The organism is Stenotrophomonas sp. LM091 (genome assembly GCF_001806305.1).
Lineage (GTDB): Bacteria > Pseudomonadota > Gammaproteobacteria > Xanthomonadales > Xanthomonadaceae > Stenotrophomonas > Stenotrophomonas bentonitica_A.
On sequence record NZ_CP017483.1, the window covers coordinates 1145470 to 1202174 of the forward strand.

A 56705-nucleotide genomic window follows, 5' to 3' on the forward strand; every position below is an offset into this window, starting at 1 on the left:
GACGGCCAGGCCATCGCCCGCACCGCCCCGCTGCAGGTGCGCGAGGACAAGAACGACTGGTTCACCCTGGGCGACTTCAGCCAGACCGTGTTCGGCCCCGGCCAGGTCGTGCTGATGCGAAAGGACCCGCCGGTCGATGCCGAATTCATCTACGACACCCACGTACTCAGCGTCGCCCAGCAGGCCGGTGCGATGGTGGTCAACGACCCGCAGGGACTGCGCGACTACAACGAGAAACTGGCCGCCCTGCTGTTCCCGCAGTGCTGCCCGCCGACCCTGGTCAGCCGCCGCAACGCCGACCTGAAGGCCTTCGTGCTCGAACACGGCCAGGCCGTGCTCAAGCCGCTGGACGGCATGGGCGGCCGCTCGATCTTCCGCAGCGGCACCGGCGACCCCAACCTCAACGTGATCCTGGAAACCCTGACCGACGGCGAGCGCACGCTGGCCCTGGCGCAGAAGTTCATCCCGGACATCACCGCCGGCGACAAGCGCATCCTGCTGGTGGATGGCGAGCCGGTGGATTACTGCCTGGCGCGGATTCCGCAGGGCGACGAATTCCGCGGCAACCTGGCCGCCGGCGGCCGCGGCGAAGGCCGCCCGCTGAGCGAGCGCGACCGCTGGATCGCCGCCCAGGTCGGGCCGGAAATGAAGCGCCGCGGCATGCGCTTCGTCGGCCTGGACGTGATCGGCGACTACCTGACCGAAGTCAACGTCACCAGCCCGACCTGCGTGCGCGAGCTCGACGCCCAGTTCGGGCTGAACATCGCCGGCACCCTGTTCGACGCGATCGAGGCCGGCCTGCCGCGATGAGCGCCAGCGTCGCCCCGGTGCCGACGTGGCAGGCGCGCGAATCCCAGCGGCTGGGCGCGACCCTGACGCTGTCGGTGCTCGTGCACGCCCTGCTGATCCTCGGGGTCGGCTTCGCGGTGAGTGACAGCGCCCCGCTGGTACCGACCCTGGATGTGATCTTCAGCCAGACCCAGACCCCGCTGACGCCCAGGCAGGCCGACTTCCTGGCCCAGGCCAACCAGCAGGGCGGTGGCGACCACGACAAGGTGCAACGCCCGCGCGACAACCAGGCCGGGATCGTGCCGCAGGCGCAGGCCGGGCTGTCGCCGGTTCCGCAGCAGCGCCAGGAGGCGGCCAGCGTGCCGCCGCCGCAGACCCGCGTGGTCAACAGCCGCAATGGCACCGACACGGTTGCGGCAGCCCAGCCACAGCCGCTGCCCGAGCAGCCCCGCCCGGATGCGCCGATGACCGCGCGCGAGCAGCGTGACGTGGAGATGGCACGGCTGGCCGCCGAAGTGCACCTGCGCTCGGCGCAGTACGCCAAGCGCCCGAACCGCAAGTTCGTTTCGGCCAGTACCCGCGAATACGCCTATGCCAACTATCTGCGTGCCTGGGTCGACCGCGCCGAGCGTGTCGGCAATCTGAATTACCCCGACGAGGCGCGCGCGCGCCGGCTCGGCGGGCAGGTAGTGATCACCGTCGGGGTGCGCCGCGACGGCACGGTGGAAAGTGCCCGCATCCTGCAGTCCAGCGGCACCCCGCTGCTCGATGAAACCGCGCTGCGCGTGATCACGCTCGCCCAGCCGTTCCCGCCACTGCCCAAGACCGAGGATGCGATCGACATCCTGCAGGTCACCCGCACCTGGGTGTTCCTGCCCGGCGGGGAGCTGCGCGACGACCGCTGATCGCGCGCAAGGTCCAGCCACGCATGGCGTGGCTCTACAAGAACGCCGCGCAGGTCGTGCCACGCCATGCGTGGCTGGGGCTTACGATGCGATGCGCAGCTGGACGCTACGAGGCCGCCTGCTTCGCCGCCCGCGCGGCCTGCTGTTCCACCAGGGTCAGGGCCACGTTGTCGCGCAGATACGCCGGCTCCACCAGCTCCGGGGCCACGCCTTCGCCGCGCTGGAACGCCGGCACCGCCAGCGCAAGCACATCCGACGCACGCGGCAATGCCTGCGCGTCCACGCCGGTCAGCTGATCAGCCAGCCGCGTGGCCAGCACGCCCTCGGCCGCATCAAAGCCAGTCCCCACGCCGAACCAGCGCGAGCCCCCGGGCAACACCACCTGCTCGGGCGCGCAGACGATTTCCTCGCCCTGCAGGTGCCACTGCCCGTCGATCCGGACATGGCGCGCGGCATAGACCTCGCCCATGCGCGCATCAATGCTGGCCAGCACTTGATCGGCGTCCGCCGGCGCACGCAGCGCCAGCGCCTGCAGGGTGGAGACCGCGATCAGCGGGCGGTCCAGCGCCAGGGCGATGCCCTGGGCGATGGCGATCGCCAGCCGCACCCCCGTGAACGCGCCCGGGCCGCGGCCCAGTGCGATCGCATCCAGCTGCGAACGGGCCACCCCCGCCTCGGCCAGCAGCGCCTCGGCCCAGGGCAGGCTGAGTTCGGCGTGGCGGCGCGGCGCGATCTCGAAGCGCTCAGTGACCTGCCCATCCACATACAGGGCGACGGAGCAGGCTTCGGTGGCGGTTTCAAAGGCGAGCAGTTTCATGGCGGTCAGAACAGGGAAGTAGGAAAGTCATCGGTCGGCGGTACAGCCCGCGCGGACGGCGCAGCGACGGGCGCCGGTGCAGGCGGAGCGCCGAGGACGGGCCATTGTGGCGCAAAGAAGGCCTGCACATCGGCCAGCGAGCGGGTGCGACGGAACGGCGGCAGCGAATCCAGGAAGATCCGGCCGTAGCCGCGGCTGAGCAGGCGCGGGTCGCACAGCACCAGCACCCCGCGATCGGTCTCGCTGCGGATCAGGCGACCCACGCCCTGCTTGAGCGCGATCACCGCCTGCGGCAACTGCTCGTCGCGGAAGGGATTGCCGCCATCGCGGCGGATCGCGTCCAGTCGCGCCTCGAACACGGGATCATCCGGCGCGGCGAACGGCAGTTTGTCGATCACCACCACGCTCAGCGCATCGCCCACCACGTCCACGCCCTCGCGGAAACTGGCCGAGCCCAGCAGCACCCCATTGCCCGACTCGCGGAACCGCTGCAGCAAGGTCGCGCGCGGCGCCTCGCCCTGCACGAACAGTGGCCACGGTGCATCGCGCAGCGCCTCGGCGGCTTCGCGCAGCGCGCGGTGCGAGGCGAACAGCAGGAACGCGCGCCCGTGCGAGGCCTCCAGCACCGGGGTCAATGCGCGAATCAACGCGGTGCCGAAGCCACGCGCGGCTGGATCGGGCAGATCGGTCGGCAGGTAGCACAGCGCCTGATGGGCCCAATCAAACGGGCTGGGCTGCAGCAGGCTGACCGGATCATCCAGGCCCAGCCGTTGGGAAATATGCGCGAAACCGCCGTCCACGGTCAGCGTGGCCGAGGTGAACACCCAGGCTGCCATCGAGCGTTGCCGATGCTCGCGCAGCGGGCCGGACACATCCATCGGCGTGCGCTGGCAGCGGAAGCCACGCGGGGTCAGCTCGTACCAGAGCACCTCGGCCGGTGGCGGCGCCTGCTCAGGGTCGGTGTCGAAATCCAGCATCGGCGCATCCTCACCGAGCCAGCGCGACAAGCGGGAGACGGCGTCCATCGCCCGCGCATGGCAGGCATCCAGGCCGGGCGATGCTTCACGCACGCCCGCCAGCGCATCGCGCAGCTGCACCAGTGTGCTCATCGCCGTGTCGAAGCCATCGCGCACCTGCGGCACGGTCAGCGCACGCCACTGGGTGCCGCGCGGCGGCAGCCCATCCATCGCTACGCGCAGGTCGCGCAGGGTCTGCTCGAGTGCGGCAGCCGGCACCTGCAACGCCGCCTGGGCACCGGCCACGCTGCGGCTCTCGGCCAGGCAGTCGCGCGCCAGTTCCTGCCACGGGCGCATGCCGAAGCCTTCACCGAAGAAGTTGGCGGCCAGTTCCGGCAGCTGGTGCGCCTCGTCGATCACGAACGCCTGCGCGCCGGGCAGGATTTCGCCGAAGCCTTCCTGCTTGAGCGCCAGATCGGCCAGCAGCAGATGGTGGTTGACCACCACGACGTCGGCGGCCTGCGCCCGCTGCCGTGCCTGCACGACGAAGCAGTCGTCCCAGAACGGGCATTCGGTGCCCAGGCAGTTGTCGACGGTGGAGGTCACCATCGGGTACAGCGGCGAGTCTTCCGGAAGCGCGTCCAGCTCGGCCATGTCGCCGAATTTCGTGCGTCCGGACCATGCGAGGATCCGCTGGAACTGTGCGACCTGCTCGGGGGAGCTGAAGCGGGGTTCGCCGCGGGCCTGCTGCAACCGATAGCGGCACAGGTAGTTGGCACGCCCTTTCAACAGCGCGCTGCTGTGCCCTACGCCGAGCGCGGCACGCACCCGCGGCAGATCGCGGTGGTACAGCTGGTCCTGCAGCGCGCGGGTGCCGGTGGAGATGATGGTCTTCAGCCCCGACAGCAGCGCGGGCACCAGATACGCGTAGGTCTTGCCGGTGCCGGTACCGGCTTCGGCCAGCAGCACGTCGCGCTGATCGAACGCTTCGGCGATCGCCGCGGTCAGGCGCAGCTGGGCCGGGCGCGGTACGAAGGCATCGAGCTGGCTGGCGAGCGCCCCGCCCTCACTGAGGGCATCGCGGCTGGCGTGGGCAAGTTGGGACATGACGCAATGATAAAGGGTGCCGGTCGATGCCCGGCGCTACGCCGTCACGCATCCGCTTTCGCGCTGCCCTCAGTAACGCATGATCCCCGGCACCGTGCAGCCTTCCAGCTGGGCATGCGCCGAGGCGGCATTCTCTTTTTCCCCCGGGCCAGGCGAGACTGTTCGATCGTCGCCCAATGGCGACGGCACAGCGGGCCGGTCTTGGAGCCCAGCTCGACCGACTTGCGGGCGAAGGTTTCGGCAGCCGCCCACTCACCCTGCAGCAGCGCGATTTCGGCGCGGTCCTGCAGCACCGAGGGATCCGAGGCCATGATCGCCAGCGCCTGGTCGAGCGCGGCCGCGGCCCCGGCCAGATCATTGGCCTGGCGGCGGGCCAGCGCGGCCTGGCGCAGATCTTCCACTTCACTGTCGCGCAGTGGCTGCACGGCCAGTTCCTTGTCATCGTTGCCGGCGGCGGCATCCACGGCCGCCAGGCGCTGGGCCGGCGTAGTGGTATCGACGGGCGCCTTCACCACCGGCGGCGGGGTGACGCAGGCGGCCAGGGCCAGGCAGAGCGTGGCCAGCGAAGCGGAACGGATCAGGAGTCGGGTGGTCATGCAGGCTGGCCTTGATCAGGGTTGACGGGCGGGGGGGTGGCCGGTGCATTCTGCGCCGGTTCGGGGGCGGGCTCGGGCTTCTTCTCCAGGCCGAACCAGCTGCGCCAGCCACCGCCTTCGCTCTGCTCGCCGCCCTCGCCTTCGGGCAACGCGCTCGGCGCGGCGCACGGTACATAGGCAGGGGTATACCCCACCACGAACGGGAAACGACGCGCGCCCGGGCAGCCTTCATCGGTGGTGGCGGTACCGCTGGCCTCCACGTACTGCCAGTCCAGGCCCTTGTTGCTCACCTTCAGGGGCGCGCTCGGCAGGCGCTGGAAGATGCCCGACCAGACCCGCATCGAGCCGGTCGCGCCATACAGCCCGGCCTGCTGATTCTGGTCATTGCCCATCCAGATCACCGCCAGGTGGTCGCCGGTGTAGCCGGCGTACCAGCTGTCGCGACCATCATTGGTGGTGCCGGTCTTGCCGGCCGGCTGCAGGCGGCCCAGCCCATCGGCGTTGAGGCGCTGCGCGGTACCGCTGGCCACGACCTGCTGCAGGCCGATGCTGATCAGGTTCGCGGCGATCGAGTCGCCCTCCTGCGCCGGCGCCGGGGTCTTGTCGTAGCGCTTCATCAGCTTGCCCTGCGGATCGAGCACGCCACGCACCGCATGCAGCGGCTGGATTTCACCGCCGGAGGCCAGGAACTGGTACAGCTGGGCCATCGCATACGGGCTCTGATCGGTGGAGCCCAGGATCACCGCTGGATTGGGGTCGGCCTTGATCCCGGCCAGGACGTGGATCAACTGCGTAACCCGCTCCGGGCCGACCTGCATGCCCACCCGCACCGTGGCCTGGTTGTAGGAATGGGCGAGTGCGTCGATCAGGCGGACCGTGCCGTGACTGCGGTTGTCCGCGTTGCCCGGCGACCATTGCTTGCCGCGACTGAGCTGTACCGTCACCGGGGAATCGTCGACCCAGCTGGACAGCGAGTAGCGGTCCGGCTGCGCCAGCGCCAGCAGGTACACGAATGGCTTGAGCAGCGAACCCACCGGACGCTGCGCCTCGATGGCGCGGTTGAAGCCCGGCTCGGACACTTCCCGGCTGCCCACCACGGCCAGCACATCGCCGTTGTGGACGTCGGTCAGGACCAGGCCGGCCTGCAGCTCGGGGCGACGCTTGCTCTCCAGCGATTTGATCGTCCTGGTGACCGCACCTTCGGCATACGCCTGCGCCGACGGTGCCATGCCGGTCATCACGCTCAGCCCGGCGCCCTGCAACACGGACTCGGGATAGTCGTGGCCAAGCTGGCGGCGGACCAGATCCACATAGGCCGGGAAGCGGTTGGCCGCGATCAGCCCCGGCGTCTTGGGGACACCCAGCGGCGCTTCGACGGCACGCTTGTACTCGGCATCGTCGATCAGATTGGCTTCGCGCAGCTTGCCCAGCACGAAGTTGCGGCGGTCCAGCGCGCGTTCGGGATTGCGGCGCGGGTCGTAATAGGACGGGCCCTTGACCAGGCCGATCAGCAGCGCGACGTGCTCGGTGTTGAGCGAAGCCAGATCACGGCCGAACCAGAATTCCGCACCCGAGGACATGCCATGGATGGCCTGGCTGCCGCGCTGGCCCAGGTAGACCTGGTTGAGGTAGGCCTCCAGGATGGTGCGCTTGTCGTAGCGCGCCTCCATGATCAGCGCGTACAGCACCTCGTTGAATTTGCGGGTGACGGTCTGCTCTTTGCCGATCCCGAGCAGGCCGCTGCGGGCCAGCTGCTGGGTCAGCGTCGAGGCACCCTGGCGGCTCTGGCCGCCGGAGCGCACGGTCACCCACACCGCGCGGGCGATACCGCTCAGATCGATACCGTGGTGGCGGCTGAAATCCTTGTCCTCCACCGCCTGCAGGCCGGTGACCAGCAGCTCGGGGGTTTCCTCGATGCGAACCAGCCGGCGCTCTTCCTGCTTCTGGCCGTACAGCGTGGCGATACGGGCCGGATCCAGGCGCGCGGCCTTCAGGGCCTTGCGGCTATCGGGATCGCGCAGCGAGGCGATCGACCCGCCGGACAGGCTCAGCTCGACGCGGCGCGGGGCGACCCGGCCATCCACATCGTTGTAGCCACGGCTGGAAATGACGAAGCGCCCGCCTTCCTGCGTGTACGTGGCCGGCGACTTGCCGATCCCGTCATCGCGGTAGGCCGACGCCGCCAGCTCGGTCTTGAGCGTGGCCGCATCCATGGCCACACCCGGCGCCAACGCCAGTGGGCGCGCATAGACACGGGTGGGAATCTGCCAGCGCAGCTCGCCGAAGCGCTGGGTGACCTGTTGGTTCAGGTACACCGTATAGGGGATCAGGAAGCCCAGCCCCAGCGCGACAGCCGCCATGCCCCAGGTGATCAACCGGCGCCGCCACAGCGGGCCGCGGCTTTCGGTGTCGTCGTCGAACTCGTCGATGTCGTCGGAATCGTAGCGTCGGGGCACGGGGATGCGAGAATATGAAGTCCGGCGAGTCTAACGCAGCCACCGCGAGCGGCGCGTTCTCCCGGGTTCCCCCGCTTAAGCTGGAGTTGCAACGGGATGTCGATGTCCTTGGCCGATGCTCGCTATTTCCTGAACCGCATGCTCGGCCTGTTCCGTCGCAGTCTGGCCAGTCTGCGCACCCGGGGCTGGCGCGCCACCTGGCAGCGCATCCGGGTCCATACCCAGGCCGTGCCCGCCCCGCGCGGCGCACCGCTGTTCCTGCCGGAGGCCACACCGTTCGCGCCGTTCACGGTCCCGGCCAGCGAGCGCCCGGTGGTCAGCATCATCATTCCGGTCTACAACCATGCCGGCCACACGCTGGCCTGCCTGCGGGCGCTGGCGGCCCACCCGCCGCAGGTCGACTGCGAGATCCTGGTGGTGGACGACGGCAGCAGCGACGAAACCACCGCCTGGATGCCGCAGGTCCGCGGGCTGCGCTATGAGGTGCGGCCAACCAACGGCGGATTCATCGAGGCCTGCAACGATGGCGTGGCCCGCTCGCGTGGCCAGTACGTGGTGCTGCTCAACAACGACACCGTGCCGCAGCCAGGCTGGCTGGATGCCCTGCTCGCCACCTTTGCGCGGGTGCCGCGTGCCGGCCTGGTCGGTGCGCAGCTGCTCTACCCCGATGGCCGCCTGCAGGAATCCGGTGGCGTGATCTTCCAGGACGGCAGCGGCTGGAGCTATGGCCGCTTCGAGTCACCCGAGGATCCGCGCTACAGCGCGCTGCGCGATGCCCACTACTGCTCCGGTGCGGCGTTGATGATCCCGCGCGCCTTGTGGGACCAGCTCGGCGGCTTCGATCTGCGTTACAAGCCCGCCTACTACGAAGATACCGACCTGGCCTTCGCCGTCCGCGAAAGTGGCCATCGGGTGCTGGTGCAGCCCGCCAGCCGCGTCGTGCATGACGAGGGCACCAGCAACGGCACCGATACCGGCAGCGGAGTCAAGGCCTACCAGGTCCGCAACCGCGGGGTGTTCGCGGCGAAGTGGGCCAAGGCGCTGGAAGCGCAGCCGAGCGTGGGCAGCGTGCCCTCACCGGCCCTGCTCCATCGCGCCCAGCGCCAGGTCCTGATCCTGGATGAAGAAGTGCCGCAGCCGGACCGCGACTCGGCCTCGCTGCGCCAGTACAACCTGATCCGGATGCTGCTCGACGAGGGCGTCCATGTGGTGTTCGTGCCGACCCGGCGCGAGCATGCCGGCGCCGCCACCGAGGCGCTGCAGGCGCTGGGCGTGGAGGTCTGGTACGCGCCCTACCTCGACGGCGTGGCATCGTGGCTGCGGGCCAACGGCGCCCGCTTCGGGGTGGTGATGATGGTGCGCTATCACGTCGCCCACGAATGCCTGCCGCTGCTGCGCAGCTTCGCGCCGCAGGCGCGCACCGTGTTCGACACCGTCGACCTGCATTACCTGCGCGAGCGCCGCGGCGCTGAGATCGCCGGCGACGCCGGCCTGCTGCGCAATGCCGAGCGCACCCGCGCACGCGAGCTGGCGGTGATGGAGCAGGTCGATGTGACCGTGCTGGTCAGCGCAGCCGAACGCGAGCAGCTGCGCATCGATGCGCCGGGCGCGACAGTGGAACTGATCTCCAACCTGCATGAAGTTGCAGGCGCGGGCCCCGACTGGGCCGAGCGTCGGGACCTGGTGTTCGTCGGCGGTTTCCGTCATCCGCCGAACCTGGATGCCATGCAGTGGTTCATCGGTGAGGTCTTCGCGCGCATCCGCGCGCAGCTGCCCGATATCCGGTTCCACTGCATCGGCGCAGCCGTGCCCGATGCGCTGCGCGAGCTGGCCGCGACCCAGCCCGGTGTGGACATCCATGGCTTCGTGCCGGACGTGGTGCCGTACATGGACGGCGTGCGCATCGCCGTGGCGCCGCTGCGCTTCGGCGCGGGGGTCAAGGGCAAGGTGAATCTCAGCATGGCGCACGGCCAGCCCGTGGTCGCCACCACCTGCGGCGTGGAAGGCATGCACCTGCGCGATGGCGAGGATGTACTGGTGGCCGATGATGCCGAGGCGTTCGCCCAGGCCGTGGTCCGGCTGTACCAGGATGAGGCCCTGTGGCGCCGGCTCTCCACCGCCGGGCTGCAGAACATCGTGGACCACTTCTCGCTGGATGCCGCCCGCGCCACCGTACAGCGGGTGTTCCTGGCCTAGGCTCCCGCGCCGCCACCGGCACTGCGCAGGCGTTCGGCAAATGCCGGCAGCTCGGGCAGGTCCGGCTGCCAGCGGCGCGCCTGCACCAGCGCCTGTTGCGCGAAGGTGATATCGCCCGAGCCAAGCCGCTCACTGCCGATCGCCAACCAGCGCTGCGCCAGCCGGCGCCTTGCCGCAGTCTGGCCTGCGTCGCTGGAGGACAGGGTCTGCCAGGCCTCCAGACAGGCTCCGGCCCCTAGTACCCGGTTCTCGCGCAGGCGATCCTCGAAACACTGCCGGCTCGCTGGCAACAACCGCTGCGCCGCCGCGCGAACACGCGGGTCCTGCGGCGCAACCCCCTGGGCCTCACGCAGCGCGTCGTAGGCACTGCGGCCGGGGGGATCCAGGAAATTGCCACGGCCCTCGGCCTCTTCCAGGCGCGTGAGCAGGCTCTGCAGCGTGCGTTCGCGCTGCGCCCGCGGCACCGCCGGGGTCTTCAACGCGGCCTGCGAACGACGCGCCTGCTCGATGGCATGCCGCGCCGTCTCCAGCGCGCGCGTGGAAGCGCCCAGCGTTTCAGCCTGCTGCACCGCCTGGGCCGCTTCGTCGAAGCGGAAATTGCCGGCCAGCCGCGTCGCACGCAAGAGCTGCGCATCGGCCACCTGCTGCTGGCCGCGGTGTGCGGCAGGATCGTCGGGCAAGGCGGCAAGCACCGCGGCGAAGGCCTCCGCCGCAGTCTCCAGTTTCTGTCGGCGCAGCGCGGCTTCGCCTTCGCGCTGGCGCCGCTCCAGCGCGTTGTTCAGTGCCTCCTGGGTGGCCGGCAGATCGACATGTCCGGCGTCGAAGCCCCGGGCACTGCGCACGCGTTCGGCCGCGCGTGCAACATCGCCGCGGCCGGCCGCCGTGCGCGCCTGCTGGAGGAGGTCGGACAGCGCATCCTCACGCCCTTCCAGCGCACGCACCTGGTTGGGCGAGAGCGTGAGCACCTGCTGGAACAGCGGCAGCGCGCTGTCCGGGCTGCCATCGAGCCGTTGCGCCTGCAGGGCCGCTTCGGCGCGGCCGAGCAAGGCGCCGATCCCCGCGCGTGCCTGGTCGTGCGCGCGCAGCTGCTGCGCCACCGCGTCGGCTTCGCGCTGCGGTACCTGCAGCTCGCGCGCCAGGGCCAGCGCTGTCGTCGCGGCCGCCGGGTCGCCGCGTTCCAGTGCAGCACGCGCCTGCTGCAGTGCCGCCTGGCCGGTACGGGCCAGGCCGGTGCGTGCCTGCAGCCGGTCGTTGTCCAGCGCCAGCGCTGCTTGATAGGACTCACGTGCGCCGCTGCCGTCGGGCAGGGTCAGGCGGCCTGCGGCCAGCGCGCGATCACCCTGGTCGAGCAGCTGCTCGATCTGCGGTTCATTCCAGAACCAGTTCGCCAGCGGCCGGCGCAACAGCGCCAGGGCCACGAACAGCAGCACGGCGATCAGCAGCGCCCAGCGCCAGATGCGCTTGGCGTGGCGCGCCTGCACCCACCACCAGCGCCCCTCGCGGCGCACCCGCCGCAGCGCCTCATGCGCGGCATCATGCCTGTCATCGTCGTCCCGGCTCATGCCGCGAGCCTAGCGTGGGGCACGTGAGCTCAGCCTAGACGCCGGGCTTCGCTGACGCCGGGCAGTGCGTCCAGCTTGCCCAGCAGGGTGGAAAGCTGCCCGTAGTCGCTGACCTTCAGCCGCAGCCGCAGGTGCGCCCGGCCGCTGTTGCGGACGTTGTCGCTGTGGATGTCCAGGACGTAGGCATCCTCCTGCGCGATCAGGTTGGTGATGTCCTTGAGCAGCCAGCGCCGGTCGACCGCATCGACCACCACGTCCACTTCATAGCCACCGCCGGCCTGGCCCCACTCCACGGGAAGAATGCGCTGAGGGCTGGCTGCGGCCAGCCGGGCCAGCGCCGCACAGTCGGTGCGGTGCACGGTGACGCCACGCGCCCGCGTGAGGTAGCCGACGATCGGTTCGCCGGCCACCGGCTGGCAGCAGCGGGCCAGCTGCACCAGCAGGTTGCCCACGCCCTGCACGGTGAAGTTGGCACTGCGCACGCTGTCGCGCCGCGCCGTGGGCCGCGGCATCGCCGGCACCGCCGGCTGGCTGGCGGCCCGTTCGGCTTCCAGCAGCGCGCGGCTGACCTGGTTCGGCCCGGTGTCGCCCAGCGCGACCTGGATATAGAGATCGTCGACGCTGTCGGCGTGGAATTTCTTCACCGCGATGGCAAGGTCGGCATGCTGCAGGCCGAGCCGCTTCAGCTCGCGCTCGAGCAGTTCGCGGCCGGCCTGCACATTGCGTGCGCGGTCCAGCTTGTGGAACCAGCCGCGCACCTTTTCACGCGAGCGGTTGCTGGCCAGGAAGCCACTGGAGGCCAGCAGCCAGTCCCGCCGGGGGTCGGCCTCCTTGCCGGTCAGGATCTCGACGCGGTCGCCGCTGCGCAGCCGGTAGGTCAACGGCACGATGCGGCCATTGACCTTCGCGCCGCGGCAACGGTGCCCGACCATGGTGTGCACGTGATAGGCAAAATCCAGCGGCGTGGCGCCCTGCGGCAGGTCCATCACCTCGTCCTTGGGGCTGAGCGCGTAGACCCGGTCCTCGGTCAGCTCGGCATCCAGCGCGCCGGCCAGCTCACCGCCGTGCCCCTCCTGGGATTGCTCCAGCAACTGGCGCATCCAGGTGATCTTGCGGTCGAAGGCCTTCTCCGCGCCCTTGCTGCCTTCCTTGTAGCGCCAGTGCGCGGCCACGCCGAGCTCGGCCTGGGCGTGCATGTCGTGGGTCCGGATCTGCACTTCGATGGTGCGACCTTCCGGGCCGACCACGGCGGTATGCAGCGAGCGGTAATCATTGGCCTTCGGGCGCGCGATGTAATCGTCGAACTCGCTCGGCACCGGCGCCCACAGCGCGTGCACCACGCCCAACGCGGCGTAGCACGCGGCCACGTCGTCCACCATCACGCGTACCGCACGGATGTCGTAGAGCTGCTCGAACGCCAGCCGCTTCTTCTGCATCTTCCGCCAGATGCTGTAGATGTGCTTCGGCCGGCCGCTGACCTCGGCGCGGATGCCCTGCGCCAGCAACTCGCGCGACAGCGCCTTTTTGACGGCCTCGACATAGCGCTCGCGCGCCAACCGGGTTTCGTCGACCTCGCGGGCGATGCGGCGGTAGGTCTCCGGTTCGAGGTGGCGGAACGCCAGGTCTTCCAGCTCCCACTTCAACTGCCAGATGCCGAGCCGGTTCGCCAGCGGCGCGTGGATGTCGCGGGTGAGCTGGGCCAACGCGCGCCGTTCCTCCTCGGGCAGGCGATCGGCACCGCGCATGCGGGCCAGCTGGCGGGCGAGCAGGATCGGCACCACGCGCAGATCGCGGATGATCGACAGCAGCAGGCGACGCAGCCCCTCGCTGTTGCGACCGGCCTCACGCCCGGCATGCAGGGCCCAGACCTGGTCGGCCGCGTCCAGCCCGTCCAGCAGGCCGACCACCACCGGCTTGAGCGCACCGACCGGCAACGCGTCCAGCCCGGCGCGCAGCCACGGCAGATCGAACAGCAGGGTGGCCAGCAGCGCCGACTCGTCGGCCGACAGCAGCGACAGCGCATCAAGCGTGTCGGCCAGCACCGGCCAGCCCGCGCGCATTTCCTGATCGGCCTCGGGCTGCTGCCAGCGCTGCAGCAACGCCTCGCGCAGTTCGGTCGGCAGCGAAGCCACCGAGGGTCGGTTCAACAAGGCATCCAGGCCGGGGGCAGAAGCGCGGTTCACAGCATCGTACAGACAAGACAGAGGCCATCTACACTAGCGCCGCAGCGCCCCCCGACAATCGCCGTCGCCTGCATGTGCACATGCCCGGGCGCTGGCACTACACTGCGGCCATCCCTAGGAGAGACCCTGCCATGCGCTTTTCCCGTCTGCGGTTGTTGGCCTGCGCGGCCATTGTGATGAGTGTGTCGCTGCCGGCGCTGGCCCAGCGCGTGGTGGAAGGCGATCTGCAGCAGCAGATGTCGCCGGCCGAGTTCAAGGCGGCCGGGCTGGAGAAACTCACACCGCAGGAACTGACCGAGCTCAACAACTGGCTGCAGGGCAAAGTGGCCGCCCTGGCGGCCGACGCACGCGAGCAGGCCCGCGAAGAGGGGCGCCAGGAAGTCATCGTGAAGAACCACGGTTTCTTCGATTTCGGCACCAAGGAGCCGATCAAAAGCACCTTGACCGGTGCATTCCGCGGCTTCGGCAAGGGCCAGCGTTACGTGCTCGCCAACGCGCAGGAGTGGGAGCAGATCGACGACGCCCAGGTCGGTGGCGTCCGCCGCCAGTCGCCGGAGGTCAGCATCGCTCCCGGCCTGGGCGGCGTGTGGTACATGCAGGTGCAGGGCGTCAACACCCGCGCCAAGGTCCGCCGCGTCAAGTAATCCGCACCCGGTTCCCCGTGCCGCACCGGCACGGGGGTTGCCGGATCAGGCCTTCTGCAGCGCGGCCACGCGCTGGGCCAGTTTCTTGGCCGAAATGCCGGTACGCGCCCCGAGCTCCTGGGCGAACAGCGACACCCTCAGCTCCTCCAGGTCCCAGCGCAGGTCCTGCCACTGCGGCCGCTGGCGCAGGCCGCGCGCGTCGGCCTGCGCCAGCGCCTCCACGAACGGACGCAGCTCGAGCATGCGGGCCTGATCACGCGGTGGATCGCGCTTGGCACGCTCGGTGCGCAGGATCATCGCGCGCAGATAGCGCGGGTACTGCGCCAACGCGTCGGCCGGCGTGTCACGCAGGAACCCGGGATGGACCAGCGCGGCAAGCTGCTGCTCCATGTCATCGAGGTTGCCACGCGCCCACCCCATCAGCGGCGCTTCCAGCTGTGGTTTGAGCTCGGCCACGTGGGCGAGGATGTTCTCGGCCAGCTTCAGGCGCGCCATCGCCTCACCGAACAACGCCTTGCCCGCCTCGGCACTGCGTTTGGCGAACGCGGCAGGGTCGCGGATATCACCCAGCCCATCGGCCAGCACGGCATTCATCGCCGCGTCGACCAGATCGCCCCGCAGCCGCTCCTGCGATTCGATCGCGGCGTACAGCAGCCCGGTCTTGGGCGGCACCGGCAATTGCTTGCGCGCCTGCTTGGCCTTGTCGGCCAGCGCGATCTCCATCAATCGACGAACCCCGAGCGGGTGCTGCTCGAGCGCTTCGTTGCGGTCGGCGAAGATCTTCAGCGCTGCGGTCTCGCCCTGATCGACCAGCGCCGGGTACGCCGGCACGCCGGCTTCGCCGGGCACCTGCAGCGGGATCGGGGTGGCCGGGAAATCGCGTAGCCCTTCCGCGGCCAGCGCACGCCCTGCGCGTGCGGCGAAGGCCTCACCGGCCTTGTCGCCGAAGCGCGCGCGCAGCGCCTCCAGATCGCGCGAGGTCGCCAGCACCTTGCCGCCCGCATCGCGCAGGCGCAGGTTCATGCGCAGGTGCGGCTCCAGCGAGGCTTCGTCGAAATCGGTCGCGGCCAGCTTGGCACCCGTCGCGCGCGAGAGGAACCGCGCCAGTTCGCCCCGGATGTCATCGGCGGTCGGTTCGGCGAAGGCCTCGGCAAATGCGCGGCCAAAGTCCGGTGCCGGCACATAGTTGCGGCGCATCGCCTTGGGCAGGCTGCGGATCAATGCGGCGGCCTTGTCAGCGACGAAGCCCGGCGCCAGCCATGACAGCCGCGCCGGATCCAGCGCGTTGAGCAGGTGCAGCGGCACCTCCAGCGTCACACCATCTTCCTCGGCGCCGGGTTCGAAGGTGTAATGCAGCGCCAGCCGCGCATCGCCCAGCGGCAGGTACCTGGGATAGCGCTCGGCATCGCTGCCTTCGCCCGGCAGCAGATCGGCCAGCGTCCACGACAGCGCCCGGCGCTTCTCCGGCGCCAGTGCTTTCCACCAGGTATCCAGGCCCATCGCCGAATGGATCTCGGCCGGAATCCGGTCCAGGTACCAGCGCGCCTGCCAGCCTTCATCGGCGACGATACCGGCGCGGCGCAGCTTGGCTTCTTCCTCGCGCGCCTGTTCCAGCACCTTGAGGTTGTCGGCGACGAAGCCGGCCCGGGTGTTGATCTCGCCGGTCACCAGGCCCTGGCGCACGAAGATGTCATGCGCCTCGCCTGGCGCGATGCGGCCGTAATGCACCGGTTTTTTCGGGGCCAGCACCAGCCCGAACAGACTGATCTGCTCCGAGGCCAGCACCTGGCCCTGCGCGCGCGACCAGTGCGGATCGAAGTGCTTGCGCAGCAGCAGGTGCGGCAGTTCGTTGATGACCCAGTCCGGCTCGATCGCCGCGTTGGTCAACCCCCAGATCTTCTGGGTGTCCAGCAGTGTTGCAGTGAGCAGCCACGGCGGCGGCCGCTTGGCCAGGGCCGAGCCCGGGAACGGCAGGAAGCGACGCTGGCGTGGCGCCAGGAAATCGCCCTTGTCGCTGCGATGGCCGATCTGCGTGGGCAGGCCGGCGATCAGCGCGCGGTGCAGGGTCTGGTACGCCGCGGCGCGCACCTTGTCGCTGAACGCGCTGCGTGCCTCGGGATCGGCACCGTTGCCGGGTGCCGCCTTGGTCTCGACAAGCGCCGGTTCGGACTTCCCTTCGCGGGCAAGCCGCGCGGCACGGTGCTGCTGGCCACGCGTCGCCTTGATCCTGGCCTCGTCATCGCGCGCCGGTGCCGGTGCCGAGGAACCGGCCAGCAGCGGCGCCAACGAGGTCTCGGCCGGCTCTTCATTCCAGCCCAGTTCTTCGCACAGCACGCGCAGTTGGCGATGCAGTTCCCGCCATTCGCGCATGCGCAGGAAACCAAGAAAATGTCGCCCACACCAGTCGCGCAGCTTGGACTGGGTGAGGTCTTCGTGGGCCTGGCGGTAGCCGTCCCACAGGCGCAGCACGCCGACGAATTCCGAGCGCCCATCGGCGAACAGCGCATGTGCGTTGTCCGCGGCGGCGCGCGCTTCCGGTGGGCGCTCACGCGGGTCCTGGATGCCCAGGAACGAGGCGATCACCAGCATCGGCCGCAGGCAGCCCTGTGCCTGCGCGGCGACCAGCATGCGAGCCAGTTTCACGTCCACCGGCAGGCGCGCCATCTGGCGCCCGATCGGGGTCAGGCGGCGCTCGGCATCGACCGCACCCAGCTCACCCAGCTGCTGCCAGCCATCGGCGATGGCGCGTTCGTCCGGTGCTTCCAGGAACGGGAAATCCTCGATCCTGCCCAGGCCCAGCTGCAGCATCCGCAGGATCACCCCGGACAGGCTGGAGCGGCGGATTTCAGGATCGGTGAACTCCGGGCGCGACTGGAAATCCGCTTCGGAATACAGCCGGTAGCAGATGCCTTCGGACACGCGGCCACAGCGGCCCTTGCGCTGGTTGGCGCTGGCCTGCGAGACCGCTTCGATATGCAGCCGGTCCAGCTTCTGGCGCGGGCTGTAACGCTTGATGCGGGCGAAGCCGGGGTCGATTACATAGCGGATGCGCGGCACCGTCAGCGAGGTTTCCGCGACGTTGGTGGCCAGCACGATGCGCCGGTTGCTGCCCGGGTTGAACACCAGGTCCTGGTCCTTGACCGACAGCCGCGCATACAGCGGCAGCACATCCGTGCCGCGGTACTTGCGCCGCTCCAGTGCCTGGTGCGCATCGCGGATTTCGCGCTCGCCCGGGAAGAACAGCAGGATGTCGCCGCGCGGGTCGATGCGGGTGATTTCATCCACCGCCGCGACCACCGCATCATTCACGGTGCGCTCGCCATCGCGGCCACCGTCGGCGTCTCCGCCGCCCTCGCCTTCCAGCGGGCGGTAGCGCACGTCCACCGGGAAGGTGCGGCCTTCCACGCTGATCACCGGCGCATCATCAAAGTGCTGGGCGAAGCGCGAGGTATCGATGGTCGCCGAGGTGACGATCAGTTTGAGATCCTGGCGCTTCTTCAGCAGCTGCTTCAGATAGCCCAGCAGGAAATCGATGTTGAGGCTGCGTTCGTGTGCCTCGTCGACGATGATCGTGTCGTAGTTGGACAGCCAGCGGTCACTGCTGATCTCGGCCAGCAGGATGCCGTCGGTCATGAACTTGATGCGGGTATCGTCACCGACACGGTCGGTGAAGCGCACCTGGTAACCCACGGTGGTGCCCAGTTCGGACTGCAGCTCCTGCGCGACACGCGTGGCCACCGCACGTGCGGCAATCCGCCGCGGCTGCGTGCAGCCGATCATGCCGGCGGTGCCACGGCCGGCGGCCAGGCACAGCTTGGGCAGCTGGGTGGTCTTGCCCGAGCCGGTCTCACCGGCGATCACCACGACCTGATGGTCGCGGATCAGCGCGGTGATGGCCTCGGCTTCACGCGCAATCGGCAGCTGCTCGTCCAGAGTGATGGCCGGCTGATTCAGCGCACGCGCTTCACGGCGCTGCACGGACGCCTGCAAGGCCTGCTCGAACGCCGCCGCCAGCCCCGCATCCGCCGGTTTGGCCCGCCAACGCGAGAGCATCCCCAGCAAACGACCGCGGTCGCGGCTCATGGCCCCGTTGATCGCGGCCTGCTGCTGGGCCAGGCGTGCTGCATGTGGTTTTTCGATAGCGCTCATCAATCGATTCGTTTAGAACTTTTGTTTACTACTGAAAGGGTAGTCTGATCTATTGTGAAGGCCATCCGATTCATCCCATCCATAAGGAGTTCTCCCATGGCGAAGACGACCAAGACCCCGGCAAAGCCCAAGACGGCCAAGCAGAAACTCGGCGCGGCGGCCCCGTCGGCCCCGAACATTGATATCGGGATCAAGGAGGGCGATCGCAAGAAGATCGCCGATGGACTGTCGGCCTTCCAGGCAGATGCGTTCACGCTCTACCTGAAGACCCACAACTTCCATTGGAACGTGACCGGGTCGATGTTCAACTCGCTGCACACCATGTTCGAGACCCAGTACACCGAACAGTGGGCCGCCCTGGACGACGTCGCTGAACGCATCCGTGCACTGGGCTTCAACGCCCCGGGCTCCTACCGCGAATTCGCGGCCCTGACCTCGATCGCCGAGGAGCCGGGCCTGACCGACAGCGCGGACTGGCGTGAAATGGTACGCCAGTTGGTCACCGCCAACGAGGCTGTGTGCCGCACTGCCCGGAAAGTGCTGGATGTGGCCGACGATGCCGATGACGCACCGACCGAAGATCTGATGACCCAGCGCCTGCAGACCCACGAAAAATACGCCTGGATGCTGCGTTCGCTGCTGCAGTAATCCCCTGGGGGCCTTGCCCCCGCGGGATTTCCAAGGTTGCGCTGCGGCGCGCCCCCCTTGACTCAAGGGGGGCTGCCTGGTCGAAGGGTGTCCCGCTTACGTTCACATCCGGAATGGGATGACCCGCCTCGGGGCGCCCAGCCCTGTAAACTACGGCGATGTCTTCCCGCCCCGCGCACGACCTGCTCAGCCGCATTTTTGGTTACGACGAATTCCGCGGTCCGCAGCAGGCGATCGTCGAGCATGTCGCCGCCGGCAATGACGCGCTTGTCCTCATGCCCACCGGCGGCGGCAAGTCGCTGTGCTACCAGGTCCCCTCCCTGCTCCGCGACGGCACCGGCATCGTCATTTCGCCGCTGATCGCGCTCATGCAGGACCAGGTCGAAGCCCTGCGCCAGCTCGGCGTCCGCGCCGAATACCTCAACTCCACCCTCGATGGCGAAACCAGTGCGCGCGTCGAACGCGAACTGCTCGCCGGCGAACTGGACATGCTTTACGTCGCGCCTGAGCGCCTGCTCACCGGTCGCTTCCTGTCGCTGCTCTCGCGCAGCCGGATCGCCCTGTTCGCCATCGACGAAGCCCACTGCGTCTCCCAGTGGGGCCACGACTTCCGCCCCGAATACCGCCAGCTCACCGTCCTGCACGAACGCTGGCCCGACGTGCCGCGCATCGCGCTGACCGCCACCGCCGATCCGCCCACCCAGCGCGAGATCGCCGAACGCCTGGACCTCACCAACGCCCAGCACTTCGTCAGCTCCTTCGACCGGCCCAACATCCGCTACACGGTCGTCCAGAAGGACAACGCCAAAAGGCAGCTGCTGGACTTCCTCAAGGTCCACCGCGGGGCCGCCGGCATCGTCTACTGCATGTCGCGGCGCAAGGTCGAGGAAACCGCCGAGTTCCTCTGCAAGGAGGGCCTGAACGCCCTGCCCTACCACGCCGGCCTGCCGCCCGAGGTCCGCGCCGCCAACCAGCGTCGCTTCCTGCGCGAGGATGGCATCGTCATGTGCGCCACCATCGCCTTCGGCATGGGCATCGACAAACCGGACGTGCGTTTCGTCGCGCATACCGACCTGCCCAAATCGATGGAAGGCTATTACCAGGAAACCGGCCGCGCCGGTCGCGATGGCGAGCCCGCCGAGGCCTGGCTCTGCTACGGCCTGGGCGACGTGGTGCTGCTCAAACAGATGATCGAGCAGTCCGAGGCGGGCGAAGAACGCAAAGCGCTGGAACGCTCCAAACTGGACCACCTGCTCGGCTACTGCGAATCCATGCAGTGCCGCCGCCAGGTCCTGCTGGCCGGGTTCGGCGAGACCTACCCCCAGCCCTGCGGCAACTGCGACAACTGCCTGCTGCCGCCCGATGCCTGGGATGCCAGCGTCGCCGCCCAGAAGGCATTGAGCTGCGTCTACCGCAGTGGCCAGCGCTTCGGCGTGGGCCATCTGATCGACATCCTGCGCGGGGGCGAGAACGAGAAGGTCCGCCAGTTCGGGCATACCGAACTGAGCACCTATGGCATCGGCAAGGATCTGGACGCGCGTACCTGGCGCAGCGTGTTCCGCCAGCTGGTCGCCTCCAGCCTGCTCGAGGTGGACAGCAGCGCCTACGGCGGGCTGCGCCTGACCGATGGCAGCCGCGAGGTGCTCAAGGGCCAGCGCAAGGTCATGATGCGCCGCGAGACGCCCAAGGCGGCCCGCGAGCGCGATCGCAGCGGCCAGCGCACCGGCCTGTCGGTGCTGCCGCAGGACCTGGCGCTGTTCAATGCGCTGCGGGGCCTGCGCGCCGAACTCGCGCGCGAGCAGAACGTGCCGGCCTTCGTGATCTTCCACGACAGCACCCTGCGCAACATTGCCGAACAGCGCCCCACCAGCGTCGATGCGCTGGGGCGGGTCGGGGGCATCGGTGGCACCAAGCTGGCCCGTTACGGCGACCGCCTGGTCGAGATCGTGCGCGAGGAAGGCTGATGCGCCGGGGCGGCCAGACAGACCTTGCTCCAGAGTTGAACCGCGTGTTCAGCCATAGGTGCGACGGTGCGGATTTGGCAGTAAGGTGAGCCCCATGTCCGCCAGTGGCCTGCTCCTGCGAGTCGTCCTGATGCTCAGCCTGTTGCTCAACGGGCTGAACGTGGCCATGGCCGGCCCGATGGCGCTCGCCCTGGCCGAGCCGGCCACCGCAAGCCGTGCCGCACCGCCCTGCCATGGTGATGCACCGGCGGCCGCCCTCCCGCATGACCATCACGCCATGCCCGGTGCCGCCAGCGGAGTGCAGGCGCCTCACGATGGCGACCACTGCAAGATCAAGGACTGCCTGCGCAGCTGCGCGCAGCAACCCAGCCTGACCGCCCAGGTCGCCTGGCTGGCCACGCCCCCGCCGCTGTCGCTGGCCCCGCTGCCGGCCGCGCATCCGTCGCAACCGACACCGCCGCTGGACCGCATCACCCGCCCTCCGATCGCCTGATCCGCAGCGCTCTGCGAGCGCCTGCCTGATGCCCTGCCCACATGGCCCCGCCTGCGGGCGTTGCCGGCACCCCGCGTGCCATTCGAATCGGATCCGGAGTTGCAATGTCTTTCCTTAAAACACCCGGCACGGGCACCCCGCCCATGCCGTCACGCCGCCTGTTCGTGCAGGGCGTGGCTGCCGGCGGCGTGGTCGCCGGTCTGGCCGCCACCGGCCTGAGCCCACGCGCCTTCGCGGCCGCCGGCCCCGGCCTGGCCGGTGCCCCGCAGGTGCTCAGCAGCCATGACGTGCAGCTGAGCATCGGCGAATCGCTGGCCAACTTCACCGGGCGCACCCGCCCGGCGATCACCGTCAACGGCAGCCTGCCGGCGCCGATCCTGCGCTGGCGCGAAGGCCAGACGGTCAACATCCGGGTAGCCAACACGCTGCAGGGGCACCCCACCTCCATCCACTGGCACGGCCTGCTGCTGCCGGCCAACATGGACGGCGTGCCCGGCCTGAGCTTCAACGGCATCGCCCCCGGCGAGGCCTACCAGTACCGGTTCACCCTCAAGCAGTCGGGCACGTACTGGTACCACAGCCATTCGATGTTCCAGGAACAGGCCGGCCTGTACGGCGCGCTGATCATCGACCCGCTCGAGCCGGCGCCGTACCGCTTCGACCGTGAGCACGTGATCGTGCTCTCGGACTGGACCGACATGGACCCTGGGGCGCTGTTCCGGCGCATGAAGAAGCTCGCCGAGCACGACAACTACTACAAGCGCACCCTGCCCGACTTCCTCCGTGATGTGCGCCGGGATGGCTGGGCCGCAGCCACCGCCGACCGCGGCATGTGGGGCCGGATGCGGATGACGCCGACCGACATCTCCGACATCAACGCCCACACCTATACCTACCTGCTCAACGGCACCGCCCCGGCGGGCAACTGGACCGGGCTGTTCCGCAGTGGCGAGAAGGTGCTGCTGCGCTTCATCAACGGTGGCTCGATGACCTACTTCGATGTGCGCATCCCCGGCCTGAAAATGACCGTGGTCGCCGCCGATGGCCAGTACATCCACCCGGTCAGCATCGATGAGTTCCGTATCGCACCGGCCGAGACCTTCGATGTGATCGTCGAACCCAGTGGACAGGATGCCTACACGATCTTCTGCCAGGACATGGGCCGCACCGGCCATGCCGCCGGCACGCTGGCGGTCCGCCACGGCCTGCAGGCGCCGGTTCCCGAGCGCGACCCGCGCCCATTGCTGACCATGAGCGACATGGGCCATGACATGGGCCATGCCGGAAACGGTATGGCGGGGCACGACATGAAGGGCATGGAAGGTGGCTGCGGCGCGAGCATGGGCCACGGCGCGCACGGCGCTGATTCCAAGGCGCCGCGCCACCCGGCCAGCGAAAAAGGCAATCCGCTGGTGGACATGCAGAGCATGGCCACCGACCCCAAGCTCGATGATCCCGGCATCGGCCTGCGCGACAACGGTCGTCACGTGCTGACCTACGGTGCGATGCGCAGCCTGTTCGACGATCCCGATGGCCGCGATCCCGGCCGCGAGGTCGAGCTGCACCTGACCGGCCACATGGAGAAATTCAGCTGGTCCTTCGACGGCATTCCGTTCGCCAGCGCCGAACCGCTGCGCCTGAACTACGGTGAACGCATGCGCATCGTGCTGGTCAACGACACGATGATGCAGCACCCGATCCATCTGCATGGCGTGTGGAGCGACCTGGAAAACGCCGATGGGCAGTTCCACCTGCGCAAGCACACCATCGACATGCCTCCCGGCACCCGCCGCACCTATCGCGTGCGCGCCGACGCGCTCGGCCGCTGGGCCTACCACTGCCATCTGCTGTACCACATGGAAGCGGGCATGATGCGCGAAGTGAGGATCGAAGAATGAGCCGCTCGCCTCTCACCGTGCTATCCGCACTGAGCGCCGGCCTGCTGCTGGCCTTGTCCGCCCCGACATGGGCGCAGTCGCATGCCGGCCATGCCACGGCACCGATCACGACCGATGCGCCACCGGCAGATGGCGGCAGCGCCGATCACAGCCAGATGGACCATTCGACGATGGACCACGGCATGCCGAAGCCACGCGCGCCCATCGAGCCGCGCGAACCGATTCCGGTGGTGACACCCGCCGACCGCCTCGCCGCGTTCCCTCCGATCGACCACGGTGCGATGGAACATGCACCGGAGATCCACAGCATGCTGCTGGTCAATCGCCTGGAACACTGGGACGGCCAGCACGGTACCGGGCAGGCCTGGGAGGCCAGCGGCTGGGTCGGTGGCAACATCAACCGGCTATGGCTGCGCAGCGAAGGCGAGCGCGGTGACGGCCGCACCGAGTCGGCCAATCTCGAGGTGATGTACGGCCGCAGCGTCTCGCCGTGGTGGGACGTGCTGGTCGGCGTGAAGCAGGATTTCCGCCCGGCGGATTCGCGCACGTGGGCGGCGTTCGGCATCCAGGGCTTGGCGCCGTACAAGTTCGAGACCTCGGCCACGGCCTACATCGGCGAAGGCGGACAGTTTGCTGCGACGGTGGAAGTGGAGTACGAGCTGCTGCTCACCAACCGCCTGATCCTGCAGCCGCTGGTGGAGGCCACGTTCTCGGCCAAGGACGAGCCGGCGTACGGCAACGGTTCGGGACTCAACACGGTCGAGGCCGGGCTGCGCCTGCGCTACGAGTTCAGCCGCCGCTTCGCGCCTTACATCGGCATCAGCCACGAGCGGCTGTTCGGCGATACCGCTGATTACCACGAGGCGGCCGGTGAGCGCGCGCGCGATACCCGCTGGGTGGCGGGCGTGCGCGTCTGGTTCTGATCCAGCGGCCGTGACAGGTTCCGGGTACCAAGGTGCCCGGAACCCCTGCCGCCTGCGCCGATGCCGTAAGCTGCCGGCCCCACCTGCCTGCCCTGCGCCATGACGTTGATCCTCCGCCGTGCCACCGTTGCCGATGCCGGCGCGCTGTCGGCGATCGCCATCGCCACCTACACCGAGACCTTTGGCGATTCGTACCCGCCGCAGGATCTGCGCGATTTTCTGGACAGCCACTACGCGGTCGAGCCACAACGCCGCGAGCTCGCCGACCCACGCAATGCGGCGTGGCTGCTGGAAGACGGCGCACGTGTGGTGGGCTATCTCGCCGCAGGGCCGAACAGCCTGCCGCATGCCGATGCCGCCGAGGGCGATATCGAACTCAAACGTCTCTACCTGCTCGCCAGCCACCAGGGCGGTGGTCACGGCGCGCGCCTGATGGACGCGTTCCTGGCGTGGCTCGATCAACCGCAGCGGCGCACGCTGTGGGTCGGCGTATGGTCGGAAAATCCGGGTGCGCAGCGCTTCTATGCGCGCTATGGCTGCAGCAAGGTCGGCGAATACGATTTTCCGGTCGGCGACAGTGTCGACCGGGAATTCATCCTGCGCCGCGCCTGAGCACGGCACAGGCGCCTGTCAGAAGTCGAACAGGTCCGACAGGAAGCTTTCTTTTTTCTTCTTGCGGTAGCCGTGCTGGTCGCCGTACTGCTGCTGGCCCAGATGGCGGGTGTCACGGTGCTGCACGGCGGTCGGCGGCGGCGGAGCAGCCGCGCGTACCGGGGCCGGTGCTGCGGCACCGGCCGAGCGCTCGATGATCTTGTCCAGCTCGCCACGGTCCAGCCACACGCCACGGCACTGCGGGCAGTAATCGATCTCGATGCCCTGGCGCTCGGACATCTGCAGCGCTTGGGTCTTGCATACGGGGCATTGCATGGGCAGTTATCCAAGGGGCAAAGCCGCACTCTAGCCGGTCCCACCTGACCGTGGTGCAACGCGGCCATGACCGATGGCCCCCCGACCAATGCCCCATGCTGCCCGGCCTGTCCTCGCCAACACTCCACGCATCCCTGGATATGGAGCGTCCCATGCCGTCCTTCCGCCTGCCCACCTGGCTGGCCACCTGCGTGGTCGTGCTGACCCTGGCCGTGTCGATCAATCTGCGCGACCTCGCCGCGTGGCTGGGCACCCCGATCCCGAAGCTGCCGATCCCCTATGGCGGCGCCATCCTCGACAACGGCCTGGGCGTGCTGCTGGTACTGCTCGTGGCCGCGCTGCTGGTGCGGCCGGGGCAGCGCCTGCACGCGCTGCTCGGGTTGCGCTGGAATGGCTGGCAGGGGCCGGCCCTGGCGCTGCTGGCGACGCTGCCGTGCTGGCTGGGTCTGTGGTGGCTGGGGGGATTCAAACCGACCCAGGATGTGCTCGCCCTGCTGATGCTCGGCGTGCTGTTTCCATTCGCCGAAGAGATCATCTTCCGCGGTTTCGGTTTCATCTTCGCGCACCGCCAGCAGCGTTGGCCGTGGCTGGCTGCCGCGCTGGTCCAGGCCGTGATCTTCGGCGCCATCCACTGGTGGTCGTTCGGCGGTGGCGGCGGCATGGCCCTGCAGGTGTTCGCCATCACCGGCATCGGTGGGCTGGTGTTCGCCTGGCTCAATACCCTGGACGATTACACCCTGTGGAGCGGGCTGGCCCTGCATGTCTCGCTCAACCTGGCCTGGAACGTGTTCGTGATCACCGAGGCCACGGCCGTCGGTTGGCCGGCTACCGTGCTGCGCCTGTCAGCGGCAGGACTGGCGGTGGCGCTGGTCTGGGCCTGGCACCGTCGCAGGCCCCGGTCCCTCACACCGGCATGAACTACCCGAAGGCAGGCCACGCGGGGGGTTCACCCGGCATTTCGGCGCCGTCCACGGCCTCCTCACCGGCGGCCCGCGATACTTGCGCGCCCCTGTCCGGGGGTAAGCAGGAACCACGCTCCATGTTGTTGTCCAAGCACCATCCCGAACCCCGCGTGCTGTTGATCGAAGACACCGAAGACACCCGCGAACTGAGCCGCATGGCACTGGAAAGCCAGGCCTGCGAAGTTGTTGCGGTCAGTTCGGCGGAAGCCGCGCTGGGGCTGCTCCAGGCCGGCGAGCGCTTCGATCTGGTGTTCACCGATGTCTGCCTGGGTGCGGTCAGCGGCATCGAGGCCGCCCATCGGGTCAAGCAGGAACGGCCCGGGCTGCCGGTGCTGGTCACCTCGGGCCTGGAGCCTTCCGTCGTGGTGCCGCAGCTCGGCCCTGGCATGCATTTCCTGCCCAAGCCGTACAGCATGAGCGAACTGCTCGACGCGATTCGGGCCTGTTTCCAGCAACCGCTGGCCGCCTGCGCCTGAGGCCGCTGATCGGGTTGAATGGCGGGTGATCTTCATCCGGATTTCATGCCCGCGTGCCCATCGTCGGCGTCAGTGAAACGCGCTTCCTTTCCCTGCCGGAATCGACGTCATGCTTTTTCGTACGCTGCTGGCCACGCCCCTGCTGTTGCTGCTTCCGTTCGAGAACGCGCGTGCGGATGATTTCGTCACCTGCGAGAGCCGCGACAACCGCTATCAATCCTGCACCCTGCCCCGCGCCGGCTACGTCACCCTGGACCGCAAGCTGTCCGGTGCGGACTGCCGGCAAGGCCGCACCTGGGACTACGACCGCCGCGAGGTCTGGGTGGATGATGGCTGCCGGGCCTCGTTCCGGGTCCACGGCGGCAGCGACCGTGATGATCGCCACGATGATGACAACCATGACGCCAAGGTCGCCGCCGGCGTGCTGATCGGCGCGGCCATCCTCGGCGCGCTGGCGCACAACGCCAACAAGGACGACGCGCGCTACGACGACGACACCTACCAGGGCGCCCGGCATACGTCCTACGTACCCGGCTGGATGATCGGAGAATTCGAGGGCTACAACCCGACCTTCAATGCCGACATCCGCATGCGCATCGACAGCGATGGCCGGATGAGCGCGCAGACCCGCGGCCAGACGTTGAATGGCTGGATCAACGGCGGCCAGCTCAACGTCGGCAGCAGCGTGTTCGATATCAGCCAGAGCCGCGACGGGTTCGTCACCACCGAGGTCGGCGACCGGCAGAACGAGGTGCGCTACCGCCGCGTGCGCTGAGCGACGCGGCGGTGGCCGGCATCACCGGGCGATCTGGCACTGCAGCGTGGTGCCGTAGAAGTCCAGGGTGGTCTGGTCGTCGTGGATACGCAGGTCGACGCCCTCCCGGCCCCAGCGGCCGCCATTGTTCTCGTCCTTGCTCACGGGCATCGGGAAGACGATCGCCTGATCGCTGCCCCAGCTGACCACGGCCGCGGTCGGGTCGATGTCGTTGTAGAACACCGCCGTCACCGGCTTGCTGTTGTCGTCGCAGCGGTACTCGACCTTCGCCGGCACCTGGATGCCGCCGCCGTTGATGGTCAGCTCGACCAGACGGGTCTGATAGGACTCCACCAGGCAGCGCTTTGGATCCACCGCGCGCGAACAGGCATCGCGCCCTTTGATCCAGCCACGCTGCTCGGCCGCGATGTCCAGCTCGTCCGGGCTGGTCTGCACGCGCTTGTAGAGCGCGGCCAGCTGACGGTCCAGCGCGGCCAGCCGCGGATCGACGCACACCAGTTTCTCGGCCTCGGACTGTGCCTTGGCGCAATCGAACGACGGGGACTGGGTCGCGGCAGCGGCAGGGTCGGCGGGCTTGGCCGCGGTGGGGGCCTCGGCGGTGGCCGACGGGCCCGCCTGATCGGCGGATTCAGGTTTGGAGCACGCCGCGAGCGCAAGCGCCCCCAGGCTCAGCAGGACGACACGTTTCATGGCACCTCCAACAGCAATCAGCTCAAAGACGGCCTATTGTGCGCGATCGCGTGCGTAGCGGGTGTATGCGGCGCATCCTCCAGCCGACACGGTCCGCCCGGCGCAAGGATGGGCCCGTGGCGTCCTTCCCTGCGATGCTCATGGCGCTTCTCCGCCTCGACGTGCAGGTGTGCGCACGGCACCGCTGCCACTACCTGCGAGGCGTTCCCTTGACTAAGATCGAGGGTGGACAGTCACGCGGAAGCCGGATGTGCCGGCCCGACTCAGGGAGGATGTGATGGCAATCATGCGATGGATGGCGGGCCTGTTGGCGGCGGTGGGCACGCTCTCGGCCAGTGGCGTGAGCGCGGCCGCGGCAGTGGATCGGGATGCCTGGCGGGCAGATTACGCGGTGCTCAAAGCAGCATTGCAGAGCGACTACGCGCACCTGGCCTGGATGGCCTCGCCCGAGAGCGGCGTCGATCTGCCGACCCTTGATGCCCGGGCACAGCGCGACCTCGCCGAGGCACGCAATGACGCCCAGGCCACCCAGGCGCTGCGCAGTTTTCTGGCCGGCTTCCATGATGGCCACCTTGCGCTGCTCGACCGGCTGGATGCAGGCGGCACGTCCCAGCCACCACGGGCTGTCGATCCGCGCACGCTGGGCCCGAGTGCCGGTTGCGCCGCGCTCGGGGTCGCCGATGAAGGCCGGCAGGATTTCAGCCTTCCGCTGGAAACACTGCCCGGCTACACCCCCTTGGACGGCCAGGCAGACCCTGCGCTGCGCGCCGGCATCCTCGCGTTGCCCGAGGGACGCAAGGTGGGCGTGCTTCGGCTGCACGAGTTCGATGCGCTGCGCTATCCCGGTCTATGCCACGCGCTGTGGCCACAGCTGCGCCATGCCGATTCCATCGGCGACATGCGCAGCGCGCTGGTGAACGGCTGGGTGGCCATGATCGCCGGCAGCCTGCGCCGGTTCCAGCACGATGGCGTCGATGCCGTGCTGGTCGATGTCGGCGACAACCCGGGCGGGGATGACAGTGGCGACACGCTTGCGCGGTTGTTCAGCCCGCGGCCGGTCACGTCGGCCACGCTGCTGGTCAGTCAGTCCGCCGCAGGCAAGCCCTATCTCGACGAACAGTACGAGCGACTCGACGATGCCCTGCGCCGCCATCATCCGGCCGCCACCGCCCGCCGCCTGCTGACGGCGGAGCGCGCCAGCTTCGATGCTTCGCGGCGTGCACTGAGTCTTCCGGCCTGCGACCTGTCCTGGGTGTGGCGGACCCAGCAGCCATGGAACGGCGGCCAGTGCCGCCGCCTGGTCGCGGCAGGCACCTCCGGTGGCCCGCTGCCAAGCCAGGCGGTGGATACGCTGGACGATTTCCTGATCGCCCACCGTCTCGACTGGGCACAGGACCTGCGCGCCCACTGGGGTGCGTGGGACGGGCCGGTCTACGTCATCACCAATGGCAAGACCGTGTCCTCGGCGGAGATGTTTGCCGCGCGCATGCAGGACAACCGCATCGCGCGCATCGTCGGCACCGGTAGTGGTGGCTACGGCTGCGGTTTCATGAGCGGCGCCCCATCGCGCGAGCTGCCCCACTCACACCTGCGCATGCGTATTCCGGACTGTGTCCGGTTGCGCGCAGACGGCACCGATGAAGTGGCCGGCATCGCGCCCGATCTACCGATCACGCCCCGCGCTGGCGAAGGGGCACGCGCACGCGCGCAACGACTGCTGGAGACCGTTGCCGAGGACATCACGCGGCACTGAGCCGCTCACTGCAGTGCCTCCTGCGCGCTAGAGACGCGCGCCCTGCGTGGCACCATGCTCGGTGGTCTCGTCGTACTGTTTGTCGCGCGCGGCGTACTCATCGAGAACCGCTTTCCCGATGCGGTTGAGTTCCTCACCGAGCTGCGGGCAGCGCATCCCGCCGCCGACGGCGGCGAACCGCCGCTGGATCTCCTCGGCAGCCTGATCGGCATGCGCTGCATGGCCGTCTTCATGTACCCGCAGCGCCTGGCTGTAGCGCGCCCATTCCTGTTGCAACGAGGCGGGCGCCGTGTCCGCGCCGGTCCAGCGCGGCAGCACCATGGTGGCCCTCACCTGCATGCGCACCTTGCCGAGTCTGCAACCTGGACCTCGTGGGGCATAGTCGAAGTTCCACCCCACGTACCAGTCCATGTGGCCGTGATGGCGCACGCCGTCCTTGCCGACGGGCCCGTGCGCGTTCAGTGAGGCGCGCAGTTCCTGCAGGGTGTCGCCCTGCACGTCGTAGTAGGTGATCGTCAGATCCTGCGCGGCGCCCGCATCCAGGGCAATCAGGGCAAGGACCAGTGCAGTGCCACGCAGCAGCGCGCGGGGACGGAAGGTAGACCGGGGATGTGGGAGCTGGTTGTTCACGACGCGTTCCATGCAGAAGGGACGGGGCCTGATGCGATCCGGGGCGAACCGGAGGCATGATGAAGGCGACCTCCATGTTGCCTTCATTATGGATGCAATGCTGGGCTGTGCCGTGGTCGAACTGAGCGTTGATGTGGCAGCAGCGAAACGGTGGACTCGTATCGTCAAACTGCACTTCCGCAAACCGCAGGTCACCTCCGAAAGCCGGATCGCAGCGGACAACCTCAACGCGATGCAGGTCGAGAACCTGAGTCACTTCCTGATCAAGGCCGTGCGCGCAGAGGGTCGGGTGCTGGAAGCGTTCAAGCAGCGCCTGCACTTCCATGAGGGCTTACTGCGCAGTTGCAATGACCTGCGCATGGAGCGGGTCATCAAGAATCACGCACAGATGCTCACCCTGTTCGACGCCCTGCAGCTGGTGCTGGCGGCACCCGAGAACCTCGTCGCTGCCACGAGTAGCCGCAGCGTTGGAACGGAAGAGCGCGGGCAGCTGGGCATTGGCCACGTCCGCGCCGGCTTCCTCACGGCACGCAGTCAAGTACAGATCGATCTCCTGCACGTTCCGTCATCCGCCACATCCTATGCCGGCAACTCAGGTGCGCCCGGCTTCGCGCCGGGCATTACCTCTTGGCCGCCATAGGCCGCTTCGCAACCGCACGCTTGGCCACTGTCGAACGCTTGGCGACCGTCGACGGCAGCTTGCCCTGACGCGCCACCACCCAATCTTTCAGCACCGCGTCAATCCTGGTCTGCCAGCCAGCACCGGTTTCGCGGAAGGCATCCAGCACATCCGGTGACAGACGGATGGTGATGCGTTCCTTCGTTTCCGCCGCCTTGGGCCGGCCACGCAGCTTGCCCTGCAGCCCAGCCGGCAACCCGGTGAACGCAACCGAGCGGGCCACATCGCCTTCGGTCCATTCCGGATTGTCCTTGTCAGGCACCTCGCTGTGCTTGTGCTTGTTCATAGCTTTTGACCTCTCTTCTGTTGGCCTTGCGGAAGCTGATGACCCGGATGCCCTTGGGGGTTTCGGTGAAGACCAGCGCGTGTACCCGCTCACCTATCAACCCCAGCCCCCGGTAGCGCACCTCGCCGTATTCCTTTCGGTCATCGACGACGAACAAGGCGGTCTGGAAATCGAACGCATGCACCAGCTCGAAGGACAGACCGCGCTCTTCAACATTGCGGGCGTTCTTGGCGGCGTCGTAAGTGATTTCCACGTCATTTATTGTATGCACATTAATTCAACTGCGCAATCGGGGTGTTACCCCGCCTTGCCCACGCCCAATCCACAGCCGAGTTGCTCCGCAAGACCGTCCAGACGGCTCCCGCCTGAATGATCTGCATCAGGCCGCTGGCGGCAATGGCCACCACAGGTCCCGAGGGCCGGTCAGGAGCGCCTGTATCCGCAACGCCGCACGCACACCGACCGAGGTGCTCAACAGTCTCTACTGCAGGGTGCGCGAATTTTTCGGCAGCGCCTGCTGGTCGAGCGATCGGGCAACCCGATCAGCAAGTCCGCGCTGGACAGCGCCTGGCAACGCTTCATCACCGAAGCGATGCGTGTCGGCGTGATCACCGAGTCGGAGCGGTTCGCCCTGCACGGCCTGAAGCATCGCGGCATCACCGACAGCGAGAACAAGGCGTCCGGCGGGCACAAATCCGAAGCGATGCGGCAGCTGTACGACCACGAGGTGCCGCTCGTGAAACCACCGCGCAAGCGCTGAATTTTCCCGGCAATTTTCCCGGAGACACAAAAAAGGCGCCCGACGGGCGCCTAAGTTGTTGATGCAATGGTGGGCCGTGATGGATTCGAACCATCGACCAAAAGATTAAAAGTCTTCTGCTCTACCAACTGAGCTAACGGCCCATTGCATCCCCGACATGACGCCGGGGGTGCGCATTCTAACGCATCTTCGCGCTCATGCGTACCCGTCCGGCATCACACGTAGTGGGTGGGATCCGGTACGCCGGCATCCGTGAAACCCTGCGCGCGCAGGCGGCAGGCGTCGCAGTGCCCGCAGGCGCGGCCCTGGTCGTCGGCGTTGTAGCAGGACACGGTCAGGCCGAAGTCCACGCCGAGGCGAACGCCTTCACGCACGATGTCGGCCTTGCTCAGGAACTGCAGCGGCGCGTGGACCTGGATGCCCGCCCCTTCCACGCCCGCCTTGGTCGCCAGGTTGGCCAGCGCCTGGAAGGCCTGGATGAACTCCGGGCGGCAATCGGGGTAGCCGGAGTAATCCACGGCGTTGACGCCACAGAAGATGTCGTTGGCGCCCAGCACCTCGGCCCAGCCCAGCGCGACGGACAGCATGATGGTGTTGCGGGCCGGCACGTAGGTGACCGGGATGCCCTCACCGCCCGCTTCGGGCACGTCGATATCGTCGGTCAGGGCCGAGCCGCCGATGCTGCGCAGGTCGACGTTGACGGTTTTGTGGGCCACCGCGCCCAGCGCGCTGGCGACCGCCGCGGCGGCGTCGAGTTCGGAGGTGTGGCGCTGGCCGTAGCGCACGCTCAGGGCGTGGACGGCGAAACCCTGCTCGCGGGCGATGGCGACGACGGCGGCGGAGTCCATGCCGCCGGACAGGAGGACGACTGCTTTCTTCATGGGGGTGTTTCCGGTGGTTTGCAGGGAACCAGCACGCTGTCCCGCGCCGGGTACATCAGGGAATGCCGAGGCGGCTTACCGGCCCGGCTCGTCATTCCACAGAAGCTTGTGCAGCTGCATCTGGAAGCGCACCGGCAGGCGGTCGGCGACGATCCAGTCGGCCAGCTCGCGCGGGCTGACCTCGCTCTTGCTCGGCGAGAACAACACCATGCTGCGCTCGTTGAGGCGATGTTCACGGACCATGCCACGGGCCCATTCGTAATCTTCGCGGCTGCACAGGACGAACTTGATCTGGTCGCGCTTGGTCAGCAGCGGCAGGTTCTCCAGGCGGTTGCGGGCCATTTCGCCGGAGCCGGGGGTCTTCAGATCGACCACCCGCGAGACGCGCGGATCGACGGCGCTGACATCCAGCGCACCGGAGGTTTCCAGCGAGACGTCCAGGCCGGCATCGCAGAGCTTCTCCAGCAGCACCAGGCAGCGCTTCTGCGCCAGCGGCTCGCCACCGGTCACGCAGACGTGGTGCACGCCCTGGGCCAGCACCTCTTCCACGATCGCGTCGATGTCCCACCAGGTGCCGCCATGGAAGGCGTAGGCGGTATCGCAGTACGTGCAGCGCAGCGGGCAGCCGGTCAGGCGCACGAACACGGTCGGCCAGCCGGCGGTATCGGCTTCGCCCTGCAGGGACAGGAAGATCTCGGTGATCTTCAGTCGCGGCAGCGGTGACTGCACGATCTCACTGGGGAGTGCGGCGGCAGCGGACAAGGTCGTGGTCATGGCGGTGATTCTTGGGGGACGGCTTCGGAAACGACAACAGCCGGGCATGGCCCGGCACGGAAGACCGGGCAACGCCCGGTTGGCGATCAATCATTATACCGGGCCCGGCCGCCTCAGCGGTCCGGGGCGGGTTCAGCGGATCTGCTGACCCAGCCGGATCGACTGCAGACGGTCCTGCGCGGTGCGCGCGGCGTCGGAGCCGGGGTACGTGGACACGACCTGCTCCAGGGTCGCCTGGGCCTGGTCGACCTTGCCTTCGCCATACTGCGACAGGCCGATCTTGAGCAGGCCACCGGACGCCTTGTCATGGGTCGGGTAGCGCGAGATGAGGTCGCGGAACTGCGCCTCAGCCAGCGGGAAATTGCGGGTGGCGTAATAGCTTTCGCCCAACCAGTACAGCGCGTTGGGGGTATAGACACCGTTGGGGTACAGCTCGAGGAAGCTCATGAACAGCTGCGCCGAGTCGTCGTACTTGCCGGCCTTGAGCGAATCGAAGGCGACATTGTAGGCCGTGCGCTCGTCGCCACTGGCAGCCAGGCTGCCGGCATCGCCGTGCACGGAGGGCGGCCGCTCGGAAGCGGCCGTTGCCGGTTTCGGGGGTGCAGCGGGGGCAGCCGCGGCTGCGGCCGGGGCGGCGGGAAGCACGGGGGCTCCACCTTCCAGGCGGTTCAGGCGGCTGTCCAGGTCCAGGTACTGGTCCTTGCCGGTCTGCTTGAGCTGCTCATTGTCGTGCTGCAGCTGCTCGACCTGCGACTGCAGGGCCTGCAACTGGGTACGCAGCTGGTTCAGCTGGTTGAGCATGTCCATGTTGGACTGGTTGTTGTTCGCCTGCTGCTCAAGCGCGCCGACGCGGTCGGCCAGACTCTGGCGCTGCGCATTGGCCGGTGCGGCAGCCACGAGGGCTGCCGCAACGATCATCGATAGAAATCGAAAGCGCATCTATTACTGAGCCGTGTACACGATCTCGACGCGACGGTTCTGCGACCAGCAGGACTCGCCCGACTCGGTGCAGACCGGACGCTCTTCACCGTAGGACACGACGGTCAGCTGCGAAGCCGAACCACCGTTGGCCTGCAGTGCCGAGGACACGCCGTTGCCACGACGCTCGCCCAGGGCCTGGTTGTACGCGCGCGAACCGCGCTCGTCGGTGTGGCCCTGCAGGGTCATGCGCGAGGACGGACGGTCACGCAGGTACTTGGCGTGGCAAGCCATGATGGCCTGGAATTCCGGCTTCACGTCTTCCTTGTCCAGGTCGAAGTACACCACGCGCTGGCGCAGGCAGGAGTCGGTATCCAGATCGCCCGGGCCGTACAGGCCGGAGGTGGACGGGCCGGTCGGAGCGGTGGTGCTGCCGGTATCAACCGGGGCAACAGGCGCTTCCTTGACCTTCTTGGAACAACCGGCCAGGGCGGCCACGGACAACAGGGAGACAAGCAGAACGCGGGTGGTCTTGTTCATGGCGATACCTTTGAGGCTCCTAAAGCCGGATGAGGGATGAATACGGCGAAATCTTAACACTCTGTTAGCGCTTTGTACGGTATGGCGACCAAGAAGGCTCACGAACATCACCGTCGGCCAGAACCAGCCGCTGGCGCACGCGCGCATCGGCCGAAACGGCATACAACACTCCACGACCACCCTCGCGGGCGGCGTACAACACCATGCTCGCGTTGGGCGCAAAGCTCGGCGATTCATCCAGCGACCCTGGCGACAGCGTGTTCCAGCGGGCCGAGCCCGTGCTGCTGTCCATCATCGCGATCTTGTAGGTGTTGCCACTGCCCTGGGCGACCACCAGCTTCTTGCCGTCGTAGGACAGGCTCGGGGTGGCGTTGTAGTTGCCCTGGAAGGTCACGCGCGAAGCGCTGCCGCCGCTGGAGGCCACCTGGTAGATCTGCGGGCGGCCACCACGGTCGGAGGTGAAGTAGACGCTGCTGCCGTCCGGGCTCCAGGTCGGCTCGGTATCGATGGCGAAGTGGTTGGTCAGCTGGGTCAGCTGTTTGCTGCCCAGGTCCATCACGTAGATCTCCGGGTTGCCGCTGCGCGACAGCGACAGGGCCAGGCGACGGCCGTCCGGGGAGAACGACGGGGCGCTGTTGATGCCGCGGAAGCTGGTGACCAGCTCACGGGCGCCACTGGAGATGTTCTGGATGTAGATCGCCGAGTTGCCGCGTTCGAAGCTGACGTAGGCCAGCTTGTTGCCGTCCGGGCTCCAGCTGGGCGAGAGCAGCGGCTCGGCCGAGCGCACGATGGTCTGCGGGTTGAAGCCGTCCGAATCGGCCACCATCAGCGCATAGCGCATGGCATCGCCCTTGCCGCTGGCGGTGACGTAGGCGATGCGGGTCCAGAAGGCCCCGCGGACACCGGTGATCTTCTCGTAGATGGCATCGGCCATCTGGTGGGCGACATCGCGCATGGCGTTGCCACGGGCGGTCATCGCCAGGCCGAGCAGGCGCTCACCCTTGGGCACGTCGTAGAGCTCGTACTCCACGCGGTAGGCACCGGCACCGGCGTCCATGACCCGGCCGACGACGATGTAGTTCTGCTTCAGCGCGCGCCAGGTGGCGAACTGGATCTCGCTGCCACGGGTCGGTTTTTCGACGATTTGGGCTTCCGGCAGGTTGCGGAACTGGCCGGAACGGTCCAGATCGGCGCGTACCACAGCGGCCACGTCGGTCTGCGGGGCACCGGCCGAACCCTGGTAGGGCATCGGGACGACGGTGATCGGCGTGGCGGAGGCATTGCCGCCAATGATGTCGATATCCAGCCCCTTCTGCTGCGCCATGGCAGCAAAGGGCAACAACAGGGCCGCAACAACGGCAAGCCAGCGAGGCATTTTTTTCATGGAGCGCTCAATAGGGGGGAAACCAGAACGAGGGATAACAGGACCGCGGTGAACAGTTTCGCAATCATGAACCAAGGCAGTGTGAATTCCGAGTCACCGAGCGCACAAATCTCACGGCCCGTTAACCAACCGGCCGGATTCGGCGCGCTCCGCCCCCCAACTTGGCCATGAGCCCCTGTACAGCGTGCCGGCGGAACTTCCCCGGACCGCCCGGGATCAATCCTGGGCGGTGAAGGTGAAGTTGATCGTGCGCGCGAACACCGATTCGAAACCGCGGTACGGCAACGGCTGGGCATTCAATACGGCGGCCTCGATCGAGCGGCGGCCGGCTTCGTCGAACGGGCAGCTGCCGCTGACCTTGGCCTGGATGACCTGCCCGCCCGGAATCTGGGTGATCGAGACCTGGCAGCGCTGGCCCAATGGCACCGAATCCGGACGCGTCCACTGCGCGGAGACCTTCTGCTGGATCGCGGCGGCGTACTTGGCGCTCAGATCGTCGCTGGTCCCGCCCGCACCAGCCGCCGGCTTGGCGGCACCGGTGGCACCGGCGGTGGAGGCCGAGGCATTGGCGGCACGCGCGGCGGTGACCTGGCGCAGCTTCTGCTCGGCCAGCTTGGCTTCGTTCTCGGCCTGGGCGCGCTTGCGCCGGATCTCGGCCAGCTTCTTGTCGCGCTCGGCCTCGGCCTTGGCGTCGTTGGCTTTCTGTTCCTGCTCGGCCAGCTTCTTCTTCAGCTCCGCCTCTTCCTGCTGCTTGGCCAGGCGCAGCTTCTGCTCGGCCTGTTCCTGGCGCTTGCGCTCGGTCAGGTCGATCTGTTCCTGGCGGCGCTTGGCTTCCTGCTCCTGTTTGGCCTTTTCAGCCGAGATCGCCAGCGCGTTGACCGCTTCCTGGTCGACCGTGTCGGGCTGGGCGATGCGCTCCTGCGCCTGCGACTGCTGCGGCGTCGGCGCGTCCTGCGGGCGCGGCTCGGGCAACGGCTGCGGCGGCGGCACGGTGTCTTCGGGAATGGGCTCGGGCTCGGCGACCGGTTCGGGCAGGTCCGGCAGCGTCTCGGAGGCGCGCAGGGCCTGGCGCGCGGCCGAGGCTTCGGAGGCGGACAGCTGCAGGCTGGCCTCGATGGCCGGATCGCCGGCGGCCGCTTCGGTGGTGCGTTGCGGCGACCACAACCAGGCGGCGATGAAGATCAGGGCCAGCAGCAGGTGCACGCCGAGCGCCAGCGCGATCGGCAGACCCCACTTCTCTTCAGGCTGACGCTGCGGTGGCAGGGCTTCAGCGTGCATCGGTCGCCAGGCCCACCTTTTCCACGTTGGCGCGCTTGATCACGTCCATGGCCGCGACCACCTTCTCATAGGCCACGGCCTTGTCGGCGGCAACGATCACGCGCAGGTTCTTGTCCTGCGAGGAAAGCGCGGACAGCTGGGCCTGCAGGCGGGCGGCATCCATCGGTTCCGGATCCTTGGCCTCGGGCAGCTTCAGGCTGAGCTGGCCATCCAGGCGGACGGAGACGATCACCGGATCCTGCTTGCTCTCCAGCGCCTTGGCCTGGGAGGTCGGCAGATCCACTTCAAAGCTCAGCGTGAGCAGCGGCGCGGTCACCATGAAGATGATGAGCAGCACCAGCATGACGTCGATGTAGGGCACGACGTTGATTTCGGATTTGAGCTTTCGGCGCTTGCGGCGGCCAATGGCTGCGGTCATGGCAGGACTCCTGTGCTGGGCGCTTACTCGTCGCCCGCGGTCTGACGCTGCAGGATCGAGCTGAACTCTTCTGCGAAGGTTTCAAAGCGCACCGACATGCGCTCCACGCGGGTGGTGAAGCGGTTGTAGGCCCACACCGCCGGGATCGCCACGAACAGGCCGATGGCGGTGGCGAACAGGGCTTCGGAGATACCCGGTGCGACCGAGGCGATACCGGCCTGTTCGCCGCTGTTGATCATGTCGTGCATGGTCACCATGATGCCGAACACGGTGCCGACCAGACCCACGTACGGGGCGGTCGAGCCGATGTTGGCCAGCAGCTCCAGGCTGCGCTCCATCTGGTCCACTTCGCGGGTATAGGTGGTGCGCATGGCGCGCTGGGCACCTTCCAGCTGGGCGCGGCCATCCAGGCGGCGCTTGTCGCGCAGGCGGGTGAACTCGCGGAAGCCCGATTCGAAGATCGCTTCCAGGCCACCGACCTGGCGGTTGCGGTCGGTCGCCGAGCTGTACAGCTTGCCCAGGTCCGCACCGGACCAGAAGCGGCTTTCGAACTCATCGGCAGCGCGGTTGGCGGCGTTGAACACGCGCGCCTTGCGGAAGATGATCACCCAGCTGATGAACGAGCCGGCCAGCAGCAGCAGCACGATGATCTTCACCGGGATGCTGGCCTTGACCATCAGGTCCAGGTAGTTGATGCCACCGCCGTGCGCGGCTTGGGCGACAGTCTGCGCCGCGGCGCTGGTGACTTCCTGCGGCAGCGCTTCGGTCACCGTGGCCTGCAGGGCCAGGAGCATTGCGATCATCCGTTGTTCCTCAGTATGCGGATTCTGGAAATTCGAGGTGTTTCAGCGCGGCATGCAGTGCATCGTCCATGCCACGCGGTTTGAAGGTGGCTGCATCGAGCGCGGCGATCTTCACCTGCGCGGTCAGCAGTGTTTCCCCGCCCCGGCACACGGCCTGGGCGAACACCATGCTGGCACGCTTGCACTGCACCAGCGTGGCGGTAACCGCCAGCGCATCGTCCAGCCGCGCCGGCTTGAGGAAATCCATGGTCATGCTGCGCACCGCGAACACAAGGCCGTGGTCGCAGCGCATGCGCTCCTGACCATACCCCAATGCGCGCATCCATTCGGTCCGCGCCCGTTCCATGAAGGCCACGTAGCGGGCGTGGTACACGACCCCGCCAGCGTCGGTATCTTCCCAGTAAATGCGTGTCGGCCAACTGAATCGGGGCTCAACCCGGGGATCAACCGACATCCGGGACCTCCGCGAACAGGTCGGCCGGCGGATTCTTCGGCTTCAGGCCCATGTGCCGGTAAGCCTTGTGCGTGCACATGCGGCCGCGCGCGGTGCGGATCAGGAAGCCCTGCTGGATCAGATAGGGCTCGACCACGTCTTCCAGCGTGCCACGCTCTTCGGAGAGCGCGGCGGCCAGCGATTCGATCCCGACCGGACCGCCGTCGAAGTAATCGACCATGGTCCGCAGCAGGCGCCGATCGAGCTCGTCGAAGCCTTCCGGGTCGACCTTGAGCATCTGCATGGCGGCCTGGGCCACGTCCTGGTCGATGTGGCCGGCCGCCTTCACCTGCGCGAAGTCGCGTACCCGGCGCAGCAGCCGGTTCGCGATACGCGGCGTGCCGCGCGAGCGCCGGGCGATCTCGGCCGCCCCCTCGGCGGTGCAGTCGATGTTGAGGATGCTGGCCGAGCGCCGGACGATCTTCGTCAGCTCTTCAGGCGTATAGAACTCCAGCCGATGCACGATGCCGAAGCGGTCGCGCAGCGGCGCGGTCAGCAGGCCGGCACGGGTGGTCGCACCGATCAGCGTGAACGGCGGCAGATCGATCTTGATCGAGCGGGCCGCAGGGCCCTCGCCGATCATGATGTCGATCTGGAAATCTTCCATCGCCGGGTACAGCACTTCTTCGACGACCGGCGAGAGGCGGTGGATTTCATCGATGAACAGCACATCGTGCGGCTGCAGGTTGGTCAGCAGCGCGGCCAGGTCACCGGCCTTCTCGATCACCGGCCCGGAGGTGACGCGCAGCGCGACCCCCAGCTCGTTGGCGATCACGTGGCTCAAGGTGGTCTTGCCCAGGCCTGGCGGCCCGAAGATCAGCACGTGGTCGAGCGCGTCGCCACGGGCCTTGGTCGCTTCGATGTAGATCGACAGCTGCTCGCGCACCGGCGCCTGGCCCAGGTAATCGGCCATGCGCTTGGGGCGGATGCTGGCGTCGGTGCCCTCGTCTTCGCGGGTGGCACCGGCACCGATGATGCGGTCGTCTGTCATGCGGCAATTATGCGGCAAAAGGAGCGCGATCCGCGCTCCAGGTAATGCCGGCCGCTGGCCGGCTCCGCACGATGCGCGCTCCAGGTAGTGCCGGCCGCTGGCCGGCTCCGCACGATGCGCGCTCCAGGTAGTGCCGGCCGCTGGCCGGCTCCGCACGATGCGCGCTCCAGGTAGTGCCGGCCGCTGGCCGGCTCCGCACGATGCAGGGGTCATGGGGAGCCGGCCAGCGGCCGGCACTACCGGGAACGCATCGGAGGGGCACACCGAATGTGCGGGGTTTTTAAGCGGAAGGCGCCCGGGTCCCAAGGTCTGCGCAGCAAACCTTGGGCAGCAAGGGGCGATCCGACGCAGTCAGATCTCCACCTGCGCGCCCAGTTCCACCAGCCGATTCCCTGGAATCCGGAAGAACCCGGTCGCCGGCGCCGCGTTGCGGTGCATCAGCGCGAACAGCTTGTCGCGCCAGATCGGCATGCCGCGGTTGGCCGTGGCCACGATGGTCTCGCGGCTGGCGAAGAACGTGGTGTCCATCGGGTCGAAGTAGATCCCGCCGTGGTCGCACGAGCGCATCAGCGCCAGCGGTACGTCCGGGGTCTCCATGAAGCCGAAGCGCACGTAGATCCGATAGAACTCATCGCCCACCGACTCGATCTTCAGGCGCTGGCCCGAAGGCGCGTACGGCACCGGCAGGGTCACCACGTGCAGGAACACGTTGCGCTCGTGCAGCACCTTGTTGTGCTTGAGGTTGTGCATCAGCGCGTGCGGGGCCACCGAGGGGTCGGCGGTCAGGAACACCGCGGTACCCGGCACCCGCACCGGCGGGGCCAGCATCAGGCCCGGCAGGAAGGTGTCGATCCGGATGCCGTCCTTGCGGATCTCATCGCGCAGCAGCTCGCGGCCCCGGCGCCAGGTGCGCATCATGGTGAACAGCACGATGCCCAGCACCACCGGGAACCACGCGCCCTGCAGCAGCTTGGCGCCGTTGGCGATCACGAAGCCCAGGTCGATCACGAAGAAGATCACGCACAGCGGCAGGATCCAGTTGCGCGCTTTCGGCCACAGCGCGCGGGCGACCAGTGCGAGCAGCAGGGTATCGATCAGCATGGTGGCCGACACCGAAATGCCGTAGGCCACGGCCAGGTTGGAGGAGCTGCGGAAGGCCAGCACCAGCCCGATCACCATCACCGCGATGCCCCAGTTGATGCCCGGGATGTAGATCTGGCCGATGGTGTCGTGCGAGGTATGGGTGATGCGCATGCGCGGGATGTAGCCCAGCTGCATGGCCTGGCGCGAAACCGAGAACGCCCCGGTGATCACCGACTGCGAAGCGATCACCGCCGCCATCGTCGCCAGCACGATCATCGGGTACAGGCCCCACTCCGGTACCGCTTCGAAGAACGGATTCTTCACCGCTTCGGGGTGCTTGAGCACCAACGCGCCCTGCCCCAGGTAGTTCAGCACCAGGCACGGCAGCACGAAGTAATACCAGGCGTGGCGGATCGGCCTGGCGCCGAAGTGGCCCATGTCGGCATACAGCGCCTCGCCACCGGTCACAGCCAGCACCACCGCGCCGAGGATGAAGATGCCGTGCCAGCCGTGCTCCATGAAGAAGCGCAGCGCCCACATCGGGTTGAAGGCCTTGAGCACTTCCGGCGCATCGACGATGTTCCAGATGCCGATCGCCGCCAGGGAGATGAACCAGATCGAGGTGATCGGGCCGAACAGCTTGCCGATCTTGGCCGTGCCGAAGCGCTGTACGGCAAACACCGCCAGCAGCACCACCACGGTGATCGGCACGATGAAGTTGTGCAGCCCCGGGGCCGCGACCTCCAGGCCTTCGACCGCACCCAGCACGGAGATGGCCGGGGTGATCACGCCGTCGCCGAAGAACAGCGAGGCGCCGAAGATGCCCAGGATGCCCACCACGTAGGCCGAGCGCGAGCCGTTCCGCAGCGTGCGCTGGGTCAGCGCCATCAGCGCCATGATGCCGCCCTCGCCGTCGTTGTCGGCGCGCATGATGATGGTGACGTACTTGAGCGTCACCACGATGTTCAGTGCCCAGAACGCCAGGGACAGCACGCCCAGCACGGTGTCATGGTCGCTGTTGAGGCCGTAGTGCGGGGAGAACGCTTCTTTGAGCGTGTACAGCGGGCTGGTGCCGATGTCGCCGAACACCACGCCGATGGCGCCGATCATCAGCGCCATGCCGCCGGCCGCCGGCGCGTGGCCGTGCGGGGCCTGGCCGTCGCTGTGCTGGGGGGAAGTGGTGGACATGAGGCTCCGGGCGGACGCGGTCGGTATCGGATCAGGAACAGGCGGGCGCGCGGCTCAGCGCAGCGCAGCCTGCAGGGCTTTGCGGATGACCGTGGCGACATCGTCGCCTTCGGCGTTGGCGTCGCGCGCCATGCGTGCAGCCTCGACCGGCTTGTAACCCAGCTGCTGCAGGGCCACGGTCGCCTCGGAGACCGGATCGGTGGCCGGTGCCGCGCCGGCGATGGGTGCCCCGCCGCCGCCGAAGTTGGCCGCGCGGTCGCGCAGCTCCAGCACCATGCGCTCGGCGGTCTTCTTGCCGATGCCCGGGATGCGGGTCAGCGCGGTGATGTCACCGGCCTGCAGCATGCGCGCGAACTCGTCCACGCTGACGCCGGAGAGCACCGCCAGCGCGATCTTGGCGCCGATCCCGCTCACCTTCTGCACATCGCGGAACAGGCGGCGCTCACCCTCGCGCAGGAAACCGTACAGCGAGACGCTGTCTTCCTTCTGCGCGTAATGGGTGAACAGCGTGACCTCGCGGCCCAGCTCGGGCAGGTCGTAGAAGGTGCTCATCGGCGCCTCCAGTTCGTAACCGACGCCATTGACGTCGACCATGAGCCACGGCGGCGCCTTGTAGGCCACGATCCCGCGCAGACGACCAATCATGCAGTTTTCCTCATTTCCGGCTCCAGGCCTGGCGCGCATTGACGCCCAGGCGCAGCGCCGTGGCCCGGACATGGGCGTGGGTGATCGCCACGGCCAACGCGTCGGCGGCGTCGGCCTGCAGCTTGGTTTTCAGGTTGAGCATGAGCCCGACCATGTGTTGGACCTGTTGTTTTTCCGCGCCACCGCGGCCCACCACGGCCAGCTTGATCTCGGTGGCCGCGTATTCGCTGACCGGCAGGTCGCGCATCACCACGGCCGAGATGGCCGCGCCGCGGGCCTGGCCCAGCTTCAGGGCCGAATCCGGGTTGCGTGCCATGAACACCTTTTCGATGGCCACTTCGTCGGGGCGGTACTCCTCGACCAGGGCGGTCAGGCCCACCACCAGCAGCTTCATCCGCTGCGGGAAGTCGTCCGCGCCCAGCAGCACCAGTGGCAGGTGGTGGACATGCACCACCCTGCCGGCGGCGTCCACATCAATGATGCCCACCCCGGTGCGCTGCGAACCGGGGTCGATGCCGAGGATGCGTGTCATGCGGCACGCACACGGCCGCCCGCGGCCCGGAAGGGACACATGCGGCGGGGATAACAGGGAACGGCTGGAGTCATCATGGTCCGCATTGTCCGCTCACCGGTCGCGCAAAGCGACCGGTGAAGGGCCCGCTCAGGCGTAGGCGTCCGCGCCGAGATCGGCGTTGGAGAACACGTCCTGCACGTCGTCCAGGTCTTCGAGCATGTCCAGCAGCTTCTTGACCTGCAGGGCGGTGTCGCCCTCGACCTTGATGTCGTTGTCGGCACGGAAGGTGATTTCGGCATGGTCCGGCTTGAAACCGGCTGCTTCCATCGCGTCCTTGACGGCGTGATAGCTGTCGGCCGCGGTGAGCACATCGATCGCCCCATCTTCCGGGTAGACCACGATGTCGTCCGCACCGGCCTCGATCGCCGCTTCGGTGACGGCTTCTTCGTCCGCACCGGCGGCGAAGTGCAGCACGCCCAGGCGCTTGAACATGAAGGCCACCGAGCCTTCGGTGCCCATGTTGCCGCCGCACTTGCTGAACGCATGGCGGACATCGGCCACGGTGCGCACGCGGTTGTCGGTCAGGCAGTCCACGATCACGGCCACGCCACCGGGGGCATAGCCCTCGTAGCGGATCTCTTCGTACTCCACGCCTTCCAGCTCACCGGTCGCCTTCTTGATGGCGCGCTCGATCACGTCCTTGGACATGTTCGAGGACAGGCCCTTGTCCATGGCAACGCGCAGGCGCGGGTTGTTGTTGGGGTCGCCTCCACCGCCGCGCGCGGCAACGCCGATCTCGCGGATGATCTTGGTGAAAATCTTGCCGCGCTTCGCGTCAGACGCGTTTTTGCGGTTCTCGATGGAGGGGCCTCTACCCATGGGGTGACTCTCGTGCTTCTGTCAGGAACAGGGCGCGAATTCTACCTGATCCGCCGCCCCGCCCGTGTCACCACCCCGCCCGCTCAGGCGGCGTGGGCCGCATCATCGCGCCGGAACCGGCCATCGCGCAGGAAGGCGGCGGTCTGCCGCGCGGCATCGGGCGAGAACACCAGCCCGCTGTGGCTGGCCGGGATCACACAGTGGTCGGCGAGCCCCGGCAGCTGGGTCTCATCCAGCGCTACGGTGCCATCGGAGGCCTCGCCACAGGCGCCCAGCAGGCTGCCCAGGCCATGCGGGACCGAGCCGGCGATCAGCCCGACCTGGGCCCTGCCCTCCCAGGCCGGGAGCCCATCGAGCAGCAGTTCCGAGCTGCGCCCCAGCGCCAGCGACCAGCCGTGATCGCTCAGGGAGCGGGCGGTCACGCTGCCGCGCAGTGGCGAGCCCAGGCAGACCACGCGCGACACCGGCAGCTCCGGGGCGCGCCGCAGGGCCTCAAGGGCAACCAGTCCGCCCAGGCTGTGGCCGACCAGCGAGACCGGGCCACTGTCCTTGAGCCGCTCCAGCAGCTGCGGCACTGCCACCTCGGGGCCACCGAACACGCTCGAATACCCGAAGGTATCCACGGTGAAGCCACGGGCGCGCAGGCGCCAGGCCAACGGGCCGACCCAGGCGCGTGCGTTCCAGATGCCATGCAGCAGTAAAACGGGGGGATTCATGATGTCAGCCTCGCCCATTGGGCGGGGCGCCTGCAGAAGGAAACAGCGTCATTAGACAAATGGGCCAGCCAACGGCAGGTGAAGCCGCTGCGGCCATGACGATGTCGTGCTCAGCCCGCCGTGGGCGGGCGGCGCAGGATGAACTCCAGGTCGCGCACGCTGCCGACCGGGAACTCGTAGGTGCCGACCTTGCTGAAGCCATAGCGGGCATAGAACCGCTGCGCGCCGAAGTTTTCCGACCAGACGCCCAGCCACAGCGTGCGCGGGCCTTCCCGTTCCAGCCAGGCCAGCGCGGTTTCGAACAGGCGGCTGCCCCAGCCGCAGCTCTGCTGGTCCTTGATCAGGTACAGCCGCTTGAGTTCGCCATCGCCGGGCTGCACCTCGGCATGCGGCAGGCCACAGGGGCCGGCGGCGGCATGGCCCACGGCGACGCCATCGAGCTCCAGCAGCCAGACCGCGTAATCGGGGTGTTCAAGGATGATGCGCTGGCGCTGCGCCGGGTACGCCTCATCCAGGAAGGCCTGCAGGTCTTCGGGCGGGTACAGGGAGCCGAAGGTTTCCACGAACGTGCGCGTGGCCAGCACCGACAGGGTCTGGGCGTCGTCCGGGGTGGCGCGGCGGATGGTATAGCGGCCTGGAGTCACGGCGGGAGCATCGGCATCGGCAAGAACCGCCAATTTACCTGAACGTGGCGGCGATGGCGCCCCACGACCCGCGAACCTGTCGATCCTGGTGGGCAGGATCCGCAGCAGGTACCGACCACCGGTCGGTACCTGCCACGTGTCGACGCCGACCGGGGGCCGGTGCGTCCCGGCTTATTCCTTGGCGGCGCGCGGGCGGACCTGCACGTGCACTTCGGCCAGCTGCTCGTCCGGGATCGGCGACGGGGCGCCGGTCATCAGGCACTGCGCGCCGGTGGTCTTCGGGAACGGGATGACGTCGCGGATCGACTCGGTACCGGCCATCAGCGCGGCGATACGGTCGATGCCGAAGGCGATGCCACCGTGCGGCGGCGCGCCGAAACGCAGCGCATCGAGCAGGAAGCCGAACTTGCCCTCGGCCTCTTCGGCACCGATGCCCAGCAGTTCGAACACCGCACTCTGCATGTCCGAGCGGTGGATACGGATCGAGCCACCGCCGATCTCGTTGCCGTTGAGCACCATGTCATAGCCACGCGACACGGCGGTCTTCGCATTCGCGCGCAGGTCGGCGATGTCGTCCACCGCCGGGGCGGTGAAGGGGTGATGCAGGGCGACGTAGCGCTGGGCTTCGTCGTCGTACTCGAACATCGGGAAATCGGTGACCCACAGCGGTGCCCAGCCGGCGGCGACCAGGTTGAAGTCCTTGCCGGCCTTCAGGCGCAGGGCGCCCATGAAGTCGGAGACCTTGTTGTAGCCACCGGCGCCGAAGAACACGATGTCACCGTTGCCGGCGCCGACGTGTGCGACCAGCGCGGCGAAGGCTTCTTCGCTGAAGAACTTGGCGATCGGCGAGCTGACTTCGCCGCTCTCGCTGATCTTGATGTAGGCCAGGCCCTTGGCGCCGTACTTGGCGGCATGCGCGGCGTATTCGTCGATCTGCTTGCGCGACAGGCTGGCACCGCCCGGGATGCGCAGCGCAGCCACGCGGCCGTCGGCATCGTTGGCGGCGGCGGTGAACACCGGGAATTCGCTGGTCTTGACCAGCTCGGCCACGTCCACCAGCTCCAGCGCGATGCGCAGGTCCGGCTTGTCCGAGCCATAGCGACGCATCGCCTCGGCCCAGGTCATGCGCGGGAAGCTGGCGGCCAGCTCCACGTCCACCACTTCCTTGAAGATGGCGCGGATCATGGTTTCCACGAAGTCCTGCACATCGCGCTCGCGCACGAAGGCGAATTCCATGTCCAGCTGGGTGAATTCCAGTTGGCGGTCGGCACGCAGGGCCTCATCGCGGAAGCAGCGCGCGATCTGGTAGTAGCGGTCGAAGCCAGCCACCATCAGGATCTGCTTGAACAGCTGCGGGCTCTGCGGCAGGGCGTAGAACTCGCCCGGGTGCATGCGCGCCGGCACCAGGAAGTCGCGGGCGCCTTCCGGGGTGGCCTTGGTCAGGATCGGGGTTTCGATGTCCTGGAAACCGGTGGCGTCCAGGTGGCGGCGCAGGGCCTGCACCAGCTTGATGCGGGTGCGCTGCATGCGCTGCATTTCCGGGCGGCGCAGGTCCAGGTAACGGTACTTCAGGCGGGTTTCCTCGCCCGGGTTCTCGTGCGCGTGGAACGGCAGCGGCTCGGCCTTGTTGAGGATGGTGATGGCCGTGGCGATCACTTCCACGCTGCCGGTGCGGAGTTTGTCGTTGGCCGCATGCCGCGCACGCACCACGCCTTCGACCTGCAGCACGTCCTCGTAGCCCAGGCTGGCGGCCACGGCGAACACGGCTGCGTTGTCGACTTCCACCGTCACCTGCACGATGCCTTCATGATCGCGCAGATCGATGAAGACCACGCCGCCCTGGTTGCGGGCAACGTCGGTCCAGCCGGCGAGGGTAACGGTTTGGCCAATCAGGGTCTCGTCGACCAGGCCACAGAAGTGGGTACGCATGGGGGTAAAGCTCCGCAGGAGAGTGCCGGCGCCAAGCTGCGCCGGAAAGCCCGTTATTCTGCGGCCGCCAGCCCGGCGGGGCAAATCCGGGCGCCGCGGCCCGGCATCACGCGCTCTGAACCGGGGGCGTTCCTATAGTCCGCGCACCAACGACCGCACGGGGATGTCGCCATGCAACGCCGTCTGAGCACCGTTTGCCTCACCCTTGCCCTGGCCTGTATGGCCCCGGCCCTGCACGCCCAGATCAGCACCCGGGCCTATGCCCCGGAGAATCTGTCGCAGTTGTCCTCCTCCGACCGCAGCCGGGTCATCACCCAGGAATACGCCGACCAGTCCAATGGCCGCCGGATCCCGGATGACCAGCTGCGCTTCTACCTGGCCCAGGTCAACTCGGGCTGGAGCTTCTCACGCATCAAGCAGGACATCGCCACCTCGCTGCGCGGCAACGGCAACGGCGGCGGCTGGAATGGCGGCGGCACCGGATCCGGCAACAACGGCACGGTCCGCTGCGAAAGCCAGGACAACCGCGAGCGGGTCTGCAACACCGGCTGGCGCAGCGCCCGGCTGTCCCGGCAGATTTCAGGCACGACCTGTACCGAGGGCCGCAACTGGGGCTCGCGCAATGGCACCGTCTGGGTCAGCGGCGGCTGCCGGGCCGAATTCGTCGAGGGACGCGGCAATGGCGGCAACTGGGGCGGCGGTAGCGGCACCGGGGCGACCATCCGCTGCGAGAGCCAGGACAACCGCGAGCGGACCTGCAACACCGGTTGGCGCAACGCGACCCTGGTCCGCCAGATCTCCGGTACGGCCTGCGTCGAAGGCCAGACCTGGGGCGTGCGCAATGGCGCGGTGTGGGTCAACCGCGGGTGCCGCGGCGAGTTCGCCGAGGCGCGTGGCAACAGCGGCGGCAACTGGGGCGGCGGTGGCAACAGCAACTACAGCGTGACCTGCAGCAGCAACGACAAACGCCAGCAGACCTGCGCGTGGGATGACCGCCAGGGGCGCCCGGCACTGGTCCAGCAGCTGTCCGGCACGGCCTGCGTGGAGGGCCGCAGCTGGGGCTACAGCAATGGCAGCCTGTGGGTCAGCGGCGGCTGCCGCGCCCGCTTCGGGGCGCGCTGAGCGGCACAGCCCTGCACCCGGTGCCGACCGTGGGTCGGCACCTTGCGGCGCCGGCCACCTGCGGCCGGCGTCGGGAGACCGGGTTACGGTGCCGGCGTCTCACTGCCCCACGGCGCCGGCGGCAACGCCACCGGCTTGGTCAGGTCGAACACCACCTGGAAGTGGCGCCCGCCCGGCCGGGTGAGCTCGTAGACGAAGCGCTGGTCGGGGTCCACTTCCATCGCCCAGGTGTTCTGCACGGAGGCCAGCATGTCGGCCTTGCGGAACATCGCCACCGAATCCGAATCCACCGGGAACGACTGGCGCTGCGCGGTCCCCGGCGGCTTGCTGTCACCCCCGTACATCGTGACCGCATCCGGGCTGCCATCTTCGTGGCGGTGATCATGCTTCAGGCGCAGGCCGTTCTCGGTGCGGCTCAGCACCCAGGTGCGCGAGTGGTCGTCGCCAACATGGAACGGGATCCGCAGCTCGTGCGCCGGATCCTCGCAGCCACGCACATGCATGACCAAGCGCTTGCCCTCGAAAGGATCAGGCGCATCGGTGCGCGGTTCGTTGACCGCGATACGGCCTTCGAACGCCTTGCCGCAATGCGCGGCCACGGCGGACATGAAGGCATCGGACGGTGCCATCGACACCTCGTGCCCGACGGTGTCATTAGAGCCGCTGCAGGCGGTGATCGCCAGCGCAGCGGCCAAGGGAAGAAGTTTGACTGCGTTCATGCCCCCCACCCTAACGGGCGCGACCGGGCAGCGCAAACCCCGCGCTTGATGCGACAGAAAGGGTTGCCAACGCATCCGCGCCGCTGCAACCAGCGCTTCATTGCCCCTGTGTTATGGTCGGTCACGTGATTCGTTCGCCTTCTTCCCCACGAAGGACGCACGCGTGTTGCGGCTGACCGCCCTGCTCACCGGTGTGGCGCTGTTGCTGACCGGCAGCGGCCTGCTCGGGACATTGCTGGCGGTGCGCGGTGGTGAAGCCGGCTTCGGTGCCGGCACGTTGGGGTTGGTGATGTCCGGCTATTTCGCCGGGTTTTTCATCGGCACCTTCTTCGCCCCCTCGCTGATCGGCCGCATCGGCCATATCCGTGCGTTTGCCTTCTTTGCCGCCCTCGCCGCCATCGCGGTGCTGCTGCACCCGCTGTGGATCAACCCGGTGGGCTGGGGTGTACTGCGCATCCTCACCGGCATCGCTCTGGTCGGCCTGTACACGGTGATCGAGAGCTGGCTCAACGCCGAGCCCGACCCCCGGCTGCGCAGCCGCGCCTTCTCGCTCTACATGGTGGTCAATCTCTCGGCACTGGCCCTGGGCCAGGTGCTGCTGATGCTCGGCGACGCCGGCGCGACCTCGATGTTCATGCTCACCGCCATCCTGGTCTGCGCGGCGGTGTTGCCGGTCACCGCCACGCGGCTGCGCCCGCCGGAGATTCCCTCGGTGCCGCGCCTGAAACTGGCGCGCCTGTACGCGATGGCGCCGGTGGCGACCGTTGCCGCCGGCCTATCCGGGCTGGCGATGGGCGCGTTCTGGGGCCTGCTGCCGGTGTACGCCGGCGAGGTCGGCCTGGATGGCAATGGCGTGGCCCTGTTCATGCTGACCGCCATCGCCGGTGGCGCGTTGCTGCAGTGGCCGCTGGGCCATATCAGCGACGGGCATGACCGCCGCACCGGGCTGGTCGCCCTCAGCCTGGCTGCGGCCGGCATCGCCGTCGTGGCGTCGCTGCCGATGATCCAGCTGCAGACCCATCTGCTGTTCGGCCTGTTCTTCTTCTACGGCGGGCTGGCCTTCGCCCTGTATCCCTTCGCCGTGGCGCACATGCTCGATTACCTGCCACGCGAAGACCTGCTGTCCGGGTGCTCCAGCCTGCTGCTGGTGCATGGCGTGGGCGCTGCGCTTGGCCCGGCACTGGCCGGTGCGGCCATGCAACGCTTTGGCGCGCCTGCGCTGCCGTTGTACTTCGCGGTGGTGCTGATGCTGCTGGCGTTGTTCACCACCGCGCGCCTGCTCAGTTTCCAGCGCCTGCGCACGCATCCGGTCGGGTTCCGGCTGATGCTGCGCACCACGCCCTCGGCCCTTGAGCTCATGCCCGAGACCGACACCGCACCGCCGGATCCCGATACCCCCCTCCCCTCTGACTCCGATAAGGAAGTGCATTGACTGTTTCGACACCGACCTCCCTCACTCCAACCCGTACACCGCCGGCGCCGCCGGCACCGCAACTGATCCTTGCCACCGATCTGGATGGCACCTTCCTCGCCGGCGATGCCGCCGCGCGCCATCGGCTCTACCGGCTGGTCGACCAGCACCCCGGCATCCGCCTGATCTTCATCACCGGCCGCGGCCTGGAAGCGGTGATGCCCCTGCTTTCCGATCCGGCCATTCCGCGCCCGGACTACGTGGTCTGCGATGTCGGCGCCACCGTCGTCGATGGCCACACCCTGCAGCCGCTGCAGCCCCTGCAATCGATGATCGACGCGCACTGGCCGGGTGAGCAGGTGGTCGCCGCGGCGATGCGTCCGTTCACCGCGCTGCAGCGCCAGGACGTGCCGCAGGAACGCCGCTGCTCTTACTTCTGTGATCCCGACACGCTGGCGCCACTGCGCTCGCAGATCCAGGCGGCCGCACAGGCGCTGGGCTGCGATGTGCTGTATTCGGCCGACCGCTATCTGGACATCCTGCCGCCGGATACCGACAAGGGCCGCACCCTGGCCGCGCTTGCGCGCCTGCTGGAACTGCCGCGCGACCGCATCCTGGTGGCCGGTGACACCCTCAACGACCTGTCGATGTACACCTCCGGTTTCCGCGGGGTGTGCGTCGGCGATTCCGAGCCGGCACTGACCGCCGCCACCGCCGATCTGGACCACACCTTCCACGCGCAGGCACCGGGGTGTGGCGGCATTCTCGAAGCGATCGAACATTTCCACCTGCTTGCCGATGACGATCCCTTCCTGCGCCCGCCGGCGCAGGCACGCGCAGACGGGGCGGACCTGGTGATGGTCTACCACCGCCTGCCCTTCGATGAAGTCATGGAAGACGGCGTGCTGGTGCAGCGTCCGCCGCGCTCGCCGAACGGCATCATTCCCTCGCTGCTGAGCTTCTTCGAAGGCGGCCAGAAAGGCTCCTGGGTGGCCTGGGGCATCGATGAGCCCAAGCGCGGCCCGTTCCAGACCCACCTGCCGGTGGATGCCGAGCGCTACCCGACCCTGACCGCCGCGCGCGTGCCGCTGAGCAAGCAGGAAGTGGACATCTTCTACAAGCGCTTTTCCAAGGAAGCGTTCTGGCCGATGCTGCATGTGTTCTGGGAGCGCGCCAAGTTCCGCGAGGAAGATTGGCAGGTGTTCCTGAAGGTCAACCGCAAGTTCGCCGAGGCCACTGCCGCCGAAGCCGCGCATGGCGCGACGGTGTGGATCCACGACTACAACCTGTGGATGGTGCCGGCCACGCTGCGCGAGCTGCGCCCGGACCTGAAGATCGCCTTCTTCCACCACACCTACTTCCCTTCGGCCGATGTGTTCAATGTGGTGCCGTGGCGCCGCGAGATCATCGGCAGCCTGCTCAGCTGCGATTACATCGGCTTCCACATTCCGCGCCAGGTGGAAAACTTCGTGGACGTGGTCCGCGGTGCGATGCCGGCCGAGCGCCTGGCGTGGGAAAGCTGCGCCCCGCGCTTCCTCACCTACGGGTGCGCGGTTGGCCTGGACACGATGACCACGCGCCTGCGTGTGGGCGATCGCGAAGTCGCTCTGGGTGCGCATCCGGTCGGCACCGACCTGCGCCGCATCCACAACGTGCTCGCACGCAGTGACGTGCGCAACGACATTTTCAAGCTGCGCCGCGAGATCGGCGCGCGCAAGCTGGTGCTCTCGGTGGAGCGCCTGGATTACACCAAGGGGACGCTGGCCAAGCTGGAGGCGTTCGAACGCCTGCTGGAACAGCACCCGGACCGCCAGGGCAAGGTCACCCTGCTGATGATCTGCGTGCCGGCCGCGCGCGAGATGACCATCTACCGCACGCTGCAGAACCAGATCGAGCAGGCGGTGGGGCGGATCAACGGGCGCTTCTCGCGGCTGGACTGGACCCCGGTGCGGTTCTTCGCCCAGGCGCTGCCGTTCGAAGAAGTGGTGGCCCATTACGCCGCCGCGCAGGTGATGTGGATCACCCCGCTGCGTGATGGCTTGAACCTGGTGTCCAAGGAGTTCGTGGCTACGCAGGGGATCGAGGGCAGCAACGGCGTGCTGGTGCTCAGCGAATTCGCCGGGGCGGCGGCCGAGTTGAAGGGCGCGGTGCTGACCAATCCGCATGACCCGGCCGACCTCACCGCTGGCCTGCTGCAGGCGTTGTCGATGCCCGACGAGGAAGCCACCGGACGCATGCGCCAGCTGTTCGGCAGCGTGGAGTACTACGACGTGGATCGCTGGGGCCGGGAGTTCCTGGAGGCCGTGCGCACCAGCCAATCCGAAGGCTGACGCGGGAACGGTAGTGCCGGCCGCTGGCCGGCTCCAAGCGGTGCCGGCTGCGGGCGATGCCGGTTCCATGGGGTGCCGGCCAGCGGCCGGCACTACGGCGTGCGCACTGACCAACGGTCGGTGCCTACCCTGTTCGCACCGACCAACGGTTGGTGCCTACCCTGTTCGCACCGACCAACGGTCGGTGCCTCCCGGGCGGTATCGCCTACCCGGCCTGCTGCATGATGCCTTCGGCGATCACGGCCACCTGCCGCAGCACATCGTTGCGGCCGGCATCGTCCACCGTCGCGCCCTGCAGGTAGCTGGTCAGCACCCACGGCGCACCGCCGGCGAGCGGCCACAGGATGGCGATGTCGTTGGTGGTGTCCTCGCCGTTGCTGCCGGTCTTGTCGCCCACCCGCCACGCCTTGGACAACCCGGCACGCAGCCGCGCATCGCCGGTCTCGTTGTCGATCAGCCAATCCGCCAGCTGCTGCCGCGAGGCAGGCTTCAGCACATCACCGAGCACGAAGCGCTGCAGGCTGGCCGCCATCGCGGCCGGGCTGGTGGTATCGCGCGGGTCGCCGGGAGTGAAGCGGTTCACCTCCGGCTCGAGCCGATCATTGCGGGTCACCGCATCGCCATTGGCACGCAGGAACGCGGTCACCCCGGCCGGTCCGCCGACCACCCCCAGCAGCAGGTTCGCGGCAGGGTTGTCGCTGGTGATCATCGTTGCCCGGCACAGGTCGCGCACGGTGACATCCTTGCCGATGTGTCGCGTCGTCACCGGCGCATGCGAGAGCATGTCCTGCTGGCGCACGGGGATGCGCTGGTCCAGCGAGAGCCTGCCCTGCTCGGCCAGATGCAGGACCGCCGCGGACAATACGAACTTGAACGTACTGCACATCGGGAAACGTTCGTCCTGCCGGTTGCCGGTACGCCAGCCAGTGCCGGTGTTGAGCAGGGTCACGCCCAGGCGGCCCCCGCTCGCCACTTCCAGCGCCGCGAAGTCCTTCGCTGCGACGGCGGGTTTCGGCGAGGGCAGCGCGGTCTTGGCCAAGGCGGTGGCGGCCAGCGCCGAGGCGGCGGCCGCGCCGGTCCATTGCAGGAACTGTCGTCGAGCGATCATGGGGTTCTCCTTGGCGAAGGCCCGAGTATTGGCAGATTGCGCGCCGGCCACCAGCGAGGATTTTCATCGGGAGCCATCAGCTCACCTAATACCACCGACTGAAGCACGCCTCCCAACCCCACGAAATCTGGTGTATCCGTGGCGATTGGCGTGCCGGCACCGCCCCGCGGTGCGATGATGCATCATCCCTGCTCACGGCTCGCCCATGCTCCGCCCCCAGCTGCCGCTCAATGCCCTGCGCGCCTTCGAGGCCGCTGCCCGGCACCAGAACTTCACCCGCGCCGCGCTGGAGCTGTGCGTCAGCCAGGCTGCGCTGAGCCATCAGATCCGGGCACTGGAGGACCGGCTCGGGGTGTCGCTTTTCACCCGCCTGCCGCGTGGCGTCGCACTGACCGACGAGGGCGCGCGCCTGTATCCGGTGCTCAACGAGGCCTTCGACCGTATCGCGGTGAGCCTGGACCGGTTCGTCGGCGGGCATTTCCGCGAGGTGCTGAGCGTGGGGGTGGTCGGCACCTTCGCCACCGGCTGGCTGCTGCCGCGCCTGGGGGATTTCAATGCGCGCCATCCGGATATCGAGCTGCGCCTGCAGACCCACAACAACCGCATCGATCTGGCCGGTGAAGGGCTGGACCTGGCGATCCGGTTCGGCGATGGCGATTGGCAGGGGCAGGTCAGCGACGCCGTACTGGATGCACCGTTCGCGCCACTGTGCGCGCCGGCCTTGGCCCGCTCGCTGCGGCATCCCCGCGATCTGGCCACGGTGCAGCTGTTGCGCTCCTATCGCAGCGACGAATGGCCGCGCTGGTTGCAGGCGGCAGGCGCGCCGGAACTGGACGCCCGCGGCCCGGTGTTTGATTCGTCACTGACGCTGGCCAGTGCCGCCGCCGCAGGCGCCGGCGTGGCGCTGTTGCCGTTGAAGATGTTCGAGCAGGATCTGGCCCACGGCCGCTTGATCCAGCCCTTCGCGCAGACGCTGGAGCTGGGGCGGTACTGGCTGACGCGGCTTCGCTCGCGCGCCGAGAGTGATGCGGCGCGGCGGTTCCGGGAATGGCTGGCAGCCCGGTAGATCCACGCCATGCGCGGATGGCCGAACGTCGGAACGCACCTCATCGACGCATGGCGTGGATCTGCACGGGATGCGGCACGACCAGCGTGCCGCATCGCCCGCCCCGATCAGGCGTCCAGCAACTCCATCCACGTCTGCTCGGCCTTGCTGAGCAGGGTGGCGGTCGCTTCGCGATCACGCCCGAGCACGGCCATGCGGGTCGCATCGGCGTAGTTCGACGGATCGGCCAGCTGGCGGTCCAGGTCGGCCAACAGCGCCTCCAGTTCGCCGACCTTGGCTTCAGCGGCGGCCAGCTTGTGCGGGTTGGCGGGCTTACGCGCGGGCAGCGGCGGGGTCGGCGGTGCCGGCTCCGGAGCCGCCGCGGCCATCTTCTGCTTGGTGCCCTGCGCGGCGGGACGCGACCGCAGCCAGGCCGCGTACGCATCCAGATCGCCATCGAACGGCTCCACCACGCCATCGGCCACGCGCCAGAAGGTATCGCAGACCAGGCCGATCAGATGGCGGTCATGCGAGACCATCACGATCGCGCCTTCGAAGTCGGCCAGCGCTTCAGCCAGCGCTTCGCGCATTTCCAGGTCCAGGTGGTTGGTCGGTTCGTCGAGCAGCAGCACGTTGGGCTGCTGGTAGGCGATCAATGCCAACGCCAG

49 protein-coding genes, 1 tRNA gene and 3 pseudogenes (2 of these 53 only partly in view) are annotated in these 56705 nt (G+C 68.1%); 20 read left to right on the forward strand and 33 right to left on the reverse strand.

Features of this window, described 5'->3' with window-relative positions; translation table 11 throughout:
* Together gshB and BIZ42_RS05070 are read left to right on the forward strand one after the other, a co-directional pair.
* On the forward strand, positions 1-810 hold the 3' portion of the coding sequence (gene gshB / locus BIZ42_RS05065) for a glutathione synthase (RefSeq protein WP_019185140.1). 141 nt of this gene lie to the left of the window's left edge; the window shows 810 of its 951 coding nt (coding positions 142-951); its start codon lies off the left edge, out of view; its stop codon occupies positions 808-810.
* The gene (locus BIZ42_RS05070) at positions 807-1694 is read left to right on the forward strand and encodes an energy transducer TonB (protein ID WP_070425750.1); all 888 of its coding nucleotides are present in this window, start codon (positions 807-809) and stop codon (positions 1692-1694) included. The genes gshB and BIZ42_RS05070 overlap by 4 nt, the downstream gene beginning before the upstream one ends.
* A 106-nt stretch (positions 1695-1800) precedes the next feature.
* Here BIZ42_RS05070 and tsaB read toward each other — a convergent pair whose 3' ends face one another.
* From tsaB to mrcB, 4 genes and pseudogenes are all read right to left on the reverse strand, one after another.
* The gene (gene tsaB, locus BIZ42_RS05075) at positions 1801-2511 is read right to left on the reverse strand and encodes a tRNA (adenosine(37)-N6)-threonylcarbamoyltransferase complex dimerization subunit type 1 TsaB (RefSeq protein WP_070425751.1); all 711 of its coding nucleotides are present in this window, start codon (positions 2509-2511) and stop codon (positions 1801-1803) included.
* A 5-nt stretch (positions 2512-2516) separates the two neighbouring features.
* Positions 2517-4574 carry an ATP-dependent DNA helicase gene (locus tag BIZ42_RS05080; RefSeq protein ID WP_070425752.1) on the reverse strand — a complete coding sequence of 686 codons (2058 nt, stop codon included), beginning with the start codon at positions 4572-4574 and terminating at the stop codon, positions 2517-2519.
* 69 nt (positions 4575-4643) lie between these two features.
* Positions 4644-5170: pseudogene (locus tag BIZ42_RS05085) on the reverse strand (hypothetical protein).
* Positions 5167-7626 carry a penicillin-binding protein 1B gene (gene mrcB, locus BIZ42_RS05090; protein WP_070425753.1) on the reverse strand — a complete coding sequence of 820 codons (2460 nt, stop codon included), beginning with the start codon at positions 7624-7626 and terminating at the stop codon, positions 5167-5169. Before mrcB ends, BIZ42_RS05085 begins: the two are co-directional and overlap by 4 nt.
* A gap of 96 nt (positions 7627-7722) precedes the next feature.
* On the opposite strand from mrcB, the gene BIZ42_RS05095 reads away from it, so the two are divergent.
* Positions 7723-9822 carry a glycosyltransferase gene (locus BIZ42_RS05095; protein ID WP_070425754.1) on the forward strand — a complete coding sequence of 700 codons (2100 nt, stop codon included), beginning with the start codon at positions 7723-7725 and terminating at the stop codon, positions 9820-9822.
* Here BIZ42_RS05095 and BIZ42_RS05100 read toward each other — a convergent pair.
* Together BIZ42_RS05100 and BIZ42_RS05105 are read right to left on the reverse strand one after the other, a co-directional pair.
* Positions 9819-11384: a hypothetical protein gene (locus tag BIZ42_RS05100; protein ID WP_070425755.1), complete on the reverse strand. Its 1566-nt coding sequence runs from the start codon at positions 11382-11384 to the stop codon at positions 9819-9821. The genes BIZ42_RS05095 and BIZ42_RS05100 overlap by 4 nt on opposite strands.
* A gap of 29 nt (positions 11385-11413) precedes the next feature.
* Positions 11414-13567, reverse strand: a complete 2154-nt coding sequence (locus tag BIZ42_RS05105; RefSeq protein ID WP_070425756.1) for a bifunctional (p)ppGpp synthetase/guanosine-3',5'-bis(diphosphate) 3'-pyrophosphohydrolase — start codon at positions 13565-13567, stop codon at positions 11414-11416.
* 131 nt (positions 13568-13698) lie between these two features.
* Here BIZ42_RS05105 and BIZ42_RS05110 point away from each other — a divergent pair, with 131 nt between their 5' ends.
* Positions 13699-14211, forward strand: a complete 513-nt coding sequence (locus BIZ42_RS05110; RefSeq protein WP_070425757.1) for a hypothetical protein — start codon at positions 13699-13701, stop codon at positions 14209-14211.
* A gap of 45 nt (positions 14212-14256) precedes the next feature.
* Here BIZ42_RS05110 and hrpA read toward each other — a convergent pair whose 3' ends face one another.
* On the reverse strand, positions 14257-18360 hold the full coding sequence (gene hrpA / locus BIZ42_RS05115; protein ID WP_070425758.1) for an ATP-dependent RNA helicase HrpA: 4104 nt from the start codon (positions 18358-18360) through the stop codon (positions 14257-14259).
* 96 nt (positions 18361-18456) lie between these two features.
* Here hrpA and BIZ42_RS05120 point away from each other — a divergent pair, with 96 nt between their 5' ends.
* The 6 genes from BIZ42_RS05120 (at position 18457) to BIZ42_RS05145 (ending at position 24898) form a co-directional block, all read left to right on the forward strand.
* Entirely contained in the window at positions 18457-19008 is a 552-nt protein-coding gene (locus BIZ42_RS05120) for a Dps family protein (protein WP_019185151.1), read from the forward strand.
* A gap of 158 nt (positions 19009-19166) precedes the next feature.
* Positions 19167-20972, forward strand: a complete 1806-nt coding sequence (gene recQ, locus BIZ42_RS05125) for a DNA helicase RecQ (RefSeq protein WP_070425759.1) — start codon at positions 19167-19169, stop codon at positions 20970-20972.
* Positions 20973-21066: 94 nt separating this feature from the next.
* Positions 21067-21465, forward strand: a complete 399-nt coding sequence (locus tag BIZ42_RS05130) for a CopL family metal-binding regulatory protein (protein WP_046272672.1) — start codon at positions 21067-21069, stop codon at positions 21463-21465.
* Positions 21466-21569: 104 nt separating this feature from the next.
* Complete coding sequence (locus BIZ42_RS05135; RefSeq protein WP_070425760.1) at positions 21570-23363, forward strand: copper resistance system multicopper oxidase; 1794 nt, start codon at positions 21570-21572, stop codon at positions 23361-23363.
* The gene (locus BIZ42_RS05140) at positions 23360-24286 is read left to right on the forward strand and encodes a copper resistance protein B (protein WP_070425761.1); all 927 of its coding nucleotides are present in this window, start codon (positions 23360-23362) and stop codon (positions 24284-24286) included. The genes BIZ42_RS05135 and BIZ42_RS05140 overlap by 4 nt, the downstream gene beginning before the upstream one ends.
* A 99-nt stretch (positions 24287-24385) precedes the next feature.
* Positions 24386-24898, forward strand: coding sequence for a GNAT family N-acetyltransferase (locus BIZ42_RS05145; protein WP_070425762.1), 513 nt, complete (start codon positions 24386-24388; stop codon positions 24896-24898).
* Positions 24899-24916: 18 nt separating this feature from the next.
* Here the strand turns inward: BIZ42_RS05145 and BIZ42_RS05150 are convergent, their stop codons facing one another.
* A complete protein-coding gene (locus BIZ42_RS05150) occupies positions 24917-25213 on the reverse strand; it encodes a zf-TFIIB domain-containing protein (protein ID WP_070425763.1) in 297 nt (98 codons plus the stop codon).
* Positions 25214-25365: 152 nt separating this feature from the next.
* Here BIZ42_RS05150 and BIZ42_RS05155 point away from each other — a divergent pair, with 152 nt between their 5' ends.
* The 3 genes from BIZ42_RS05155 to BIZ42_RS05165 all read left to right on the forward strand — a co-directional run bounded on the left by BIZ42_RS05155 (position 25366) and on the right by BIZ42_RS05165 (position 27426).
* Positions 25366-26130, forward strand: a complete 765-nt coding sequence (locus tag BIZ42_RS05155) for a CPBP family intramembrane glutamic endopeptidase (protein ID WP_083279790.1) — start codon at positions 25366-25368, stop codon at positions 26128-26130.
* A 122-nt stretch (positions 26131-26252) separates the two neighbouring features.
* A complete protein-coding gene (locus tag BIZ42_RS05160) occupies positions 26253-26651 on the forward strand; it encodes a response regulator (protein ID WP_019185159.1) in 399 nt (132 codons plus the stop codon).
* Between the two features lie 109 nt (positions 26652-26760).
* Positions 26761-27426, forward strand: a complete 666-nt coding sequence (locus BIZ42_RS05165) for a DUF3011 domain-containing protein (protein WP_019185160.1) — start codon at positions 26761-26763, stop codon at positions 27424-27426.
* A 21-nt stretch (positions 27427-27447) separates the two neighbouring features.
* Here the strand turns inward: BIZ42_RS05165 and BIZ42_RS05170 are convergent, their stop codons facing one another.
* Positions 27448-28116, reverse strand: a complete 669-nt coding sequence (locus BIZ42_RS05170; RefSeq protein ID WP_070425765.1) for a lysozyme inhibitor LprI family protein — start codon at positions 28114-28116, stop codon at positions 27448-27450.
* A gap of 277 nt (positions 28117-28393) precedes the next feature.
* Here BIZ42_RS05170 and BIZ42_RS05175 point away from each other — a divergent pair, with 277 nt between their 5' ends.
* Positions 28394-29869 carry a S41 family peptidase gene (locus tag BIZ42_RS05175; RefSeq protein WP_083279791.1) on the forward strand — a complete coding sequence of 492 codons (1476 nt, stop codon included), beginning with the start codon at positions 28394-28396 and terminating at the stop codon, positions 29867-29869.
* A gap of 27 nt (positions 29870-29896) precedes the next feature.
* Here the strand turns inward: BIZ42_RS05175 and BIZ42_RS05180 are convergent, their stop codons facing one another.
* Positions 29897-30499, reverse strand: a complete 603-nt coding sequence (locus tag BIZ42_RS05180; protein ID WP_172838035.1) for a DUF922 domain-containing protein — start codon at positions 30497-30499, stop codon at positions 29897-29899.
* Positions 30500-30653: 154 nt separating this feature from the next.
* Between BIZ42_RS05180 and BIZ42_RS19865 the strand changes: the two are divergent.
* Positions 30654-30944, forward strand: a pseudogene (locus BIZ42_RS19865) (bifunctional DNA primase/helicase); the annotation flags it as partial.
* Between the two features lie 175 nt (positions 30945-31119).
* Here the strand turns inward: BIZ42_RS19865 and BIZ42_RS05190 are convergent.
* Both BIZ42_RS05190 and BIZ42_RS05195 read right to left on the reverse strand, forming a co-directional pair.
* Positions 31120-31464, reverse strand: coding sequence for a BrnA antitoxin family protein (locus BIZ42_RS05190; RefSeq protein WP_070425769.1), 345 nt, complete (start codon positions 31462-31464; stop codon positions 31120-31122).
* Positions 31433-31717, reverse strand: coding sequence for a BrnT family toxin (locus tag BIZ42_RS05195; RefSeq protein WP_070425770.1), 285 nt, complete (start codon positions 31715-31717; stop codon positions 31433-31435). Before BIZ42_RS05195 ends, BIZ42_RS05190 begins: the two co-directional genes overlap by 32 nt.
* A gap of 261 nt (positions 31718-31978) precedes the next feature.
* Between BIZ42_RS05195 and BIZ42_RS19240 the strand changes: the two are divergent.
* Positions 31979-32224 (forward strand): annotated as a pseudogene (locus BIZ42_RS19240) (integrase); the annotation flags it as partial.
* Between the two features lie 67 nt (positions 32225-32291).
* On the opposite strand, the gene BIZ42_RS05200 reads toward BIZ42_RS19240, so the two are convergent.
* From BIZ42_RS05200 to aspS, 18 genes are all read right to left on the reverse strand, one after another.
* Positions 32292-32367 (reverse strand) — tRNA-Lys (locus tag BIZ42_RS05200).
* 72 nt (positions 32368-32439) lie between these two features.
* Complete coding sequence (queC, locus tag BIZ42_RS05205; protein ID WP_019185214.1) at positions 32440-33105, reverse strand: 7-cyano-7-deazaguanine synthase QueC; 666 nt, start codon at positions 33103-33105, stop codon at positions 32440-32442.
* Positions 33106-33180: 75 nt separating this feature from the next.
* Positions 33181-33879, reverse strand: a complete 699-nt coding sequence (queE, locus tag BIZ42_RS05210) for a 7-carboxy-7-deazaguanine synthase QueE (RefSeq protein WP_046272627.1) — start codon at positions 33877-33879, stop codon at positions 33181-33183.
* 132 nt (positions 33880-34011) lie between these two features.
* Positions 34012-34818: a tol-pal system protein YbgF gene (gene ybgF / locus BIZ42_RS05215; protein WP_070425771.1), complete on the reverse strand. Its 807-nt coding sequence runs from the start codon at positions 34816-34818 to the stop codon at positions 34012-34014.
* 3 nt (positions 34819-34821) lie between these two features.
* Positions 34822-35337 carry a peptidoglycan-associated lipoprotein Pal gene (pal, locus tag BIZ42_RS05220; RefSeq protein WP_019185217.1) on the reverse strand — a complete coding sequence of 172 codons (516 nt, stop codon included), beginning with the start codon at positions 35335-35337 and terminating at the stop codon, positions 34822-34824.
* Positions 35338-35401: 64 nt separating this feature from the next.
* Positions 35402-36721, reverse strand: a complete 1320-nt coding sequence (tolB, locus tag BIZ42_RS05225; RefSeq protein ID WP_046272625.1) for a Tol-Pal system beta propeller repeat protein TolB — start codon at positions 36719-36721, stop codon at positions 35402-35404.
* A 216-nt stretch (positions 36722-36937) separates the two neighbouring features.
* Positions 36938-37999, reverse strand: coding sequence for a cell envelope integrity protein TolA (tolA, locus tag BIZ42_RS05230; protein ID WP_019185219.1), 1062 nt, complete (start codon positions 37997-37999; stop codon positions 36938-36940).
* On the reverse strand, positions 37989-38417 hold the full coding sequence (gene tolR, locus BIZ42_RS05235) for a protein TolR (RefSeq protein ID WP_019185220.1): 429 nt from the start codon (positions 38415-38417) through the stop codon (positions 37989-37991). The genes tolA and tolR overlap by 11 nt, the downstream gene beginning before the upstream one ends.
* A gap of 23 nt (positions 38418-38440) precedes the next feature.
* A complete protein-coding gene (gene tolQ, locus BIZ42_RS05240) occupies positions 38441-39220 on the reverse strand; it encodes a protein TolQ (RefSeq protein WP_019185221.1) in 780 nt (259 codons plus the stop codon).
* 10 nt (positions 39221-39230) lie between these two features.
* Positions 39231-39674, reverse strand: a complete 444-nt coding sequence (gene ybgC, locus BIZ42_RS05245) for a tol-pal system-associated acyl-CoA thioesterase (RefSeq protein ID WP_070425772.1) — start codon at positions 39672-39674, stop codon at positions 39231-39233.
* On the reverse strand, positions 39664-40704 hold the full coding sequence (gene ruvB / locus BIZ42_RS05250) for a Holliday junction branch migration DNA helicase RuvB (RefSeq protein ID WP_046272623.1): 1041 nt from the start codon (positions 40702-40704) through the stop codon (positions 39664-39666). The genes ybgC and ruvB overlap by 11 nt, the downstream gene beginning before the upstream one ends.
* 351 nt (positions 40705-41055) lie before the next feature.
* Positions 41056-42906 carry a potassium transporter Kup gene (locus BIZ42_RS05255; protein ID WP_167390318.1) on the reverse strand — a complete coding sequence of 617 codons (1851 nt, stop codon included), beginning with the start codon at positions 42904-42906 and terminating at the stop codon, positions 41056-41058.
* Positions 42907-43029: 123 nt separating this feature from the next.
* Positions 43030-43620: a Holliday junction branch migration protein RuvA gene (ruvA, locus tag BIZ42_RS05260; protein ID WP_046274332.1), complete on the reverse strand. Its 591-nt coding sequence runs from the start codon at positions 43618-43620 to the stop codon at positions 43030-43032.
* Positions 43621-43630: 10 nt separating this feature from the next.
* A complete protein-coding gene (gene ruvC, locus BIZ42_RS05265) occupies positions 43631-44152 on the reverse strand; it encodes a crossover junction endodeoxyribonuclease RuvC (RefSeq protein WP_019186142.1) in 522 nt (173 codons plus the stop codon).
* 129 nt (positions 44153-44281) lie between these two features.
* Positions 44282-45013 (reverse strand): YebC/PmpR family DNA-binding transcriptional regulator, encoded by a 732-nt coding sequence (locus BIZ42_RS05270; protein WP_019186141.1) that lies wholly within the window; start codon positions 45011-45013, stop codon positions 44282-44284.
* Positions 45014-45096: 83 nt separating this feature from the next.
* On the reverse strand, positions 45097-45729 hold the full coding sequence (locus BIZ42_RS05275; RefSeq protein WP_026070240.1) for an alpha/beta fold hydrolase: 633 nt from the start codon (positions 45727-45729) through the stop codon (positions 45097-45099).
* 110 nt (positions 45730-45839) lie between these two features.
* Complete coding sequence (locus BIZ42_RS05280) at positions 45840-46373, reverse strand: GNAT family N-acetyltransferase (RefSeq protein WP_046274331.1); 534 nt, start codon at positions 46371-46373, stop codon at positions 45840-45842.
* A 171-nt stretch (positions 46374-46544) separates the two neighbouring features.
* Positions 46545-48302: an aspartate--tRNA ligase gene (aspS, locus tag BIZ42_RS05285; RefSeq protein WP_070425774.1), complete on the reverse strand. Its 1758-nt coding sequence runs from the start codon at positions 48300-48302 to the stop codon at positions 46545-46547.
* Positions 48303-48473: 171 nt separating this feature from the next.
* Between aspS and BIZ42_RS05290 the strand changes: the two genes are divergently transcribed.
* A complete protein-coding gene (locus BIZ42_RS05290) occupies positions 48474-49424 on the forward strand; it encodes a DUF3011 domain-containing protein (protein ID WP_156785692.1) in 951 nt (316 codons plus the stop codon).
* Positions 49425-49507: 83 nt separating this feature from the next.
* Here BIZ42_RS05290 and BIZ42_RS05295 read toward each other — a convergent pair whose 3' ends face one another.
* Positions 49508-50143: a hypothetical protein gene (locus tag BIZ42_RS05295; protein WP_070425775.1), complete on the reverse strand. Its 636-nt coding sequence runs from the start codon at positions 50141-50143 to the stop codon at positions 49508-49510.
* Positions 50144-50306: 163 nt separating this feature from the next.
* On the opposite strand from BIZ42_RS05295, the gene BIZ42_RS05300 reads away from it, so the two are divergent.
* Positions 50307-51575 (forward strand): MFS transporter, encoded by a 1269-nt coding sequence (locus BIZ42_RS05300; protein WP_019186136.1) that lies wholly within the window; start codon positions 50307-50309, stop codon positions 51573-51575.
* Positions 51572-53884: a glucosylglycerol-phosphate synthase gene (ggpS, locus tag BIZ42_RS05305; RefSeq protein ID WP_019186135.1), complete on the forward strand. Its 2313-nt coding sequence runs from the start codon at positions 51572-51574 to the stop codon at positions 53882-53884. The genes BIZ42_RS05300 and ggpS overlap by 4 nt, the downstream gene beginning before the upstream one ends.
* Positions 53885-54089: 205 nt before the next feature.
* Here ggpS and blaL2 read toward each other — a convergent pair whose 3' ends face one another.
* Positions 54090-54992 (reverse strand): L2 family extended-spectrum class A beta-lactamase, encoded by a 903-nt coding sequence (gene blaL2, locus BIZ42_RS05310; protein ID WP_070425776.1) that lies wholly within the window; start codon positions 54990-54992, stop codon positions 54090-54092.
* A gap of 205 nt (positions 54993-55197) precedes the next feature.
* Between blaL2 and BIZ42_RS05315 the strand changes: the two genes are divergently transcribed.
* Positions 55198-56058, forward strand: coding sequence for a LysR family transcriptional regulator (locus BIZ42_RS05315; protein WP_070425777.1), 861 nt, complete (start codon positions 55198-55200; stop codon positions 56056-56058).
* Positions 56059-56165: 107 nt separating this feature from the next.
* Here the strand turns inward: BIZ42_RS05315 and BIZ42_RS05320 are convergent, their stop codons facing one another.
* Positions 56166-56705: the final stretch of an ABC-F family ATP-binding cassette domain-containing protein gene (locus BIZ42_RS05320; protein ID WP_070425778.1), read on the reverse strand. The gene runs 1317 nt beyond the window's last position; 540 of the gene's 1857 nt are visible here — the last part of the coding sequence; its start codon lies off the right edge, out of view; the stop codon is at positions 56166-56168.

Excerpts from the sequence above, each read along its gene's own strand:
- BIZ42_RS05070 (WP_070425750.1), top strand. The coding sequence starts at position 807 with ATGAGCGCCAGCGTCGCCCCGGTGCCGACGTGGCAGGCGCGCGAATCC.
- tsaB (WP_070425751.1), bottom strand. The coding sequence starts at position 2,511 with ATGAAACTGCTCGCCTTTGAAACCGCCACCGAAGCCTGCTCCGTCGCC.
- BIZ42_RS05080 (WP_070425752.1), bottom strand. The coding sequence starts at position 4,574 with ATGTCCCAACTTGCCCACGCCAGCCGCGATGCCCTCAGTGAGGGCGGG.
- BIZ42_RS05095 (WP_070425754.1), top strand. The coding sequence starts at position 7,723 with ATGTCGATGTCCTTGGCCGATGCTCGCTATTTCCTGAACCGCATGCTC.
- BIZ42_RS05100 (WP_070425755.1), bottom strand. The coding sequence starts at position 11,384 with ATGAGCCGGGACGACGATGACAGGCATGATGCCGCGCATGAGGCGCTG.
- BIZ42_RS05110 (WP_070425757.1), top strand. The coding sequence starts at position 13,699 with ATGCGCTTTTCCCGTCTGCGGTTGTTGGCCTGCGCGGCCATTGTGATG.
- hrpA (WP_070425758.1), bottom strand. The coding sequence starts at position 18,360 with ATGAGCGCTATCGAAAAACCACATGCAGCACGCCTGGCCCAGCAGCAG.
- BIZ42_RS05120 (WP_019185151.1), top strand. The coding sequence starts at position 18,457 with ATGGCGAAGACGACCAAGACCCCGGCAAAGCCCAAGACGGCCAAGCAG.
- recQ (WP_070425759.1), top strand. The coding sequence starts at position 19,167 with ATGTCTTCCCGCCCCGCGCACGACCTGCTCAGCCGCATTTTTGGTTAC.
- BIZ42_RS05130 (WP_046272672.1), top strand. The coding sequence starts at position 21,067 with ATGTCCGCCAGTGGCCTGCTCCTGCGAGTCGTCCTGATGCTCAGCCTG.
- BIZ42_RS05135 (WP_070425760.1), top strand. The coding sequence starts at position 21,570 with ATGTCTTTCCTTAAAACACCCGGCACGGGCACCCCGCCCATGCCGTCA.
- BIZ42_RS05140 (WP_070425761.1), top strand. The coding sequence starts at position 23,360 with ATGAGCCGCTCGCCTCTCACCGTGCTATCCGCACTGAGCGCCGGCCTG.
- BIZ42_RS05145 (WP_070425762.1), top strand. The coding sequence starts at position 24,386 with ATGACGTTGATCCTCCGCCGTGCCACCGTTGCCGATGCCGGCGCGCTG.
- BIZ42_RS05150 (WP_070425763.1), bottom strand. The coding sequence starts at position 25,213 with ATGCAATGCCCCGTATGCAAGACCCAAGCGCTGCAGATGTCCGAGCGC.
- BIZ42_RS05155 (WP_083279790.1), top strand. The coding sequence starts at position 25,366 with ATGCCGTCCTTCCGCCTGCCCACCTGGCTGGCCACCTGCGTGGTCGTG.
- BIZ42_RS05160 (WP_019185159.1), top strand. The coding sequence starts at position 26,253 with ATGTTGTTGTCCAAGCACCATCCCGAACCCCGCGTGCTGTTGATCGAA.
- BIZ42_RS05165 (WP_019185160.1), top strand. The coding sequence starts at position 26,761 with ATGCTTTTTCGTACGCTGCTGGCCACGCCCCTGCTGTTGCTGCTTCCG.
- BIZ42_RS05170 (WP_070425765.1), bottom strand. The coding sequence starts at position 28,116 with ATGAAACGTGTCGTCCTGCTGAGCCTGGGGGCGCTTGCGCTCGCGGCG.
- BIZ42_RS05175 (WP_083279791.1), top strand. The coding sequence starts at position 28,394 with ATGGCAATCATGCGATGGATGGCGGGCCTGTTGGCGGCGGTGGGCACG.
- BIZ42_RS05190 (WP_070425769.1), bottom strand. The coding sequence starts at position 31,464 with ATGAACAAGCACAAGCACAGCGAGGTGCCTGACAAGGACAATCCGGAA.
- queC (WP_019185214.1), bottom strand. The coding sequence starts at position 33,105 with ATGAAGAAAGCAGTCGTCCTCCTGTCCGGCGGCATGGACTCCGCCGCC.
- queE (WP_046272627.1), bottom strand. The coding sequence starts at position 33,879 with ATGACCACGACCTTGTCCGCTGCCGCCGCACTCCCCAGTGAGATCGTG.
- ybgF (WP_070425771.1), bottom strand. The coding sequence starts at position 34,818 with ATGCGCTTTCGATTTCTATCGATGATCGTTGCGGCAGCCCTCGTGGCT.
- pal (WP_019185217.1), bottom strand. The coding sequence starts at position 35,337 with ATGAACAAGACCACCCGCGTTCTGCTTGTCTCCCTGTTGTCCGTGGCC.
- tolB (WP_046272625.1), bottom strand. The coding sequence starts at position 36,721 with ATGAAAAAAATGCCTCGCTGGCTTGCCGTTGTTGCGGCCCTGTTGTTG.
- tolA (WP_019185219.1), bottom strand. The coding sequence starts at position 37,999 with ATGCACGCTGAAGCCCTGCCACCGCAGCGTCAGCCTGAAGAGAAGTGG.
- tolR (WP_019185220.1), bottom strand. The coding sequence starts at position 38,417 with ATGACCGCAGCCATTGGCCGCCGCAAGCGCCGAAAGCTCAAATCCGAA.
- tolQ (WP_019185221.1), bottom strand. The coding sequence starts at position 39,220 with ATGATCGCAATGCTCCTGGCCCTGCAGGCCACGGTGACCGAAGCGCTG.
- ybgC (WP_070425772.1), bottom strand. The coding sequence starts at position 39,674 with ATGTCGGTTGATCCCCGGGTTGAGCCCCGATTCAGTTGGCCGACACGC.
- ruvB (WP_046272623.1), bottom strand. The coding sequence starts at position 40,704 with ATGACAGACGACCGCATCATCGGTGCCGGTGCCACCCGCGAAGACGAG.
- BIZ42_RS05255 (WP_167390318.1), bottom strand. The coding sequence starts at position 42,906 with ATGGCGCTGATGATCGGCGCCATCGGCGTGGTGTTCGGCGACATCGGC.
- ruvA (WP_046274332.1), bottom strand. The coding sequence starts at position 43,620 with ATGATTGGTCGTCTGCGCGGGATCGTGGCCTACAAGGCGCCGCCGTGG.
- ruvC (WP_019186142.1), bottom strand. The coding sequence starts at position 44,152 with ATGACACGCATCCTCGGCATCGACCCCGGTTCGCAGCGCACCGGGGTG.
- BIZ42_RS05270 (WP_019186141.1), bottom strand. The coding sequence starts at position 45,013 with ATGGGTAGAGGCCCCTCCATCGAGAACCGCAAAAACGCGTCTGACGCG.
- BIZ42_RS05275 (WP_026070240.1), bottom strand. The coding sequence starts at position 45,729 with ATGAATCCCCCCGTTTTACTGCTGCATGGCATCTGGAACGCACGCGCC.
- aspS (WP_070425774.1), bottom strand. The coding sequence starts at position 48,302 with ATGCGTACCCACTTCTGTGGCCTGGTCGACGAGACCCTGATTGGCCAA.
- BIZ42_RS05290 (WP_156785692.1), top strand. The coding sequence starts at position 48,474 with ATGCAACGCCGTCTGAGCACCGTTTGCCTCACCCTTGCCCTGGCCTGT.
- BIZ42_RS05295 (WP_070425775.1), bottom strand. The coding sequence starts at position 50,143 with ATGAACGCAGTCAAACTTCTTCCCTTGGCCGCTGCGCTGGCGATCACC.
- blaL2 (WP_070425776.1), bottom strand. The coding sequence starts at position 54,992 with ATGATCGCTCGACGACAGTTCCTGCAATGGACCGGCGCGGCCGCCGCC.
- BIZ42_RS05315 (WP_070425777.1), top strand. The coding sequence starts at position 55,198 with ATGCTCCGCCCCCAGCTGCCGCTCAATGCCCTGCGCGCCTTCGAGGCC.